Origin of the sequence: Vibrio tubiashii (assembly GCF_028551255.1) — a bacterium.
GTDB classification, from domain to species: Bacteria; Pseudomonadota; Gammaproteobacteria; order Enterobacterales; family Vibrionaceae; genus Vibrio; species Vibrio tubiashii_B.
In genome coordinates, this window is the sequence record NZ_CP117029.1 from 2,306,861 (window position 1) to 2,363,386 (window position 56,526).

General features: G+C 45.7%; 58 protein-coding genes, 10 tRNA genes and 1 riboswitch (2 of these 69 only partly in view). Of the genes, 41 read left to right on the plus strand and 27 right to left on the minus strand.

Features of this window, described 5'->3' with window-relative positions; translation table 11 throughout:
* The 3 genes from LYZ37_RS10435 to nrtS all read right to left on the minus strand — a co-directional run.
* On the minus strand, positions 1-1,058 hold the 5' portion of the coding sequence (locus tag LYZ37_RS10435; RefSeq protein WP_272785449.1) for an MATE family efflux transporter. Its footprint begins 409 nt before the window's first position; the window shows 1,058 of its 1,467 coding nt (coding positions 1-1,058); the start codon lies at positions 1,056-1,058; the stop codon falls past the left edge of the window.
* An 86-nt stretch (positions 1,059-1,144) separates the two neighbouring features.
* A complete protein-coding gene (locus LYZ37_RS10440; RefSeq protein WP_272785451.1) occupies positions 1,145-1,561 on the minus strand; it encodes a CBS domain-containing protein in 417 nt (138 codons plus the stop codon).
* 126 nt (positions 1,562-1,687) lie between these two features.
* Entirely contained in the window at positions 1,688-1,891 is a 204-nt protein-coding gene (gene nrtS / locus LYZ37_RS10445) for a nitrate/nitrite transporter NrtS (protein ID WP_239825318.1), read from the minus strand.
* An 84-nt stretch (positions 1,892-1,975) separates the two neighbouring features.
* Between nrtS and LYZ37_RS10450 the strand changes: the two genes are divergently transcribed.
* Positions 1,976-2,953 carry a sensor domain-containing diguanylate cyclase gene (locus LYZ37_RS10450; RefSeq protein ID WP_272785452.1) on the plus strand — a complete coding sequence of 326 codons (978 nt, stop codon included), beginning with the start codon at positions 1,976-1,978 and terminating at the stop codon, positions 2,951-2,953.
* 24 nt (positions 2,954-2,977) lie between these two features.
* Here the strand turns inward: LYZ37_RS10450 and moaE are convergent, their stop codons facing one another.
* The 5 genes from moaE to moaA all read right to left on the minus strand — a co-directional run bounded on the left by moaE (position 2,978) and on the right by moaA (position 5,757).
* Positions 2,978-3,439, minus strand: a complete 462-nt coding sequence (gene moaE, locus LYZ37_RS10455) for a molybdopterin synthase catalytic subunit MoaE (RefSeq protein WP_272785453.1) — start codon at positions 3,437-3,439, stop codon at positions 2,978-2,980.
* A 2-nt stretch (positions 3,440-3,441) separates the two neighbouring features.
* A complete protein-coding gene (gene moaD, locus LYZ37_RS10460) occupies positions 3,442-3,687 on the minus strand; it encodes a molybdopterin synthase sulfur carrier subunit (RefSeq protein WP_272785454.1) in 246 nt (81 codons plus the stop codon).
* Positions 3,684-4,163, minus strand: coding sequence for a cyclic pyranopterin monophosphate synthase MoaC (gene moaC / locus LYZ37_RS10465; protein ID WP_069666900.1), 480 nt, complete (start codon positions 4,161-4,163; stop codon positions 3,684-3,686). Before moaC ends, moaD begins: the two co-directional genes overlap by 4 nt.
* Positions 4,164-4,178: 15 nt before the next feature.
* On the minus strand, positions 4,179-4,691 hold the full coding sequence (moaB, locus tag LYZ37_RS10470; protein ID WP_004748419.1) for a molybdenum cofactor biosynthesis protein B: 513 nt from the start codon (positions 4,689-4,691) through the stop codon (positions 4,179-4,181).
* Between the two features lie 76 nt (positions 4,692-4,767).
* Positions 4,768-5,757: a GTP 3',8-cyclase MoaA gene (gene moaA / locus LYZ37_RS10475; protein ID WP_272785455.1), complete on the minus strand. Its 990-nt coding sequence runs from the start codon at positions 5,755-5,757 to the stop codon at positions 4,768-4,770.
* Positions 5,746-5,881, minus strand: a riboswitch (molybdenum cofactor riboswitch). It overlaps the preceding gene by 12 nt.
* A gap of 166 nt (positions 5,882-6,047) precedes the next feature.
* On the opposite strand from moaA, the gene LYZ37_RS10480 reads away from it, so the two are divergent.
* Positions 6,048-6,935 carry a YvcK family protein gene (locus LYZ37_RS10480; RefSeq protein ID WP_272785456.1) on the plus strand — a complete coding sequence of 296 codons (888 nt, stop codon included), beginning with the start codon at positions 6,048-6,050 and terminating at the stop codon, positions 6,933-6,935.
* Here LYZ37_RS10480 and luxU read toward each other — a convergent pair.
* The 3 genes from luxU to uvrB form a co-directional block, all read right to left on the minus strand.
* The gene (gene luxU, locus LYZ37_RS10485; protein ID WP_004748414.1) at positions 6,921-7,262 is read right to left on the minus strand and encodes a quorum-sensing phosphorelay protein LuxU; all 342 of its coding nucleotides are present in this window, start codon (positions 7,260-7,262) and stop codon (positions 6,921-6,923) included. The genes LYZ37_RS10480 and luxU overlap by 15 nt on opposite strands.
* Positions 7,262-8,656 carry a quorum-sensing sigma-54 dependent transcriptional regulator LuxO gene (luxO, locus tag LYZ37_RS10490; protein ID WP_272785458.1) on the minus strand — a complete coding sequence of 465 codons (1,395 nt, stop codon included), beginning with the start codon at positions 8,654-8,656 and terminating at the stop codon, positions 7,262-7,264. The genes luxU and luxO overlap by 1 nt, the downstream gene beginning before the upstream one ends.
* Positions 8,657-8,917: 261 nt before the next feature.
* Positions 8,918-10,948 carry an excinuclease ABC subunit UvrB gene (gene uvrB / locus LYZ37_RS10495; protein WP_272785459.1) on the minus strand — a complete coding sequence of 677 codons (2,031 nt, stop codon included), beginning with the start codon at positions 10,946-10,948 and terminating at the stop codon, positions 8,918-8,920.
* Positions 10,949-11,495: 547 nt separating this feature from the next.
* Between uvrB and LYZ37_RS10500 the strand changes: the two genes are divergently transcribed.
* A tRNA-Asn gene (locus LYZ37_RS10500) sits at positions 11,496-11,571 on the plus strand.
* 317 nt (positions 11,572-11,888) lie between these two features.
* On the opposite strand, the gene LYZ37_RS10505 is transcribed toward LYZ37_RS10500, so the two are convergent.
* Positions 11,889-12,617 (minus strand): UTRA domain-containing protein, encoded by a 729-nt coding sequence (locus tag LYZ37_RS10505; protein WP_272785461.1) that lies wholly within the window; start codon positions 12,615-12,617, stop codon positions 11,889-11,891.
* 211 nt (positions 12,618-12,828) lie between these two features.
* Between LYZ37_RS10505 and LYZ37_RS10510 the strand changes: the two genes are divergently transcribed.
* The 15 genes from LYZ37_RS10510 (at position 12,829) to LYZ37_RS10580 (ending at position 26,196) form a co-directional block, all read left to right on the plus strand.
* Entirely contained in the window at positions 12,829-13,914 is a 1,086-nt protein-coding gene (locus LYZ37_RS10510; RefSeq protein ID WP_272785462.1) for an ABC transporter substrate-binding protein, read from the plus strand.
* Positions 13,915-13,926: 12 nt separating this feature from the next.
* Positions 13,927-14,751 carry an alkaline phosphatase family protein gene (locus tag LYZ37_RS10515; RefSeq protein WP_272785463.1) on the plus strand — a complete coding sequence of 275 codons (825 nt, stop codon included), beginning with the start codon at positions 13,927-13,929 and terminating at the stop codon, positions 14,749-14,751.
* Positions 14,748-15,644: an ABC transporter permease gene (locus tag LYZ37_RS10520; RefSeq protein ID WP_272785464.1), complete on the plus strand. Its 897-nt coding sequence runs from the start codon at positions 14,748-14,750 to the stop codon at positions 15,642-15,644. Before LYZ37_RS10515 ends, LYZ37_RS10520 begins: the two co-directional genes overlap by 4 nt.
* On the plus strand, positions 15,644-16,429 hold the full coding sequence (locus LYZ37_RS10525) for an ABC transporter permease (RefSeq protein ID WP_272785465.1): 786 nt from the start codon (positions 15,644-15,646) through the stop codon (positions 16,427-16,429). The genes LYZ37_RS10520 and LYZ37_RS10525 overlap by 1 nt, the downstream gene beginning before the upstream one ends.
* Entirely contained in the window at positions 16,429-17,448 is a 1,020-nt protein-coding gene (locus tag LYZ37_RS10530) for an ABC transporter ATP-binding protein (RefSeq protein WP_272785466.1), read from the plus strand. The genes LYZ37_RS10525 and LYZ37_RS10530 overlap by 1 nt, the downstream gene beginning before the upstream one ends.
* Before the next feature lie 2 nt (positions 17,449-17,450).
* A complete protein-coding gene (locus LYZ37_RS10535; protein WP_272785467.1) occupies positions 17,451-18,110 on the plus strand; it encodes an HAD family hydrolase in 660 nt (219 codons plus the stop codon).
* 267 nt (positions 18,111-18,377) lie between these two features.
* Positions 18,378-18,959 carry an electron transport complex subunit RsxA gene (gene rsxA / locus LYZ37_RS10540; protein ID WP_004748403.1) on the plus strand — a complete coding sequence of 194 codons (582 nt, stop codon included), beginning with the start codon at positions 18,378-18,380 and terminating at the stop codon, positions 18,957-18,959.
* Positions 18,959-19,543 (plus strand): electron transport complex subunit RsxB, encoded by a 585-nt coding sequence (rsxB, locus tag LYZ37_RS10545; RefSeq protein ID WP_171321008.1) that lies wholly within the window; start codon positions 18,959-18,961, stop codon positions 19,541-19,543. The genes rsxA and rsxB overlap by 1 nt, the downstream gene beginning before the upstream one ends.
* Before the next feature lie 8 nt (positions 19,544-19,551).
* Positions 19,552-22,143, plus strand: coding sequence for an electron transport complex subunit RsxC (rsxC, locus tag LYZ37_RS10550; protein WP_272785468.1), 2,592 nt, complete (start codon positions 19,552-19,554; stop codon positions 22,141-22,143).
* Positions 22,143-23,189: an electron transport complex subunit RsxD gene (gene rsxD / locus LYZ37_RS10555; protein WP_049843493.1), complete on the plus strand. Its 1,047-nt coding sequence runs from the start codon at positions 22,143-22,145 to the stop codon at positions 23,187-23,189. Before rsxC ends, rsxD begins: the two co-directional genes overlap by 1 nt.
* Before the next feature lie 9 nt (positions 23,190-23,198).
* A complete protein-coding gene (gene rsxG, locus LYZ37_RS10560) occupies positions 23,199-23,834 on the plus strand; it encodes an electron transport complex subunit RsxG (protein ID WP_272785469.1) in 636 nt (211 codons plus the stop codon).
* Positions 23,827-24,519, plus strand: a complete 693-nt coding sequence (locus LYZ37_RS10565) for an electron transport complex subunit E (RefSeq protein ID WP_272785470.1) — start codon at positions 23,827-23,829, stop codon at positions 24,517-24,519. Before rsxG ends, LYZ37_RS10565 begins: the two co-directional genes overlap by 8 nt.
* Before the next feature lie 50 nt (positions 24,520-24,569).
* Positions 24,570-25,211, plus strand: coding sequence for an endonuclease III (gene nth, locus LYZ37_RS10570; RefSeq protein ID WP_004743383.1), 642 nt, complete (start codon positions 24,570-24,572; stop codon positions 25,209-25,211).
* 12 nt (positions 25,212-25,223) lie between these two features.
* Complete coding sequence (gene gloA, locus LYZ37_RS10575) at positions 25,224-25,640, plus strand: lactoylglutathione lyase (protein ID WP_272785472.1); 417 nt, start codon at positions 25,224-25,226, stop codon at positions 25,638-25,640.
* A gap of 118 nt (positions 25,641-25,758) precedes the next feature.
* Positions 25,759-26,196, plus strand: a complete 438-nt coding sequence (locus tag LYZ37_RS10580) for a DUF2753 domain-containing protein (RefSeq protein ID WP_004743385.1) — start codon at positions 25,759-25,761, stop codon at positions 26,194-26,196.
* A 221-nt stretch (positions 26,197-26,417) separates the two neighbouring features.
* Here the strand turns inward: LYZ37_RS10580 and motY are convergent, their stop codons facing one another.
* Positions 26,418-27,269: a flagellar protein MotY gene (gene motY, locus LYZ37_RS10585; protein WP_415668817.1), complete on the minus strand. Its 852-nt coding sequence runs from the start codon at positions 27,267-27,269 to the stop codon at positions 26,418-26,420.
* Positions 27,270-27,498: 229 nt separating this feature from the next.
* Here motY and rnt point away from each other — a divergent pair, with 229 nt between their 5' ends.
* Together rnt and LYZ37_RS10595 are read left to right on the plus strand one after the other, a co-directional pair.
* Entirely contained in the window at positions 27,499-28,161 is a 663-nt protein-coding gene (rnt, locus tag LYZ37_RS10590) for a ribonuclease T (protein ID WP_004743387.1), read from the plus strand.
* Between the two features lie 26 nt (positions 28,162-28,187).
* On the plus strand, positions 28,188-29,513 hold the full coding sequence (locus LYZ37_RS10595) for a Na+/H+ antiporter family protein (protein ID WP_272785473.1): 1,326 nt from the start codon (positions 28,188-28,190) through the stop codon (positions 29,511-29,513).
* Positions 29,514-29,594: 81 nt separating this feature from the next.
* Here LYZ37_RS10595 and bamC read toward each other — a convergent pair whose 3' ends face one another.
* Together bamC and dapA are read right to left on the minus strand one after the other, a co-directional pair.
* Positions 29,595-30,620 (minus strand): outer membrane protein assembly factor BamC, encoded by a 1,026-nt coding sequence (gene bamC, locus LYZ37_RS10600; RefSeq protein ID WP_272785474.1) that lies wholly within the window; start codon positions 30,618-30,620, stop codon positions 29,595-29,597.
* A 58-nt stretch (positions 30,621-30,678) separates the two neighbouring features.
* Positions 30,679-31,557 carry a 4-hydroxy-tetrahydrodipicolinate synthase gene (dapA, locus tag LYZ37_RS10605; protein WP_272785475.1) on the minus strand — a complete coding sequence of 293 codons (879 nt, stop codon included), beginning with the start codon at positions 31,555-31,557 and terminating at the stop codon, positions 30,679-30,681.
* Between the two features lie 299 nt (positions 31,558-31,856).
* Here dapA and LYZ37_RS10610 point away from each other — a divergent pair, with 299 nt between their 5' ends.
* Together LYZ37_RS10610 and bcp are read left to right on the plus strand one after the other, a co-directional pair.
* Entirely contained in the window at positions 31,857-32,399 is a 543-nt protein-coding gene (locus LYZ37_RS10610; RefSeq protein WP_272785476.1) for a glycine cleavage system protein R, read from the plus strand.
* Between the two features lie 12 nt (positions 32,400-32,411).
* The gene (gene bcp / locus LYZ37_RS10615; RefSeq protein ID WP_239825305.1) at positions 32,412-32,882 is read left to right on the plus strand and encodes a thioredoxin-dependent thiol peroxidase; all 471 of its coding nucleotides are present in this window, start codon (positions 32,412-32,414) and stop codon (positions 32,880-32,882) included.
* Between the two features lie 63 nt (positions 32,883-32,945).
* Here the strand turns inward: bcp and LYZ37_RS10620 are convergent, their stop codons facing one another.
* From LYZ37_RS10620 to LYZ37_RS10630, 3 genes are all read right to left on the minus strand, one after another.
* Positions 32,946-34,817, minus strand: a complete 1,872-nt coding sequence (locus tag LYZ37_RS10620) for a methyl-accepting chemotaxis protein (protein WP_004747042.1) — start codon at positions 34,815-34,817, stop codon at positions 32,946-32,948.
* Between the two features lie 207 nt (positions 34,818-35,024).
* A complete protein-coding gene (locus LYZ37_RS10625) occupies positions 35,025-36,089 on the minus strand; it encodes an AI-2E family transporter (protein ID WP_239825303.1) in 1,065 nt (354 codons plus the stop codon).
* Positions 36,090-36,332 (minus strand): sulfurtransferase TusA family protein, encoded by a 243-nt coding sequence (locus LYZ37_RS10630; protein ID WP_272785477.1) that lies wholly within the window; start codon positions 36,330-36,332, stop codon positions 36,090-36,092.
* 245 nt (positions 36,333-36,577) lie between these two features.
* Here LYZ37_RS10630 and LYZ37_RS10635 point away from each other — a divergent pair, with 245 nt between their 5' ends.
* From LYZ37_RS10635 to LYZ37_RS10650, 4 genes are read left to right on the plus strand one after another with little or no spacing between them, the layout of a single operon-like run.
* Positions 36,578-38,032: a beta-barrel assembly-enhancing protease gene (locus LYZ37_RS10635; RefSeq protein ID WP_239826466.1), complete on the plus strand. Its 1,455-nt coding sequence runs from the start codon at positions 36,578-36,580 to the stop codon at positions 38,030-38,032.
* A 17-nt stretch (positions 38,033-38,049) separates the two neighbouring features.
* Complete coding sequence (arsC, locus tag LYZ37_RS10640; protein ID WP_272785479.1) at positions 38,050-38,394, plus strand: arsenate reductase (glutaredoxin); 345 nt, start codon at positions 38,050-38,052, stop codon at positions 38,392-38,394.
* Positions 38,391-38,960, plus strand: a complete 570-nt coding sequence (gene wrbA / locus LYZ37_RS10645; RefSeq protein WP_272785480.1) for an NAD(P)H:quinone oxidoreductase — start codon at positions 38,391-38,393, stop codon at positions 38,958-38,960. The genes arsC and wrbA overlap by 4 nt, the downstream gene beginning before the upstream one ends.
* Positions 38,961-38,962: 2 nt before the next feature.
* A complete protein-coding gene (locus LYZ37_RS10650) occupies positions 38,963-39,388 on the plus strand; it encodes a DUF2069 domain-containing protein (protein ID WP_069666930.1) in 426 nt (141 codons plus the stop codon).
* 77 nt (positions 39,389-39,465) lie between these two features.
* On the opposite strand, the gene LYZ37_RS10655 is transcribed toward LYZ37_RS10650, so the two are convergent.
* Complete coding sequence (locus LYZ37_RS10655; protein WP_272785481.1) at positions 39,466-40,728, minus strand: DUF2066 domain-containing protein; 1,263 nt, start codon at positions 40,726-40,728, stop codon at positions 39,466-39,468.
* Positions 40,729-40,988: 260 nt separating this feature from the next.
* Between LYZ37_RS10655 and LYZ37_RS10660 the strand changes: the two genes are divergently transcribed.
* Positions 40,989-42,233, plus strand: a complete 1,245-nt coding sequence (locus tag LYZ37_RS10660; RefSeq protein WP_272785482.1) for a uracil-xanthine permease family protein — start codon at positions 40,989-40,991, stop codon at positions 42,231-42,233.
* Between the two features lie 304 nt (positions 42,234-42,537).
* On the opposite strand, the gene ybaK is transcribed toward LYZ37_RS10660, so the two are convergent.
* The 8 genes from ybaK to hemA all read right to left on the minus strand — a co-directional run bounded on the left by ybaK (position 42,538) and on the right by hemA (position 50,727).
* Entirely contained in the window at positions 42,538-43,011 is a 474-nt protein-coding gene (gene ybaK / locus LYZ37_RS10665) for a Cys-tRNA(Pro) deacylase (protein WP_272785483.1), read from the minus strand.
* A gap of 84 nt (positions 43,012-43,095) precedes the next feature.
* Positions 43,096-44,757, minus strand: coding sequence for a bifunctional UDP-sugar hydrolase/5'-nucleotidase UshA (gene ushA / locus LYZ37_RS10670; RefSeq protein ID WP_004747071.1), 1,662 nt, complete (start codon positions 44,755-44,757; stop codon positions 43,096-43,098).
* A 577-nt stretch (positions 44,758-45,334) separates the two neighbouring features.
* Positions 45,335-46,186 carry a 3-deoxy-8-phosphooctulonate synthase gene (kdsA, locus tag LYZ37_RS10675; protein ID WP_272785484.1) on the minus strand — a complete coding sequence of 284 codons (852 nt, stop codon included), beginning with the start codon at positions 46,184-46,186 and terminating at the stop codon, positions 45,335-45,337.
* Positions 46,187-46,232: 46 nt separating this feature from the next.
* Complete coding sequence (locus LYZ37_RS10680) at positions 46,233-47,042, minus strand: SirB1 family protein (RefSeq protein ID WP_272785485.1); 810 nt, start codon at positions 47,040-47,042, stop codon at positions 46,233-46,235.
* 33 nt (positions 47,043-47,075) lie between these two features.
* Complete coding sequence (locus tag LYZ37_RS10685; RefSeq protein ID WP_004747076.1) at positions 47,076-47,459, minus strand: SirB2 family protein; 384 nt, start codon at positions 47,457-47,459, stop codon at positions 47,076-47,078.
* Between the two features lie 17 nt (positions 47,460-47,476).
* A complete protein-coding gene (gene prmC / locus LYZ37_RS10690; RefSeq protein ID WP_272785486.1) occupies positions 47,477-48,331 on the minus strand; it encodes a peptide chain release factor N(5)-glutamine methyltransferase in 855 nt (284 codons plus the stop codon).
* 4 nt (positions 48,332-48,335) lie between these two features.
* Positions 48,336-49,424, minus strand: a complete 1,089-nt coding sequence (gene prfA, locus LYZ37_RS10695) for a peptide chain release factor 1 (RefSeq protein WP_004747078.1) — start codon at positions 49,422-49,424, stop codon at positions 48,336-48,338.
* A 46-nt stretch (positions 49,425-49,470) separates the two neighbouring features.
* On the minus strand, positions 49,471-50,727 hold the full coding sequence (gene hemA, locus LYZ37_RS10700; protein WP_004747080.1) for a glutamyl-tRNA reductase: 1,257 nt from the start codon (positions 50,725-50,727) through the stop codon (positions 49,471-49,473).
* A 161-nt stretch (positions 50,728-50,888) separates the two neighbouring features.
* Between hemA and lolB the strand changes: the two genes are divergently transcribed.
* From lolB to LYZ37_RS10770, 14 genes are all read left to right on the plus strand, one after another.
* Entirely contained in the window at positions 50,889-51,503 is a 615-nt protein-coding gene (gene lolB, locus LYZ37_RS10705; RefSeq protein WP_272785487.1) for a lipoprotein insertase outer membrane protein LolB, read from the plus strand.
* Positions 51,500-52,372 carry a 4-(cytidine 5'-diphospho)-2-C-methyl-D-erythritol kinase gene (gene ispE / locus LYZ37_RS10710; RefSeq protein WP_272785488.1) on the plus strand — a complete coding sequence of 291 codons (873 nt, stop codon included), beginning with the start codon at positions 51,500-51,502 and terminating at the stop codon, positions 52,370-52,372. Before lolB ends, ispE begins: the two co-directional genes overlap by 4 nt.
* Positions 52,373-52,401: 29 nt before the next feature.
* Positions 52,402-53,346, plus strand: coding sequence for a ribose-phosphate pyrophosphokinase (locus tag LYZ37_RS10715; protein WP_004747085.1), 945 nt, complete (start codon positions 52,402-52,404; stop codon positions 53,344-53,346).
* Between the two features lie 139 nt (positions 53,347-53,485).
* Positions 53,486-54,076 carry an aminoacyl-tRNA hydrolase gene (pth, locus tag LYZ37_RS10720; protein WP_004747087.1) on the plus strand — a complete coding sequence of 197 codons (591 nt, stop codon included), beginning with the start codon at positions 53,486-53,488 and terminating at the stop codon, positions 54,074-54,076.
* A gap of 10 nt (positions 54,077-54,086) precedes the next feature.
* Positions 54,087-55,178, plus strand: a complete 1,092-nt coding sequence (gene ychF / locus LYZ37_RS10725; protein ID WP_004747089.1) for a redox-regulated ATPase YchF — start codon at positions 54,087-54,089, stop codon at positions 55,176-55,178.
* 269 nt (positions 55,179-55,447) lie between these two features.
* Positions 55,448-55,524, plus strand: a tRNA-Met gene (locus LYZ37_RS10730).
* A 40-nt stretch (positions 55,525-55,564) separates the two neighbouring features.
* Positions 55,565-55,649, plus strand: a tRNA-Leu gene (locus LYZ37_RS10735).
* Positions 55,650-55,678: 29 nt separating this feature from the next.
* Positions 55,679-55,753 (plus strand) — tRNA-Gln (locus LYZ37_RS10740).
* Between the two features lie 78 nt (positions 55,754-55,831).
* A tRNA-Met gene (locus LYZ37_RS10745) sits at positions 55,832-55,908 on the plus strand.
* Positions 55,909-55,960: 52 nt separating this feature from the next.
* A tRNA-Leu gene (locus tag LYZ37_RS10750) sits at positions 55,961-56,045 on the plus strand.
* A gap of 31 nt (positions 56,046-56,076) precedes the next feature.
* Positions 56,077-56,151: transfer RNA gene (locus LYZ37_RS10755), tRNA-Gln, on the plus strand.
* A 50-nt stretch (positions 56,152-56,201) separates the two neighbouring features.
* Positions 56,202-56,286 (plus strand) — tRNA-Leu (locus tag LYZ37_RS10760).
* 31 nt (positions 56,287-56,317) lie between these two features.
* Positions 56,318-56,392, plus strand: a tRNA-Gln gene (locus tag LYZ37_RS10765).
* A 51-nt stretch (positions 56,393-56,443) separates the two neighbouring features.
* Positions 56,444-56,526, plus strand: a tRNA-Leu gene (locus LYZ37_RS10770) (it continues 2 nt past the right edge of the window).

The window sequence follows — 56,526 nt, forward strand, 5'->3', positions numbered from 1 at the left end:
ACGATGACTTGCGCATCACCGTTTAGGCTGAACATACGAATAATCAAATCTTGAGCGAAGTAGAGAATGATACAAACAACGATGGTGTAAAGAGTGGTGACAATTAAAGAGTTATTGAGTGTCTCTTTAACGCGATCCATACGCTCTGCGCCGTAGTTCTGACCGATGATCGGCCCAACAGCCCCTGAAAGCGCAAAAATTACCGCAAAACAGACTGGTGTGAGTCGACCTATCACTGCAAACCCAGCAACATAGTTTTCACCGAATCGAGCAATAGCTGAGGTAACAATCGCATTACCAATTGGCGTTGCAATATTGGTGATAATTGCGGGTATCGCAATGGCAATAATAATTTTTAGGTTGCTTAACCACACTGCGTAGTTAAATCTCGCGGCGAGTTTATGTACACGGATAAGTGGGTAGATTGAGAAAAACAGCACAGTAAAGCGAGCAAATACAGACGCAAGTGCTGCACCTTCTACATTCCAACCAAAACCGAAGATGAATATTGGATCTAGAATCGCATTAACAATGCCACCAGCTAGTGTTGCCCACATCGAACGCTTTGCATCGCCCGCGGCACGTAACCCCGCCCCCGCAGCCATTGCAACTGCGATAACAGGGCCGCTAGGTAAGATTATTCTTAAGTAGGCTTCCGCTCTCTCAGCGGCGACGCCATGCGCACCGATGGCTTGAAGCAGCTCTGGAATATAGGCAAACATCACCGCCGCGACTATTACACTGATCGTCACTGCAGTGAACATAATACTTGTGCTCAGTTCACGCGCATGTTGCTGTTGCTTGGCACCAATAGCTTTGGAAACCAGCGCCCCCATCGCAATAGAAGTACCAATAGAGATGGAGGTTGAAAAGAAAACTAACGTCCCGGCAAAGCCTACCGCAGCGGCGAGTTCAACCTGACCCAACATACTGATAAACAACATGTCGATAAGGTCGACCACAAATAGTGCCATTAGACCAACAGACCCAGCCCCCGACATAACCAAAATATGTCGCATGGTTGATCCTTCAACAAATTTGGCACTTTGGTCTGACATTCGGCTCTCCTGTTAGGCTTTGCTCTTCACAGCAAAAAAGAAGAGGTGCTCATGTGCACCTCTTATCTATTTAGTGAATCAATATGTTACACCGGATGCTTAAAGCAATCTTCGATATTTTTACCAATAGCGCGTAACACATCCCTACGCGTGATGATGCCCACTAACTTACCCGAATCAATCACGGGATAAACTTTTGGTTTGCCTACTTTCATCATCTCGGCAAGTTCAATAATTGAGGTCTCTGAGGTAACCGATAGTACTTCTGGGTGCATACAGTCTGAGACGATATGGGTGTCTTGGCAGTAATAGCTCACCTTAATAAGCTTATCGAGCAAGTCCTGACCAGAGAGGAAACCGATCACTTCCTTTTTGTCGTTGAGAACCGGACCACCCAAATATTTTGAGTTCATAACCTTATCTAAAGCGGCACTGAGCGACATCTCCGGCGTAAAGGTTACCGCTTGCAATGTCATATAGTCTTTTACTTTCAATGATTCCATCTGTGTCTCCTTAACGTGCAAGCTACGCTGCATATACTGTAATTGTTGTCTAATTTCTTGATTTTACTAAATGGAAAACAACAATTTTTACAATAGGTGCTGACTATCACGTTTCACAAACCCTCGCTAATCGCATTGAGCCTTAGCATCACGATTCGCTAACCAACTACTAAACAATGAAACACTAAAAGGCACACAATACGTCAGACAAGCCTTGAGCCAGTTTAGGCTTGAGGCTCCAAAAATGGCGTCATATTGATTGATGATATTGAGCAAAGTTCCCACCACCAAGGCAATGATGATGGCTCTTTTAAATACGATGTAGTTCATCTTTCATCCTTTAGTGACATGCGTTCCAAGATTAACTGTCTAAACTATAAGTAGTTGCATCATAAAATACGCGGGGGATAAGACGTGAACTCTACTTTTTCAGCTCAGATCGCCAATAACCCCGATATGATGCACGTGGTGTTTGAATCACTCCCTGAACCGACATTTCTTATCGATAAATCAGGCACCTACGTTGAGGCTTGGGGTGGTAGGGATAAAAAACGCCATCACGACCCTGCTGCGTTGGTTGGTCTCAATCAGTACCAAGTGCTGCCAGCCGACAAAGCTATTTGGTTTAGCCAAGTGATTGTCGATGTCATAGACAGCCAAACCGCTTCCGAACTTGAATACAGTTTAGACCCAAAAGATCTACGCTGCTTTGATGGCGTTGAAGGACCTCAACAAGTGCAACACTTTAGCGCGCTGGTGATCCCATTGCCGAATACTTCATTAGTGCTATGGACAGTCAGAAACATCACTGAATATAAAAGGGCTTTGGATAAACTGGCTCTCCAACAGCTAGAGCTCGAAAGATTGACTTACATCGACCACCTCACCCAAATGTATAACCGTTACGCATTAGACGTACTTTTGCCTGAAGCGATTGAACTGGCGAAGCTAAAGCTAATTGGTTCAGCTGTACTGATGATCGATATCGACTGTTTTAAGCAATACAACGACAGTTATGGCCATTTGAAAGGTGATAAAGCACTTGAAGCACTAAGCCGTGCAATTCGGGCTTGGGCAAAAAATGATGATCTCTGCTTCCGTTACGGAGGGGATGAGTTTTTGGTGTTTATGCCCAACGTGGCGGAGTGCGAAAGTATCGAGCGTGCAGAGTTACTGCAAGAGGTGGTAAAACAACTGGCAATCCCTCACCCTTCCTCTTCCGTCGGCCCCCAATTTTCAATCACAATAGGTATTCGCCACTGTCACTTAGTTCCGCAAGATATGGACGCAGAAAGATTTATCTCGATAGCGGACAAAGCACTCTTCTACGCCAAAGGGCGTCAGCGTGGCTCAATTCACCAACTAACAGACAATGAAAAAAGCTCCTGTTGATAGGAGCTTTTGATTTTAACTTAGTTAAGATTTCTGTTGCCAACGCTCAGCGGCCTTCGCATCTGAATCTCGCGAATCTACCCAACGAGTCGATTCTGTCGTGCGCTCTTTTTTCCAAAATGGTGCTTTGGTCTTAAGGTAATCCATCACGAACTCACACGCCTCAAACGCCGCACCTCGGTGAGCGCTTGAAACACCAACAAAGACTATCTGATCGCCAATATCTAAGTCGCCGACACGGTGAATGACTCGGATATTGAGAAGCGGCCAACGCTGCTCAGCTTCATTACAGATTTCACCCAGTGCTTTCTCTGTCATGCCTGGGTAGTGTTCAAGAGATAAACCAGTGACGTTATCGCCAAGGTTCATATCGCGTACTTTACCGGTAAAGGTGACGATTGCCCCTGCGGACGTACCCTGCGCGAGAGCTTCATATTCATTACCAACAGAAAAGTCTTCAAATTGAACTGAAACGCGATTGTCCATAATTAGCCCCCTGTTACCGGCGGGAAAAACGCGACTTCGTCACCTGACTGAATTGGGTGCTCAAGAGGAACAATCGACTGGTTCACTGCTGCAAGTAATTTGCCCGGCTCTAATGCAAGATCCCACTTACCGTCTTGCTCTACCAAGTGGCTACGCACCTCTTCCACAGTGGAGAAGTCGCCTTCAAGCTGAAGTTCGTCCATCCCGACCAATTCACGCGTTTGAGCGAAAAATAGAACCTTAATCATGACTCCACCTTAAAGTGTCCAGATTTACCACCGGTTTTTTCTAGTAAACGAACTTGGCCAATCACCATATCTTTCTGTACTGCTTTACACATATCGTAAATGGTTAGCGCAGCAACAGAAGCGGCAGTCAGGGCTTCCATTTCAACCCCAGTCTTACCCGCTAGCTTACACACAGACTCAATACGAACCATATTTTCAGCTTCGATCGCTTCTAGCTGCACTTCAACTTTTGACAGCAGTAATGGGTGACACAGTGGAATTAAATCCCAAGTTTTCTTCGCTGCTTGAATACCGGCAATGCGCGCGGTCGCAAACACGTCACCTTTATGGTGAGAGCCAGAGACAATCAATTGCAAAGTCTCAGGTGCCATATGCACAAAAGCTTCAGCGCGAGCTTCGCGCACCGTCTCTGCTTTGGCCGAGACATCAACCATGTTTGCTTCACCAGAAGCGTTGATATGAGTGAATTCGCTCATTAACTGCTCCTAAGATTAAACCGCTAGGTGAGGCATAAAGTTACATGGGCGGTGGCTTGCATCAAGTTGTTGCTTGATGATCTTTGTCCAACCAGTACGGCACGCGCCCGTAGAACCCGGCATAGCAAAAATCACAGTATGGTTAGCAAAACCCGCGATAGCGCGAGATTGAATGGTAGAAGTACCAATCTCTTCATAAGAGACCATGCGGAATAGCTCACCAAAACCTTCGACTTCTTTGTCAAATAGAGGTTTTAGCGCTTCAGGCGTGCTGTCGCGAGAAGTAAAACCTGTACCGCCAGTAATCATTACAGCTTGCACATTTTCATCCGCAATCCACTGAGAGACGATAGCGCGAATCTTGTACATATCATCAATGACGATCTTCTTATCGACAATGTTATGACCCGCTTCTTTTGCATTCTCAACTAGGTAGCCACCTGAAGTATCGTTTTCTTCAGTGCGCGTGTCAGAAACGGTTAGAACTGCGATATTTGCTGGTTGAAATTTGCTTTCTGCGTGACCCATTTGTTCACCTATAGTTTTGTCAAAGTCAATTCATGCTCACTCATACGTGAACACGAAGTTTGATTAATGAAGTGTATCAGCCGCCGATCGAGGCCAAGTGCGGAGTCATGCCTGAATTTCCGTCATGGAGGAAATGGCTCACCGACTTGGTTTGCAGCTGCTGTTGAATTCGTTCGATTAGTTCTGGCTCTTGATCATCTTGTTGAAGTAAATCACGTAGCTCAACACCATGATCACCAAACAGACATAAGTGAAGCTTACCTTTAGCGGATACACGCAAGCGGTTACAGCTTTCACAAAAGTCTTTTTCATACGGCATGATCAAACCGATCTCACCTTGGTAATCAGGATGGACAAAAACCTGAGCAGGACCGTCGTTCTTATCTCGCACTTTTAGTAGCCAACCGTTGGCGATCAATTGATTGCGAATCGCGACACCGGAAACATGGTGACGTTGGAACAGTTCATCCATTTCCCCGGTTTGCATCAGCTCGATAAAGCGAAGTTGGATTGGACGGTCTTTAATCCAGTATAGAAAGGCGGGTAACTCGTGCGCATTCAGATCCTTCATCAATACAACGTTGACTTTGACCTGGTCGTAACCCACTTCAAAAGCGCGATCAATGCCTGCCATCACTTGGGTAAATTTATTTTCACCCGTGATTTGATGGAACATGCGTGGGTCTAAGCTATCAACACTAACATTAATATGTGTCAGTCCTGCCTCTTTCCAATCGGCGACTTGCTTTTCCATACGGTAACCGTTGGTTGTCGTCGCGACTTTGCTAATACCCTGCGTTGAAGCAACGGTATGAATAATATCGTTGAAATCTTTGCGTAGGCTAGGCTCACCACCTGTAATACGTACTTTTGAGGTACCGCAATCAGCAAACGCTCTAACGACACGTTTTATCTCTGGCAGAGCTAAAAAAGACGAGTTTTTTTGCCCAGAAGGCTTATAGCCATCAGGCAGACAATATGTGCATTTGAAGTTACAGACATCTGTAACGGAAAGTCGCAAGTAATAAAACTTGCGATGGAATCTATCTTCGAATTGTTGCGCCACGGAACACCTTTCCAAACACGGGAGGCATAATCATTTCCAAGTATGCCCTTGTGACAACATGTCACTGGCTCAATAGGCTTATCACTCTGGACTTAGCTTATAGAGCTCGGAGTTATGGCAACTACCCTACATTGTGGTAGTGCTGATAAATAAAATACTTAATATTTGTATGTGATTCTACCCTCAAATTGAAAAAATCGTGCTTGGAGCCCAATTTACCCAATATTGAGTATTGGTTATTAATGCAATAATCTAAATTGTAGTTGGTTATGAATAAAAAGAAGCTCAGCATGACAATTTACGCTAGCAATAAAGTGGTCGCTGTCGGTGGAGGCCACGGCCTTGGACGTATGCTTGCGGCACTCAAAGATTTTGGCTCAAACGCAACGGGGATTGTTGCTACCACAGATAACGGCGGCTCCACTGGTCGCATTCGCAATTGCCAAGGCGGCATTGCATGGGGAGATACGCGCAACTGTATCAATCAGCTTATCACTGACCCTTCCATCAGTTCGATGATGTTTGAATACCGCTTCAAAGGTGCCGGAGAACTTGATGGGCATAATCTGGGTAACTTGATGCTCACCGCCCTCGACAACCTGTCCGTTCGCCCTCTAGATGCTACAAACCTGATTCGCAATATGCTTAAGGTTGATGTCAATATCATTCCGATGTCGGAGCACCCTTCAGATTTAAAAGCGCTCGCACCAGATGGGCGTTGGGTCACCGGAGAGACCAGTGTTGATGAGATGCCCGAAAAGTTGATTCGGCTCGATCTCGAACCTGAAGTCCCTGCCACTAAAGAAGGTGTACAAGCTCTTGAAGAGGCTGACGCGATTATTCTCGGCCCTGGCAGTTTTCTGACCAGTATTATGCCGCCATTACTGCTCCCTGAAATAGGACGAGCGATTGCCAATAACCGCAAAGCAAAACTGGTGTTTGTCGAGAACCTTTCGCCTGAGTACGGCCCTGCTGGGCAAATGACATTACAAGAAAAATTGGAATGGTGTGAACGCTCTTGTCAAGGTCGCAAAATAGATGTGGTTTTGGGTGAAACACCTCATCCAGAGCTTGAAGAGTGGAACTGCGTCACAACACCGCTAGCCTCACCCAATCGCGACTGGCGTCACGATAGGGCTAAGCTGCAACAAGCGATTGAGTGGTTACTGGTTGAATAGTTGCTGATATCTCTGCTGGGTTTCACTCAGTAGAGATAACATTTGCTGTTTATTGCTTTCTGATTCAAGAGAAGTACCAGACTTAGCACTAGAATCCACCTCTGCAGAATACGCACGAAGTGCTTCTGCACCAAAACTGGCCGCACTGCTTTTTAATGCGTGACTGATCTCTTTCAAGTACTGCTCTTGCTCTTGGCCTTCGATTTGCGAGAGCTTATCGATATACATTTGCAACTCGTTTAAAAATATCTCAAGCAAAACAGGGACATTTTCAGCACCAATTTCACTAGCGAGTCGGTCGATTTTACTTTGATCTAAAATGTCCACTATTGTACTTCCTTGGCATTCCACGCTTGTAGTTTTCTGTAAATGGTTGATGGGCTTACATCCAAATAGCCCGCAGCTTTCGGTATGTTACCATCACACGCTTTTATCGCCTGTTCAATGGCATTTTTCTCAGTAAGCCACAAAGGGAATATATCTTGTACTGAGACTGTTTCATTTTGCGGCCTCGTCACTCGAATCTCATTTTTTGATGGTTGATTGAGCGGTGGTGGCAACATGGCTAAATCAATCTCACGGCCGTTGTTTAACACCACCACATTACGTAAGACATTTTGCAACTGACGTACATTACCCGGCCATTCGTAGCGCGAGAAACGATCGACAACCTCAGGCGCTAAACGAACAAAATCTTTACCCTCTTCCTTAGACATGAAACCCAGTAGTGAATAGGCAATTTCAATAATATCGTCACCGCGCTCACGCAAAGGTGGCAAATGAAGAGGGATAACATACAAACGATAGTACAAATCTTCGCGGAAGCGCCCTTCTTCGACTTCTTTCCAAGGATCTTTATTGGTTGCACAAACAAAACGTACGTCCACGCTCTTCATCTTCGACGAACCCACTTTCTGGAAGGTACCGGTTTGAATAAAACGTAACAGCTTAGTTTGCAAATCTAAGTCCATTTCACACAGCTCATCAAGGAAAAGCGTGCCGCCATCAGCAAGCTCCGCCGCGCCTTGGCGATCCGTTGCAGCGCCAGTAAATGCGCCTTTGACGTGACCAAATAGCTCACTTTCAATCAAATCTTTTGGGATGGCAGCACAGTTGATGGCAATAAACGGTTTGTCACCGCGCTTACTGGTGGCGTGAATTGCTTCCGCACATACTTCTTTACCTGTACCACTTTCACCAGTGATAAAAATACTGGCTTTACTCGTCGCCGCCGAGTCTATGGTTCTGTATACCGCCTGCATTGTTTGACTACTGCCGATAAAGCCTTGATAACCCTGACTTCCCGGGTTATCACCATCGTTTTTCAGCTTGTTCGCTTTACGCAGAGCATTATTAACCGTTACACGGAGTCGATCAGCTTCACAGGGTTTAATTAGGAAGTCTTGCGCGCCATGACGCATTGCTTCTACGGCGGTATCAATCGAACCATGCGCAGTCATAAAAATGACGGGCACATCCGGGTTCTTTTCTTTCACCGCATGCAAGACGTCCATACCAGTCATATCAGGTAATCGGAGATCGAGCAGGATAAGGTCAGGGGTTCTGAAATTGAGGCTATCAATGGCATCTCGGCCAGTGCCGACGATGTTGATATCGATTTGAAGTGGCGTGAGATAAGAACGATACAGCGCCGCTACAGAGGCGGTATCTTCAACCATCAACAAATACTTTGAGTTTTTTGCTTGTGTATTATATTGCATAACCTAGCCAAGGCATTCTTCGCATTTATATAAATAATCGCATTGCGCTTTGCATTATGCAATTTAAAACACGAAATAGTCCTGAATAGGGTGATGAATAACGCATTTTGAGGCCAATTTAATTTGGCACGCTATATGCTAAATCTACTATGACCCTCATGGGTCACCTAGCCAACTGACGTTGTTAGTGAACTTAGTATTCACAAATTACAGCCAGTAGAACCAAGTTTCTACTGGCTATTTTTTCGTCTTAAATTCGTGTTAGCTATTAACAATAAACTGCTTGCGAAGCTTATCTATCTCATCCCTCTTCTGCGCTGCAAGTTCAAACTCTAAGTCTTGGGCATGTTGATACATCTGCGCTTCTAGTTTGCTAATCTCTTTATCAAGTTGTTGAGGCGTCATCACATCATAGCTCTGCGAAGGCTCAGCCACTTTAGACAATGGGACAGTCTTGCTAGCGCGCTGCTTCTTACTCTTGGTAATGTCACCTAGCTCCATAATGTCTTTAACATTACGTTTTAGCGCTTGAGGCTCAATGCCCATCTTCTCGTTGTAAGCTTGCTGTTTTTCACGTCGACGGTTGGTCTCTCCCATCGCTTTGTCCATTGACTTGGTAATGCTGTCAGCGTACAGAATCGCTTTACCCGCCACATTACGTGCTGCACGGCCAATCGTCTGGATGAGCGAGCGCTCTGAACGCAAGAAACCTTCTTTATCAGCGTCTAAAATCGCCACTAAGGAGACTTCTGGCATATCTAAGCCTTCACGGAGTAAGTTGATCCCTACTAGCACATCAAATTCACCAAGACGCAAGTCGCGAATGATTTCGACCCTTTCCACCGTATCAATATCTGAGTGGAGGTAGCGAACCTTAACATCGTGCTCAGTGAGGTATTCAGTTAAATCTTCCGCCATTCTCTTGGTTAGCGTCGTCACCAGAACTCGCTCATCTTTAGCAGCGCGAATACGAATTTCTGACAGCAGATCATCCACCTGTGTGGCGACCGGACGCACTTCAAGTTGAGGATCGAGCAAGCCTGTAGGACGAACAACTTGATCCGCAATTTCACCATCCGATTTCTCTAGTTCATAGTTACCCGGCGTTGCAGAGACAAATATCGTCTGAGGCGAAATAGATTCAAACTCTTCGAACTTCATTGGTCGATTGTCGAGTGCCGAAGGCAGACGGAAACCAAACTCCACCAGCGTCTCTTTACGCGAGCGGTCACCTTTGTACATGGCACCAATCTGAGGCACGGTAACGTGGGATTCATCAATGATCAGCAAACCATCGTGAGGCAAGTAATCAAACAAGGTTGGTGGCGGCTCACCCTCACTACGACCACTTAGATAGCGTGAGTAGTTTTCGATACCTGAACAAAATCCCAGCTCGTTCATCATCTCAATGTCAAACTGAGTACGCTGCGAGATACGCTGCTCTTCAAGCAGTTTGTTGTTATCAAGTAGGTGCTTCTTGCGCCCTTCAAGCTCCACTTTAATTTTCTCTATCGCATCAAGAATTCGCTCTCTTGGCGTAACATAGTGGGTTTTGGGATAAATCGTGTAACGTGCTAAGTCACGCTGTTTGACTGCTCCTGTCAGCGGATCAAACACACTAATACAATCAATCTCATCATCGAACATCTCGATACGCACCGCGTCTTGATCGGATTCAGCCGGAAAAATATCAATCACTTCGCCACGCACGCGGAACTGGCCGCGCTCAAATGCGACGTCATTACGGCTATATTGCAGCTCGGCCAGACGACGCAGAATATCGCGCTGATCCATCACATCTCCACGGCGGATATGTAGCATCATTTGCAGATAAGATTCAGGGTCACCCAAACCATAAATCGCCGACACAGAAGCGACAATAATGGCATCTTTACGTTCTAACAGGGCTTTGGTCGCAGAGAGACGCATCTGCTCAATATGCGCGTTAACGGAAGCATCTTTCTCAATAAAGGTATCAGTCGTTGGCACATAAGCTTCAGGCTGGTAGTAATCGTAGTAAGAAACAAAGTATTCAACGGCATTATTAGGGAAGAAAGATTTCATCTCACCATAAAGCTGAGCCGCTAGCGTTTTATTCGGAGCAAGTAGAATAGCTGGACGCTGCGCGCTCGCAATTACATTGGCAAGTGTAAAAGTTTTTCCTGAACCAGTTACGCCAAGTAAAGTTTGGTGGGCTAAACCTGAATCAAGACCATCAAGCAGTTGCTCAATCGCGGTAGGCTGATCGCCAGAGGGCTTATAATCAGACACTAAATCAAAAACTTTACTCATACTTCATCTCTGTCTAGTCATACGTTGTAGACTCTATTGTGGCTGTGTATATATACAGACTCAAGCGATAACGAAAAAATTAATCTCTGTTTTGCATAAAGTGGCATTTTGCCGCTAGATCATTACCTTTAATCCTGATATTATCTTTCGCCCTGCTAGAGATCCACCTCGAAAACAAACCCAAACAAGCCCACAGCTTATCCACATTTTTATCTTATTTTTAGTTTATTCCACACAATTCGAATATCGTCGAGTCGCTAATTTTCTCAACCTTTTTACGTTTAAATCGCTATATAACAACACTTTACTGGTCAGCATTCCCAACTCTGCTCAATGAGAATGACTGCTATTTTTACAATTCTCTGACTTACTCAAATTTCACACACATAGTTATCCACAATTTTGGTGGATAAGTAAATCTACCCCTTATTTGGTAAGGGCTTCAGGAAAGTAAAGTATTTTTTATGTGTTTTTTTTCGTTACAATCGCACTCTTCATATTGACACTACTCTAGCTGATCGCTAATATTCGCCTCGCTCAAAGCAATTCCCCCTTAGTTCAGTTGGTAGAACGGCGGACTGTTAATCCGTATGTCGCAGGTTCGAGTCCCGCAGGGGGAGCCAAATTTAGAAAAAGCCGTGTCGTAAGACGCGGCTTTTTCGTATCCAATGCTCCTGGTTTGTGCCAAACCAATGTCTCAGACCTAGCCGGCCGCGTTGAGTCCCGACAGAGGGGAGCCAAATTCAGAAAAAAGCTCAGTCGAAAGACTGGGCTTTTTTCGTTTTTAGCTGCGACTTGCTTGTTCCAAGCAAATTTCTCAGAGCTGGCCGGCTGCGTTGAGTCCCGACAGCGGGATGCCAAATTTAGAAAAAGCCGTGTCGTAAGACGCGGCTTTTTCGTATCTAATGCTCCTGGTTTGTGCCAAACCAATGTCTCAGACCTACCCCACACTGTCGATGCGTATCATTACTGCATCGGGGCGCCAATATTCCAACTCACAATCCATTAGCTCGCCATCTTGTTTATAGTTGACTCGGCATATTTTCAATACGGGCTGCCCTTCCGCTAAGTTCAGTGCTTTAGCAACATGAGCAGGCGCAGACGTTGGAATTACATCAAAACGAGAACGCTTGGTTTCATAACCGTACTTATCTTGGTAAATACCGGTAAGCGACATGGTTAAGTTTTCCGACAAAATATCAGTGAACAAAGTCGCCTTTAATACGTTCTCAACAAATAGAACGGCTCGACCATCTATGTATCGAAGGCGTTCAATAACGTGAATCGGGGTGATCTGATCGATGTCTAATGCTTGGGCATATTCACCTGCTGCCATCTCACTGCGAACACTGACCAGTTTGGTTTCTGCAATGCGATCTTGCTGGCGAATCATTTGATGGAAGTGCGAGCGTGATAACGGGTTGTAGCAAATGCGCTCTGGTGACACATACCAACCGCGACGCTCCTCGCGATAGATTAATCCCTCCGTTTCCAAAGAAACTAATGCATCTTTAATCGTAATTCGGGTTGTCGAGAACAGCTCACTAAGCTCTCTTTCTGAAGGAAGCTTTTGTCCCTCAGACATGAATCCCGAATCAATCTGCTCTCTTAAGCTCGCTTTAATTTTTCCAAGCTGAGTTCTGGATTGGCTAGTTGCCACTACTCTCATTACTGACCTAGTCCATTAGTTGGTTTATGAACAATCTAAGTCGTAGAGGTAACAGAAATATGACATACCCTATTTGCTGAACTAATCAACAAATGAAATATTACTGCCATTAAAACTCATTAAAACTGTCAAATAACTTGAGCGAAACCGTCACATTTTCTCCATAGCATACAAAACGAACTTACTGACCTAGTCCAGAAGGATGGAAACAATGAAAACTTTGCTAAGTTGTTCAACTACTTTTTCTGTAAAGAAAATCGCGCCAGCAGCACTGATGGTCGCAACACTGTCAATGCCAGCAATGGCCAATGACGCAGACCTAGAAACACTGATTAAAGCCGCGCAAAAAGAAGGCGCCGTTTACAGCGTAGGTATGCCAGACAGTTGGGCAAACTGGAAAGATACTTGGGTAGACCTGAAATCAAACTACGGTTTAAAGCACCAAGATACCGACATGAGCTCAGCACAAGAGATTGCTAAGTTCGAAGCAGAGAAGAAAAACGCCACAGCAGATATTGGTGACGTAGGTTTCGCCTTTGCACGAGTTGCTGTAAAGAAAGGCGTTACGCAACCATACAAACCAACAACGTGGAGCGATATTCCAGACTGGGCTAAAGATAAAGAGGGTCACTGGGCTTTAGCTTACACTGGCACCATTTCGTTTATCGCCAACAACAATCTTGTTAAAGACGCACCTAAATCTTGGGATGATCTACTAAAAGGTGATTACAAAGTTACCGTTGGAGACGTTGGTGTTGCTGCACAAGCAAACAATGCCATTCTTGCCGCCGCTTTCGCTAATGGCGGTGACGAATCGAACCTAAAGCCAGCCATCAAGTTTTTTGCTCAACTGGCAAAACAAGGTCGTTTGTCGTTCACCGATCCCAATATAGCTAACCTAGAGAAAGGTGAAGTTGAAGTCGCGATTATGTGGGACTTCAACGCACTTAACTACCGCGATAAGATCGACCGCGAGCGCTTTACCGTCAATATTCCGCAAGATGGCTCTGTGATTTCTGGTTACACCACCATCATCAACAAGTACGCGAAAAACCCAAATGCAGCCAAACTGGCTCGTGAGTACATCTTTAGTGACCAAGGCCAAATCAATCTTGCTGAAGGCTATGCGCGCCCAATTCGCAGCAACATTACCCTACCAAAATCAGTTCAAGCCAAACTGATTGCCAACGACCAGTACAGCAATGTGCACCCAGTAACAGACTTCTCTGCATGGGAAAAATCAGCTCGTAAGCTACCACGTCAGTGGCAAGAAAACGTATTAATCCACCAGCAATAAGAGTCAGTTGCCATGAGCAATAAGGTTATCCTTGTTGTTTTAGATGGACTTAACTATCAGGTAGCCCGTGACTGCATGGGCTACCTAAATGGTCTTCTAGAACAACCCCATCCGAATCCAGCGATGCGCGCATCACTTTACCCAGTCCAAAGTGAGTTACCGTCGATGTCTCGCCCATTGTATGAGTGCATTCTAACTGGTATTCGCCCGGTAGAAAGTGGCATCGTCAACAATGATATCGTGCGCTTATCAAACCATGAATCCATCTTCAGCTTGGCGAAGGCACAAGGTAAAGTGACAGCCGCTGCCGCTTATCACTGGGTGAGTGAACTCTATAATCGAGCGCCGTTTAATCCAGTCACCGATCGCTTTACTCATGATGAATCACTCAATATCCAGCATGGCTGCTTCTACCACTGGGACCACTACCCAGACGAAGCACTATTTTTAGATGCAGAGCATTTACGTCGTACTTATCAACCCGACTTTCTGCTGATTCACCCAATGAACATCGATGATATGGGCCACAAGCACGGGCTAGATTCTCGCCAGTATCGCAATAGTGCTCGCGGTGCGGACATTATTCTTTCCAATTACATTGAGAATTGGTTAGCAGACGGCTACCAAGTTTTGATCACCAGTGACCATGGCATGAACAACGATCTCTCTCATGGGGGCATATTGCCTGAAGAGCGCGAAGTGCCTCTGTTTGTGATTGGCGATCTGTTTACTCATCAAGAATGTCACGTTAAGCAAACCGACCTTTGCGGACTTGTTTGCCAACTATTAAACCTTGACCACACTAAGCCTTACACTCAGGAATTGTTAGCCTTATGAGCAGTTCTGTTCTCACTCCGAGTTCGAGCCAATCGAACTCCGCAAAACCGAAATCAATGCAATGGCTGAGTCGCTATAAGCCAGCTCTTTGGTTGGCACCTTTCGCACTGTTTTTCTATCTGTTTCAGCTAGCCCCAATGATTTGGGTCTTGATCAATAGTTTTATCTATGACGATGAGTTTGCTTTCGATAACTACCTGGAAGTGCTCGACTCAGCATTTATGATGCAGGCATTTGGCAACAGCTTATGGTTAGCAGTTTGGTCAAGCGTTGTTGGGCTCGCGATTGCGACCTTATTGGTTTCTTCATTGCGCCGCGTTGACAGTAAAATCCGCGATGGTGTTATTGCCTTTACTAACATGAGCAGCAACTTTGCTGGCGTACCACTCTCCTTTGCTTTCATCATTATCTTGGGGACAAACGGAGCCATTACCTTGCTGCTCAAACAATACGGTTTGCTGGGTGATTTTGACTTATATGGAAAGTGGGGCTTACTGGCGATTTATATCTATTTTCAGATCCCACTCGCGGTGTTACTCCTCTATCCTGCGTTTGATGCATTAAGTGATGATTGGCAAGCCGCCGCTGCACTGCTTGGGGCACGCACCTCACAGTATTGGACAAAGGTCGCTCTGCCTGTCCTTTCCCCCGCCTTATTTGGCACCTTTATCATCCTTGTCGCCAACGCGATTGGTGCCTACGCCAGTGTGTACGCGTTAACGTCGGGCAACTACAACGTTATTACCATTCGTATCGCAAGCTTGGTATCCGGTGACTTGTTCCTTGAGCCAAATCTAGCCGCCGCCATTTCCGTGATTCTTATGGCTCTGCTTGCCTTTATCACCGTCATCAACCAATGGCTTATTTCAAAAAGCTACGCAGGTAGGAAGTAATGCAAAACGTGAATACTCGATTCCATAAATCTGTGGTTTACACCATTGTAGGTATCATGTTGATTCCTATTTTGGCGACCTTAGTTTACTCGCTCTCATCACGTTGGGGCGCAACCATTCTGCCAGACGGGTTTACTTTTGATTGGTACATCAAGCTGCTGACTGACCCTCGCTTCTTGCAAGCCTTTGGGCGTTCATTGTTTATCTGTATCGCCGCGCTAGCGTTAAGCGTTGTTTTGATACTCCCGGCAATATTTGTGGTGTTTTATTATTTCCCTAAGCTCGACAAGCTAATGAATATCATGATTTTGCTACCTTTTGCTGTGCCACCAGTGGTCTCCTCTGTGGGCTTACTCCAGCTCTATGCCGATAGCGACATTTCGCTGATCGGAACCCCGTGGATTTTGATTGGTACTTACTTCACTATCGCACTGCCATTTATGTATCGCGCGATCTCGAACAGCTTCGAAGCAATTAATCTGCATGACTTAATGGATGCAGCCCACCTACTAGGCGCAAGTACAAGCAAAGCATTCCTATTGATCATATTGCCAAATTTGAAGAAAGGCTTAATGGCTTCGCTGTTCCTTTCATTCTCGTTCTTACTGGGGGAATTTGTGTTCGCCAACATCTTGGTCGGTACTCGTTATGAAACCCTACAAATTTACTTGTACAACATGCGTCAAACCAGTGGTCACTTTACTTCCGCATTAGTCATGACCTATTTCCTATTTATTTTCTTACTGACTTGGATGGCAAGTCGTTTCAGCCGAGGAGTCAAATAATGAGTTACGTAACCGCGAATAACCTGACCAAGCGCTTTGGTGATAACACGGTTTTTGAACAGATTCAGTTCACCATTGAGCAAGGTGAATTCATCACTTTGTTGGGCCCAAGTGGCTGCGGTAAGTCGACCCTACTGCGCAGTCTTGCCGGGCTAAATCCTGTGGATGGCGGCGAAATTTGGGTTAATGGTGAGGACATCACTCACCAAGTGCCACAAGAACGTGGCATTGGCATGGTGTTTCAGTCTTACGCATTGTTTCCCAACATGACGGTTGAAGGCAATATCGCGTTCGGCTTAAAGATGAAGAAGCTCAGCATTGATGAGATTCAGCGCGAGGTGGCTAAGGTTATCCAACTGGTTGAGTTAAAGGGCAAAGAAAAGCACTACCCTCATCAGCTTTCTGGCGGACAACGTCAACGTGTTGCACTCGCGCGTGCTTTAGTCGTCAAGCCACGTATTTTGCTCCTTGATGAACCGCTCTCTGCACTCGATGCTAAGATCCGTAAACATCTTCGTCAGCAAATTCGTGATATTCAAAAAGAGATGAATCTAACCACTATTTTCGTTACTCACGACCAAGAGGAAGCGATGATCATGTCGGATCGGATCTTCTTGATGAACAAAGGCGAGATTGTACAAGCAGGGACACCGGAAGAGATTTACACTCATCCTGCCAACGAGTTTGTGGCAAGCTTTATGGGGCATTACAACTTGGTCGACGCCAATAAAGCGAAGCAGCTATTCAACATAGACACGGAGTGGAAAGTCGCCGTTCGACCTGAGTCAATTTACGTCAAAGAACAAGGCCGAAAATACGGTAGCCATATCTCTGCGCCACAAACCGGCACAATCAAGAACCACCAGTTGCTTGGCAATGTTATCCGCTACCAAGTGGAAGTTGATGAGTGTGAGCTCACCGTTGATCTACTCAATCGTTCATCAGAGCGTTTACTCGCCAACGGCAACCAACTAGAACTGCTGTTTAACCTAAATGAAATTCAACCTGTGAGAGCCTAACCATGTCTAAACCTTTGTACGTATTCGATCTAGACGAGACCTTAATCAATGCTGATTGTGCAATGATTTGGAATGAGTTTCTGGTTGACAAAGGTATCGCGACTGAGCCGAACTTCATCGATGAAGACAGACGTTTAATGAGTTTGTATGCCGAAGGTAAGTTAGATATGCAAGACTACTTAACCTTCTCTATGGCACCATTAGCGGATATGCCTGTAGAACAAGTGAAGTTGCTGGTAGAAGAGTGTGTAAAAACTCGCATTCTAGATAAACAGTTCCCTCAATCTAAACCCTTAATCGAGCAACTCTCTCGTGATGGTATTGATATGCTAATTATCTCTGCCAGTGTGACTTTCTTGGTTGAAGCGGTGGGGCGTCAGCTAGGCATTCACACCGCACTTGGTATCGATCTCGTTTCAAAGGCCGATCATTACACCGCCAAGATACTAGGTGTACCAAGTTATCGTGAAGGCAAAGTCACTCGCTTAAAGCAGTGGTTAGAAGAAGGTTCAGAGTCGTATTCTGAACTGCACTTCTACACTGACTCAATCAATGACTTGCCACTGTGCGAGTACGCTGATTACGCTTATTTGGTCAATCCATGCCCTCGTTTGAAAGCACACGCGAACCAACCAAATTGGACCATACTTAATTGGGGTTAACGCCAAGGTTTTGCTTGAACACATCACAATGGAATAACCCAAATTCAAAGAGCAACCTCGTGTTGCTCTTTTCTCTCTCCTCAGCCAAACATTCACTAGGCAAAATCTAAATGCCAGTTTTCCTTTACTAAGTCGTATTTATTCAACTTTTTTAGCACAATCTCGTATAATTTTTATTCAATAATATAAAACCTTATCTTTCCTTGGTTGTTATTGAACAAGCAAAGCAGGATAATGTCGGGATCGGAATTTCTAAATTATATAACTATGACCGAATATCTTTTGTTGTTGGTCGGCACTGTGCTGGTCAACAACTTTGTACTGGTGAAGTTTCTGGGCTTATGTCCATTTATGGGTGTTTCTAAAAAACTAGAAACCGCTATCGGAATGGGGTTAGCGACAACGTTCGTTTTGACCTTAGCATCCGTGTGCGCGTATCTCGTAGAGAATTACATTTTAGATCCACTCAACCTGCAATATTTGCGCACCATGAGTTTTATTCTGGTGATCGCGGTTGTGGTTCAATTTACGGAGATGGTCGTACATAAAACTAGCCCGACTCTGTATCGCCTATTAGGTATTTTCCTTCCTCTGATCACCACTAACTGTGCGGTTCTGGGTGTAGCGCTACTTAACATTAACGAAAACCATAACTTTATCGAATCGATCATCTATGGTTTCGGTGCGGCGGTTGGCTTTTCATTGGTACTGGTGTTGTTTGCCTCTATGCGCGAACGCCTTGCCGCTGCTGACGTCCCTATGCCATTCAAAGGCGCATCAATTGCGATGATTACCGCTGGATTAATGTCTCTAGCATTCATGGGCTTTACTGGTTTGGTGAAACTGTAATGAGCTCAATAGTAATCGCAATAATCGCCATCGCGGTTCTCGCCGCTATTTTCGGTGCGATCCTTGGTTTCGCTTCGATTCGCTTTAAAGTTGAGGCGGATCCTATTGTTGATCAAATAGACAGCATTCTACCGCAAACCCAATGTGGTCAGTGTGGCTACCCCGGATGCCGACCATACGCTGAGGCTATCGCCAATGGTGATGAAATCAACAAATGTCCTCCGGGTGGTCAGGCAACAATAGAAAAGCTTGCGGACCTAATGGGAGTCGAAGCAACCGACTCGGCACACGACCTTGAAAACGCAGTAAAAACCGTCGCATTTATCCACGAAGATATGTGTATTGGCTGTACTAAGTGTATTCAAGCCTGTCCAGTAGACGCCATTGTGGGTGGGACAAAAGCACTTCATACCGTGATTAAGGACGAATGTACTGGGTGTGATTTATGTGTTGCTCCTTGCCCAACAGACTGTATTGAAATGATTCCTGTAGAAACCACTACAGCGAGCTGGAAGTGGCAGATGGACGCCATTCCTGTTGTTGATATTACCGATTCTGCGGCCAAGCAGAACAGCGGGAGTTAAGGACTGGTATGCTGTCATTAATCGAACAAATCAAAACTGGCGCCTTGTGGACCTTCCCGGGTGGTGTTCACCCAGTTGAAAACAAATCTCAGTCGGTCAGTCATGCACTTTCGCGCGCGGCTATTGCCGAAGAAATTGTCCTGCCGGTCAAACAACACATTGGTAAGCCTGGCACCATTACCGTTGAAGTTGGCGAGCAGGTACTTAAAGGTCAGTCACTGACTAAGTACGACACTAGCTTTATGCTGCCTGTGCATGCGCCAACTTCAGGCACTGTGGTTGCTATTGAGCCAAGAACCACTGCGCACCCTTCTGGTTTAAGTGAAACCTGTATTGTTATTAAGCCTGATATGGCTGACAACTGGATCGAACGCGATGGCTGGTCTAATTATACTGAGCGCACTCCTGACGAGCTGATTGAAAAGATTCGCCAAGCTGGTGTATCTGGTATGGGTGGTGCAGGCTTCCCAACAGCGAAGAAAATTCAATCGGGTCTGGCAAGAACAGAGATTCTGATCATCAACGCTGCAGAGTGTGAGCCCTACATTACTGCCGATGATATGTTGATGCGTGAACATGCCGAAGAGATCATTCAGGGTATAGAGATCGTTGAACATATCCTCAAGCCGAAACTAACGGTTATTGGCATTGAAGATAACAAACCTGAAGCAGTCAAAGCGCTACAACAAGCCGCCGAGCACAAAGACATTGTCATCCGTGTTATCCCGACTAAATACCCTTCAGGTGGTGAGAAGCAGCTGATCAAAATCCTGACCAACAAAGAAGTGCCAAATGGCGGTATTCCTGCAGATATCGGGATATTGGTGCAAAACGTCGGCTCACTGCATGCGATCAAACGAGCGGTTTGCGATGGCGAACCACTTGTAGAACGTATCGTGACATTAACCGGTGATACCTTTAAACAGCCAAGAAACGTTTGGGCGCTACTTGGCACGCCAGTGCAGGCTCTGTTGGATGAGTTTAGTTACAAAGCAGATAAGAAATTACCGCGCCTAATTATGGGCGGTCCTATGATGGGCTTCACTCTGCCTCATGCGCAGGTGCCAATCACCAAAACGTCCAACTGTATTCTGGCTCCCACTCGCAAAGAGATTTCACCGAATCAGTATGAAATGGCGTGTATCCGCTGCGGTCAGTGTGCCGAAGCCTGCCCTGCCTCTCTTCTCCCTCAGCAACTGGTTTGGCATGCCAAAGCAGAAGAGCTTGATAAATGTGAAGAGCTGAACATTAAAGATTGTATCGAGTGTGGTGCTTGTGCCTTCGTTTGTCCGAGTGAAATCCCACTGGTTCAATACTACCGCCAAGCAAAAGCTGAGATCCGTACTCGTAAAGAAGAAGCAGAAGCGGCAGAGCGCGCGAAGATTCGTTTTGAAGAGAAGAAAGCGCGTCTAGAGCGAGATAAAGCCGCTCGCGAAAATCGTTTCAAGAAAGCCGCAGATGACCGCCGTAAAGAGATGAAATCTTCTGGTGGCGATGATGCGATTGCAGCCGCCATTGCACGAGTTAAGGCACAAAAAGCCCAGCCTGCCACAGAAGAGAAAGCCGTTAAACCTGCTGTTGCAGCGGCAATTGCAAGAGCGAAAGCAAAACAGGCTGAAGCGATGCAAAGCGGCCAAGCTGAACCTGATAACAGCGAAATGGCCAAGCTGCGTGAAGAGCGTAAACGTCAAGCGAGAGAGCGCAAAGCAGAGAAAGCCCAGCAATCTGAACACACGTCAACAGACGACAAAAAAGATGCCGTCGCTGCTGCGATAGCGCGAGCTAAAGCGAAAAAAGCACAGCAAGCTGGCTCTGACGGCGCTCAAGCACCCGCTACAGATAAAAAAGCCGCCGTCGCTGCAGCAATAGCCCGAGCTAAAGCGAAGAAAGCGCAAACAGAAGAAACTGACCAAGCGCCACCAGCTGAAGATAAGAAAGCTGCTGTTGCTGCCGCAATTGCGCGAGCGAAAGCACGTAAAGCCGAGCAACAAACTCAATCTGAGCCTTATGAGCCTGCTGCAGAGGCAACTGACGAAGATCCGAAGAAAGCCGCCGTTGCTGCCGCTATTGCGCGAGCAAAAGCGCGTAAAGCTGAGCAGCAAACTCAATCTGAGCCTGCTGAGCAAGCGCCTGCAACAGAAGCAACTGAAGAAGATCCAAAGAAAGCCGCTGTTGCCGCTGCTATCGCACGAGCAAAAGCACGTAAAGCCAAGCAGCAAGAGCAATCTGAGCCTGCTGAGAAAGCGCCTGCTGCAGAAGTAGCTGAGGAAGATCCGAAGAAAGCTGCCGTTGCTGCCGCGATTGCACGAGCTAAAGCACGTAAAGCCGAGCAGCAAGCTCAATCTGAGCCTGTGGAACAAGCACCTACTGCGGAAACAGCAGAGGAAGATCCGAAGAAAGCTGCCGTTGCTGCCGCAGTTGCACGAGCAAAAGCACGTAAAGCCAAGCAGCAAGAGCAATCTGAGCCTGCTGAGCAAGCGCCTGCACCGGAAGCAACTGACGAAGATCCGAAGAAAGCCGCCGTTGCCGCTGCTATTGCTCGCGCTAAAGCACGCAAAGCTGAAAAAGAACAACAAAAACAATTTGAGGAGAAAGAGTAGTGGCCTTCTTTATTGCCAGCTCACCCCATGCGCATAGCCGCAGAAGCACTCCTGATCTAATGAAATGGGTAGCGCTTTGCGCCTTGCCAGGATTGGCAGCACAAACCTATTTCTTTGGCTGGGGCACAATAATCCAGCTTATTCTTGCGATTGTGATCGGTCTGGGTTTAGAAGCCTTGGTCATGCTGGCCAGAAAACGTCACCCGATGTCAGCACTACGCGATAACAGCGCCTTAGTCACGGCTTGGCTGCTTGCTATTGCGATTCCTCCGCTGTCACCTTGGTGGATCATTACTATCGGGCTTATTTTCGCCATTGTAATTGCCAAGCACCTCTATGGTGGTATTGGTCAAAACCTATTTAACCCAGCGATGGTCGCTTATGTGGTACTGCTGATCTCTTTCCCAGTACAGATGACAAGCTGGATCTCTCCCAATGAACTGCAAGCAACGGCGATTTCGAGTGGAGATGCTTTTTCGCTTATCTTTACCGGATTTAACCTAGAAGGGCTCTCTCTTCAACAAATCCGCACCGGCATTGATGGCGTCACCATGGCAACACCTTTGGATGCCTTTAAGACTGCGTTGACCACGGGCAACACGGCCAGTGAAGCCTTAACCCAACCACAATTTGGTAGCCTAGCGGGTATCGGCTGGGAGTGGGTCAACCTTGCTTATCTTGTTGGTGGTCTCATTCTGATCAAAGTACGAGTGATCAATTGGCATATTCCGGTGAGCTTTTTGTTGAGCCTGACGCTAATCAGCAGCCTGTTCATGATTTTGACTCCGGGAACGACGGCGTCACCGCTTATTCACCTTCTATCTGGTGCAACCATGCTGGGTGCCTTCTTTATTGCCACTGATCCAGTCTCGGCTTCAACGACAGTTAAAGGGCGATTGGTGTTTGGCGCATTTATCGGTGCTATGGTATTTATCATCCGCAGTTGGGGTGGCTTCCCTGATGGTGTGGCCTTTGCGGTATTGCTGGGTAATATGTGTGTACCTCTTATCGATTACTACACCAAACCAAGAACATACGGTCACTAAGGTTTCATCATGTTAAATGCGATTAGAAAAAATGGTGTGGTTCTAGCGGTGTTTGCCTGTGCTTCGACCGGTGTAGTGGCGCTGACCAACTATTTAACTAAAGATCAGATTCAGCTGCAGGAACAAAAGCAGCTGCTTTCGGTGCTCAATCAAGTGATTCCTCACCAAATGCACGATAACGATCTTTATCAAGCTTGTACCTTAGTCAGTGACCCAGCACTTGGCACCGACTCACCGATGCCCGTCTATATGGCAACCATCAATAATGAACCATCGGCTTTAGCCATCGAAGCCATTGCACCAGACGGCTATAATGGCGCTATCAAGATTATTGTCGGTATCCAACAAGATGGAACCATTACCGGAACGCGGGTCTTAAGCCATCAAGAAACACCAGGGTTGGGTGATAAAATAGATTTACGTATCACCGACTGGATCCTCGGTTTTGCAGGTAAAACGGTCAGCGAAGATAATCAATCCGACTGGAAAGTACGTAAAGATGGTGGTCAGTTTGATCAATTCACAGGGGCGACAATTACTCCTCGCGCTGTGGTGAAAGCGGTAAAAAATACTGTTGAGTACGTTAATACCCATCGTGAACAAATATTGGCACAACCACTAAACTGTGGAGGCAACCATGAGTGAGCATAAGACCTTAATTAAGAACGGCATGTGGGACAACAACCCTGCTCTAGTTCAATTACTAGGCTTGTGTCCATTACTTGCTGTTTCATCGACCGTGACCAATGCGCTTGGGTTGGGAATTGCTACCCTACTCGTTCTGGTCGGTTCAAATGTGACCGTTTCATTGGTGCGTGACTATGTACCGAAAGAAGTACGTATCCCTGTATTCGTAATGATCATCGCCGCACTGGTAACCTGCGTTCAATTGTTGATGAATGCCTACGCGTACGGCCTGTACCTTTCTCTAGGTATCTTTATTCCTTTGATCGTAACTAACTGTATCATCATTGGTCGCGCCGAAGCCTTTGCGTCTAAGAACGACCTACTTCCTGCAGCACAAGACGGCTTTTGGATGGGGCTCGGAATGACCAGCGTACTGGTCGTCTTAGGGGCAATGCGTGAAGTTATTGGTAACGGAACGCTATTTGACGGTGCAGACCTATTACTCGGTGAATGGGCAACCTCGTTACGAATCGAGGTGTTTCAGTTCGACAACAGCTTCCTGCTCGCCCTGCTTCCACCAGGTGCTTTCATCGGCGTCGGATTGCTCATTGCCGCGAAAAATGTCATAGATAAACAATTAGAAGCTCGCCAGCCGAAAAAACAAAAACAAGCCATTGAGCGAGCTCGGGTGACCAATCAATAACAACAGTTTGAGCGTATCGCATCAAACGGAGCACTGGAAAGCAGCCTCAAATGAACAAAGATAAACGACGATTAATACTGGAGCGACTGAGGGAAAATAACCCTAACCCTCAAACCGAATTAAATTGGAGTACACCTTTCGAATTACTGATTGCGGTACTTCTCTCAGCTCAAGCCACTGACGTAAGTGTGAACAAAGCGACGGACAAGCTCTATCCTGTCGCTAACACCCCACAAGGTCTATTTGACTTAGGGGTTGATGGTGTCAAAGAGTATATTAAAACCATCGGTCTATTTAACTCAAAAGCTGAGAACGTCATTAAGACCTGTAAGATCATACTCGAACAGCACAATGGCGAAGTCCCTGAGAACCGTGAGGCTCTCGAAGCATTACCCGGCGTTGGTCGTAAAACCGCAAACGTGGTGCTAAATACCGCTTTTGGCTGGCCAACTATCGCTGTGGACACGCATATCTACCGCGTTTCAAATCGTACTAAGTTTGCAATGGGTAAGAATGTCGACCAAGTAGAAGAGAAACTGCTTAAGGTCGTACCTAAAGAGTTTAAGTTAGATGTACACCATTGGCTAATCCTACATGGTCGCTATACGTGTGTTGCGCGTAAACCGCGCTGTGGTAGCTGCATCATTGAAGACCTTTGCGAATACAAAGAAAAAGTTTATCCAGAAAATTAGGAGAGCACGACAATGTCAAATGGACGTATCCTGCACACCATGCTTCGCGTAGGTGATCTAGACAAATCAATTCAATTTTATACTGATGTAATGGGCATGCAGCTACTTCGTACCAACGAAAATAAAGAGTATGAATATACTCTGGCTTTTCTTGGTTATGGCGATGAGTCTCAAGGTGCCGTCATTGAGCTAACGTATAACTGGGGTACAGAAGAGTATGACTTAGGCAGTGCTTTTGGTCATATCGCTATTGGGGTTGATGATATCTACACCACTTGCGACGCAATCAAAGCAGCGGGTGGTAATGTAACTCGTGAACCAGGCCCAGTTAAAGGCGGTACAACCCATATTGCTTTCGTCAAAGACCCTGATGGCTACATGTTAGAACTCATCCAGAACAAGCAAGCATCCGCGGGCTTAGAAGGTTAATCATCACTTCAAGTGATGTTGAAAATGGGACAGTATCACACTGTCCTATTTTTTTAGCTTTACTTGATAATAATTATCATTTAATCTCAAGCCTATTCGCGGTTAGGAGATTAGAACAATGGGCATCCAAGAGTGGGAGAAACATACCTTACTAGCAGACATGGCAATGAACGATGAAGATCACCTAAGAGGTATCCTTCATTATCAGCAAGCGCTTACGCTAAGTGAACGTATTGGAGACACTGAAGAGATCGATGTCGAAGATCGTCTGATGATTTCTGTGATTTCTTGCCACAATATGGCGATGTTTTGGCGCAACGTCGGTGATGTAAAGTATGAACTAAAATATCTCCAACTCGCTTCTGAGAAAGTTTTGACGCTAGTACCACAATGTCCGAATACAGACTGCGACGCGTTTATCGACTCTATGGGCTGCTGTAAGAAGGCTCTGATTGAGTTTATGAAAAGACACCCCAATCCCAAGATTGCCCAGTTGGTACAAGATATCGATACCGCGACCAACTGTAACCTCATTGCTAAATTCCGTTTGAACTAATACCAATCGAGATAAATAGGTGTACAGATAATTGCGCAGGAAAAATCGCTTAGAGCAAGGCATAGATTGCAGCTAGTAAATATACCTTCAAAATCTATAACGACGCTATCAGCGATTTTCACCAGCAAGAATGAACAGATATTTATTTGGGCTGGTATATGCACACCAATCGGAATAAAAAAGGCCAGATACTATCTGGCCTTTCTCATATCCGATAGAAATTAAATTTGTGTTCTACCGAGCGAAATAACCACGCGTCGGTTTTTATCTCTGCCAATTGGTGAAGCATTGTCATCGATTGGACGTCGACGACCATATCCTTGGACCTGAATTCGGTCATCCGGTAAACCAAGAGATTTAAAGTACTCTTCTAGGACTTCAGCGCGGCGCTCAGATAGACTTTGACTGACACTTTTACCATCTTCTGCATCAGTATAGGTCGACACCAAGACCAGATCGATATCTTGATTATGCTTAATGTACTCGGCAATTTGTGCCAATCGCTTCTGCGACTGCTTATTGAGTTCAACACTAGTACGATCATAGTGAAGAATAGTAAAGGCAATATCTTCAAAGCTGTAAGGAAGCAGGTTGGCAACACAGTCACTAAACACATTATATGATTGCTGGAACAGCACTGAAGAAAGCGCGACTTCGACGCGTTGATCACGACTGCGCCACTCTTGATAGCTAAATGTTGGATAACGACCTTTCTCCAACTCTCCCAAAATGTTCCAAGCGGTTTGGCCACCAACATAGCCATCAAACTGTTGGAAAAAGCGGATGGTGGTGAGTCTATCGGCACTATCTCCCGGTCTCCAAGCCGGAGGCATAGAGATCAAACTTACGTCACGAGTTTGTCCCATTGGACGCTTCATCTTAAGCTCAAAATCGAGATTAATTTTTTTGCTCGCATACGATGAAAAAACCGCATCGCCATAATTCGGAATTGGATGAACAAGACGGCATTCTAGTGGCGTATTGGCAACCATTTGCCACATAGACTGCTGAGGTTTAGCCACATAGTGTTTCTCCAACGCTAAGGCATTGGGAGTAAACGCTGTTATTGCCATTGCAATACTAGGAGCCAACCACTTCTTCATACAATACTTCATCTCTTAACTCGATTTGGGCAGCCGTTTTTTGCCACCCGATTACCTTCACAAGCAGTAATGCAAAAATCCCGCCAACTGATTTGTATAGGACAAATTACCAATGATTCATTTTCAATCAGCATTAACGGTTTTTCTCGCTTAAAGAATCTGCAATAATGCCTGCCCTGTCACATTATTTTAAGCACACATGACTATTGAAAACGAAGCATTGACGCTAAAAAAACGATTTCGCGGCTATTTTCCAGTCGTTATTGACGTAGAAACTGCCGGGTTCAACGCAAAGACCGATGCGCTACTCGAAATCTGTGCCGTTACCTTAAAGATGGACGAAAACGGCGATCTTGTCCCTGCTTCTACTATCCACTTTCATGTCGAGCCATTTGAAGGCGCTAACTTAGAAAAAGAAGCCCTTGAATTTAACGGTATTCGTGACCCGTTTAGCCCACTTCGTGGTGCAGTGACAGAATCTGAAGCCCTTAAAGAAATTTATAAGTTGGTACGCAAAGAGCAAAAAGCCGCAGATTGCAGCCGTGCAATCATGGTTGCTCACAATGCAAATTTCGATCACAGCTTCGTGATGGAAGCGAGCGAGCGTAGCAAACTTAAACGCGTCCCTTTTCATCCCTTCGCAACGTTTGATACTGCAACGTTAAGTGGTTTGGCTTATGGTCAAACAGTACTAGCTAAAGCATGTAAGACCGCAGGGATGGAGTTTGACAATAAAGAAGCCCACTCTGCTCTATACGATACCCAAAAAACGGCAGAGCTCTTCTGCGGTATCGTCAACAAATGGAAAGCCCTCGGTGGTTGGCCGTTGATTGATGCTACTGAAGAAGAAATAAAAGAATAAATGTAAACACAACACACGAGTAAATTATGAACCCTGTTGTCATTTCTGTATGTGTCATGCTTGCCTTAGCACTGATGCGCGTCAATGTCGTCGTTGCACTGACATTTAGCGCTATTGTAGGTGGTTTGGTTTCTGGCATGGAACTTAATCAAGCAGTTGCTGCCTTCGAAAGCGGACTTGGAGGAGGTGCTACCATCGCACTTAGCTACGCCATGCTTGGTACTTTCGCTGTTGCTATCTCTCGCTCTGGAATTACCGACCTTTTAGCAAATAGCGTTATCAAACGTATCCACGGCAAAGAGAATGCGTCGGCTTCAACTGGTCTAAAATACGCAGTGCTGGTCGCTCTAGTGCTCGTAACTATGTCGTCGCAAAACGTTATTCCTGTCCATATTGCTTTTATCCCGATTCTCATTCCGCCACTATTGGGCGTTTTTGCCAAGCTTAACCTAGACCGACGCATGATTGCCTGTGTACTCACGTTCGGTTTGGTGACACCTTATATGGTTCTACCAATTGGCTTCGGTGGTATTTTCCTCAACAACATTCTGCTTAAGAACCTACACGAAAACGGTTTAGACAACGTAGTGGCTAGCCAAGTACCCGTTGCGATGCTACTTCCTGCGGCTGGGATGATTTTTGGCCTGCTTACGGCGATTTTCTTTAGCTACCGTAAACCTCGTCAGTACCAAGAAACTGAACTGACTCATGTAGAAGAGAACCCTAAATCAATCAACAAGAAGAACATTCTTGTTGCAGCAGCAGGTATTGTCGCCGCATTGAGCGTACAGCTTTCTACTGGCTCGATGATCATCGGTGGCTTAGCAGGCTTTATGGTATTTACGTTTGGTGGCGTTATTGCGTGGAAAGAGACGCACGACGTCTTCACTAAAGGTGTCCACATGATGGCGATGATTGGCTTTATTATGATCGCAGCAGCGGGTTTTGCCGCGGTAATGAAGCAAACGGGTGGCGTTGAGTCGCTAGTTGAAGCATTATCGACAAGCATTGGTGACAACAAACCGTTAGCGGCTCTGCTAATGCTGGTTGTTGGTCTACTGGTAACTATGGGTATTGGTTCTTCATTTTCGACCATTCCAATCCTTGCAACCATCTATGTGCCTCTAGCGGCAGCGTTTGGTTTCTCACCAATGGCAACCATCGCGTTAGTTGGTACAGCAGCAGCACTTGGTGATGCAGGCTCTCCGGCTTCAGATTCAACGTTAGGTCCGACGTCAGGTCTAAACGCAGATGGTCAACACGAGCACATTTGGGAAACGGTAGTACCGACTTTTATCCACTACAACATTCCATTGATTGTATTTGGCTGGATTGCCGCTATGGTACTGTAATTAACCTTTTCCACCTTCTGGTGGATAGGTATAAAAAAAGCTGACATCGTGTCAGCTTTTTTTGTGGGTTCTATCAGCGCTTTACTGTTCTGTTTGTTCAGCAACTGCTGCAATAACAGGGACCATATCTTCTAGTAAAGCTTCTTCTACCGGTTTACCCGCCGAGTCAGTGACGTTAATTGAAGTACGGTTGCCGAGGTCACCAAGTAAGAAAGTATAAGTTCCTGACGCTAGCTCCATTGGTTTCACGCCAATTTTAGTCCAAAACTCGTCATCAGGTGTCGCGTACTTCGCTTTCACTGTGCCTTGAGACTGATTGCGCTCTTCAATAGTAAAGCCCATCTCTGGAAGTAGCGTTGGCAGACGTAACCAAAGTACATTGTATGGTGTACGAGCAATAATAACTGGGAAGCCACTGCGGTCAGAGCCCATAGATATAGGGATCTGCTTCACCAACTCTTGCGCTTTACGCGCCGCTTCTTCGCGAAGGTCTTGGTCATAACGTGCAGTCACTAAATTAGTCATCAACGCGTTATAACGCTCTTTGTTAGTCGCGGTAACAGGTACCTGTTTACCACTTTCACGCCAATCGATAAGAGAGATCTTGAAGCCATGACGACCGCCAACCAAGATACGTTCGATGGCATAACGTGAACCTACTTCAACCTCTTCGTCTTCTTCTGTCCATGTCACCCAATCCGTTTCTAGGCGAGTTTCAGTCTGTTCACGAATCGTGATTCCCTGCTCTTGAAGCATCTTCAGTGCAGTTTGCCAAACTTTATTCAGTTCATCTTCACGAAGTAACCAAAGCGTTGTTTCACCTTGTTTACGTTCAGCACGCGCACCAGGAATAAGCTCAAGAATTTGCTGAGGAGAACGAATATCCACCTCTTTACCGATTCCCCCAGTAAAATTACCTTGAGGAATATCGTAGTTGGTGTAGAACTGAGGCGTCGCGCCCTCGGCTAGCTGCCACTCTTTTAAAGGTGGCGTGTTCAAATATTCGAAGTCATCCTTCGCCTGACGACGCTGCGCTGCACTGCCTGAGCAAGCACTTAAAACAAAAACAGCTAGTGAACTGACGACTAGCTGGTGAGACAATTTCATTGAAACTCCTGATACGTACATGCCGGAGTGGTTTCACTCCGACAATCCATCTTTAAATTTAGTAAATGCAAGCTTCCGTCATTGCTTGAGCCACAATTGGGCGAGCATTTTCAGATAGCTCTGTCAGCGGTAAACGCAGACCACCGTGATCAATTAGGCCTAATTTGTGCGCAGCCCATTTCACTGGGATTGGGCTTGATTCAACGAACAGATTTTTATGCAGAGGCATCAAACGCTGGTTGATGATTGCTGCCTCTTCATACTTACCTTCACTTGCAAGTCTGAACATTTTCGCCATATCTTCAGCGGCAATATTGTTGGTAACAGAAATAACGCCATTACCACCTTGCTTAACAAAATCTAGGCCTGAAGAATCGTCGCCACTTAGTAAGATAAAATCTTCGCCACAAAGTTCACGATGAATTGCAATTCTGCTTAAATCACCTGTCGCATCCTTAAGTGCAACAATGCTTTCAATCTCTGCAAGGCGAGCTACTGTTTCTGGCAGCAAGTCTACCGCAGTTCGACCGGGTACGTTGTACAAAATTTGTGGTACATCGCTCTCTTCTGCGATCGCTTTGTAATGCTGGAACAAACCTTCTTGAGTTGGTTTGTTGTAGTAAGGAGTCACGCTCAAACAACCTGCGATACCAGAGTTGTTTAATAGGCGGCTGAACGTCACCGATTCATGAGTTGCATTTGCCCCTGTTCCTGCAATAACAGGAATACGGCCCTCTGCAAACTCAACCGTCTTCATTACCACCTTGACATGCTCTTCAATCGTCAGCGTCGCCGATTCACCTGTGGTGCCCACTGCAACGATGCCATCACTGCCTGCTGCTACATGGTACTCCACCAGTTTCTTCAGGCTCACGTAGTCTACTTCGCCATCATGATTAAACGGTGTAATTAACGCTACTATACTTCCTGAAAACATGTCTTTCTCCCTAATTTAGATACTAATCGCATGGTACTGTAAGGCGATTGATGAAGACAAGCACTTAAAGCCGCTTAAATCACCTAAATGAATGAATATTTATCAGATGTTAGAACTTTGGCAACTTACTCCTTTCATTTCAGCCCGTGTCAGTATCAAGTTAGGAATTAACCGAGTGCGACGAGTTAGACTAAAATACGTTCAAAGCTAGATAGAAAAGCGCACAGAGGCCATTTTTCTGCCAAGCAACTGTGCTAAGCTATCTGATTAATAAACCTAACTTTGATAGAAGTGACTCTATGACTCAACATCTGGTGATTACTGCGGTAGGAACAGATCGCCCAGGCGTATGCAATCAAGTTGTACACCTGGTCACTCAGTCTGGATGCAATATTGTTGACAGTCGTATCGCCCTATTTGGCAATGAATTTACCCTTATCATGCTGCTCACCGGCAACAACGCAGCAGTGACTCGCGTTGAAACCACTTTACCACTGCTTGGTCAAGAGCATGATCTGATCACCATTATGAAGCGTACTTCTACTCACGCTCATCTTGATAATACCTACACCTTAGAAGTGTTTGTCGAGTCAGATGACAGGCCAGGACTGACAGAAAAATTCACCAATTTTTTCGCTGCGAAGAACATTGGGCTTTCGTCACTCAGTGCGCAAACCATTGATAAAGAAAAAATCAACTCAGATAACGATCAGTTCCATATCGCGATTACTGCGTCAGTAGACTCTGGTTGCAATCTGATGCAGCTGCAAGAAGACTTCGATACTCTTTGTCAAGACTTAAGCGTACAAGGCTCACTAAATTTCTTAAAAAACAGCCAATAAAAAGGATTCTTCATGAACACGCTCACAGCCGGTGCACCAGCGCCAGCCTTCTCTTTACTTGACCAAAATGGCGAAACCGTCTCTCTCGGTGATTTCAAAGGTAAAAAAGTACTGTTTTACTTTTATCCTAAAGCCATGACTCCGGGATGTACTGTTCAAGCACAAGGCCTACGCGATGTTAAAGCTGAGCTTGATGCTCACAACGTTGTGGTTTTAGGTGTTAGCATCGACCCTGTAAAACGTTTAGGAAAGTTTATTGAACGCGATGAACTTAACTTCACGCTTCTTTCTGATGAAGACCATGCAGTTGCCGACCAGTTTGGCGTATGGGGTGAGAAGAAGTTTATGGGTAAGGTTTACGATGGCTTGCACCGTATTAGCTTCCTGATCAACGAAGAAGGCGTCATTGAGCATGTCTTCAATAAGTTCAAGACAAAGACACACCATGAAGTGGTGTTAGATTACTTGAACGAAAACAAGTAAATTACTTGATATAAAAAACGCCAGCATCGCTGGCGTTTTTGCTTCTTGGGAGCATTAGACTCGCTAGACAATAAACTTGTTTAGGATGGCGTCTTGCTCACGAACATTTTCTGTTTGAACCTGCATTGCCATGTTCGCTTCTTCTGCTGAGTCCGCGACTTGAGTAGACAGATCTTTAATCTTCACCGTATTGCTGTTGATCTCTTCAGCAACTAAGCTCTGCTCTTCAGCTGCAGATGCGATCTGCATGTTCATATCACTGATACGTTGAATCGCTTCACGAATGCGCTGCAATGCACCATCGGCCGCTTGCGCTTTATCTACCGCATCCACTGCCGTGTTTTTACTTTCATTCATCGCGGCAGATACCGAACTCGCACCTGCTTGGAGCTGTTCGATCATGCTACGAATTTCTGTCGTTGATTCTTGAGTGCGCTGCGCTAGGGTGCGAACTTCATCTGCTACTACCGCAAATCCGCGTCCAGACTCACCAGCACGAGCTGCCTCAATTGCCGCATTCAGTGCCAATAGGTTGGTCTGGTCAGCAATGTCATTAATCACTTTCAAGATGGTCTCAATGTTTGCAGTTGCCGATTCAAGGCCTTGAACCTCTTCCACAGCTTGGTCAATACGAGAGGAGAGCATATCTATCGAGTTAGTCGTATCACTCACTACCGATGAACCGTCTTGCGTGGCATCATCCGCTTCTTTGGCCGCAGCAGCCGCACCTTGTGCGTTGTTTGCCACTTCGGTTGCCGTTACCGCCATCTCGTTCATCGCGGTCGCTAACTGCTCTAGCTCTTCAAGCTGACTACGCATTGCCCCAGCAGAGTGCTGCGCGCCGACGACGGTCATCTCAGTGCCACGTAAGATTTCTGCACCAATCGCTTTCGATTGTTGAATCTGTTTCTGCAAAGTTTCAGTAAAGGTGTTAAATCCTTCCGCTAACTGGGCGAACTCTTGATCAGTATTGGTATCCAAACGCTTAGTTAGATCACCTTGGCCTGATGCGACATCCTGAATAGCATCGTTTAGCGTCGCAAGTGGCTTCATCAGTGCTTTGATTAAGAAGCTTAAGACAACCACACTTAATATCACGCCAATCACGACGTAAAGGATTGAGCTGTTACGCATGTCGTCTACAGCAGCAAAAGCGATGTCTTCGTCAACCACAGCACCAATGTACCAGTTCTCTGAAGGGACTTTAGTAAAGTGAACAAGTAAGCGTTGACCATCTTGCTCAAACTTCTGGTTGCCTTCCTGAACTTTTGCTTGCGGCAAATATTTGGTTAGGTTCTCACCATTATTTTCCGCTTGTGGGTGAGCAATAGTCGTACCATCTGCGGTAACAATGAATAGGTAACCAGCATCAAGGAGGTTCACGCTGTTGACAAGGTCAGCCAAACCACCTAATTCCATGTCGTAGAACATGCCAGCCATAAACTGACCATTCTCTTTCACTGGCGTACCAATAGAAATGATCACCTTCTTGGAAGAGACATCAACATACGGGTCAGTAACGACTAGCTTACCCTGCGCTTTTGCATCTTTAAACCAAGGGCGTACACGAGGATCATAGTCAGGCCCTGCTTCCCAACCATCATCATTTTCTACTACGAAACCATCCGCTTCGTAGCCAAATCCTACCGCAAGGAAACTTCCCTTCAATTCTGGTTTTTCGAGAATCTGTTTCACAAGTTGGCGGTTTTGAGGGTCAAGTTCAAGAACCTCTGTCGTAGATTGAGCCAGAGATTTTTTACTCTCCATCTCTGACACCACTGTATTTTTCACCCCTTTTACCATCTCTGTGAGACTAGTATCGACGAGTGCCTCGACTTCCTGCTTTACCGTGCTTAGCTGTTGAATCGACAACAGGGTTACAGTTACCAGCAATAGCGCTGATGAAGCCGCAACGATTTTTTGGCTAAATTTCATATTTTCCCTCAATTAGTCAGCAAGCTTTTTGTTATTGTAATTAGTATAGTTATCGTCCCAGATAACGTTTACTTAAGAAATTTCTTACAATTCACTGCTTAAGTAAATTCTATTACTGATAAAAATGCCAACTAGAGCACAAATAAAAAGCCCCAAAGTGAAAACTTTAGGGCTTTATATGTAATCGTTTGCATCTGCCGAGACTATCTATGTCGGTACTTCATCATCATGGCTTGGCAAAGCATTCCAGACAGCTTTCACCAAAGTCGCCAGCGGGATTGCGAAGAAAACGCCCCAGAATCCCCATAGACCGCCGAATACTAGGACCGCAACAATAATTGCCACAGGGTGGAGGTTTACCGCTTCTGAGAATAAAACGGGAACCAGAACGTTACCATCAAGAGCCTGAATGATGCCATAAGCAATCAGCAGCCAATAAAACTGTGGCGTTAAGCCCCATTGGAACAGACCAACAATGGCCACAGGCACAGTTACCGCCGCAGCACCAATATAAGGGATCAATACAGAGAATCCGACTGCAACAGCCAGTAGTACTGAGTAGCGAAGGTCAAGGATGGCAAAGGTAACATAACTAACGCCACCGACAATAAGGATCTCCATCACCTTACCGCGAATGTAGTTAGAGATTTGCTCGTTCATCTCATCCCATACTTTGGTGGCCAAACGACGGTTACGTGGTAAAACACCACTGGTCATATCCATCATTTCATCTTTATCTTTAAGTAAGAAAAAGACTAACAGTGGAACCAAAATCAAATAGACCGCTAAGGTTGCCAAGCTAACTAGTGAAGCAAGTGAGCCTTTCACTACCGTCTCGCCCATCACTATCACTTGGTTTTTGGCGTTGGTGACTAACGACTCTACAATCTGGAAATTCTCGAGCTCTGGGTAACGGTGCGGTAATTCGGCGATAAAGGCTTGTAGCCCGCCGTACATGGTCGGAATATCATTAATTAAGTTACCGACCTGCTCCCAAATTGTCGGCACCAAACCAAAAATGGCGACCAACATCAGGCTACTAAAGCCGAGAATAACAAAGATAACCGATAAGGTTCTTGGAATGCCTAAGCGAGAAAGCTGCACCACAGGCCATTCAAGCAAATAAGCAAGTACGATTGCCACCAGCAGCGGTGCAATCAAATTGCCGAAGAAGTAGATGGTTATAAAGCCGAAAAGAAGAATCGCAACAAGACTTACGGCGTGTGGATCAGAAAAACGTCGCTTATACCAGCGACTTACCATTTCAAACATTCAACATACTTCCTTTGGTTTTGTAGCTCGACTGACTTGCATTCGATAATAACCATCCTTCTCTTCACAGATTAGTTCAAATAAGTGTTTTTGAAGATACTGAGTAATATCTGCGAAAGAACTGGTATCAGAAACCAGCAGTAGAGTTTGCTCTCCAGCAACCAAATTTTTTGTGTGACGCTTAGCAAGTAACAGTGCCATAGGGCAACGTTCTTGGCGTAAATCCAAAATATTCGGTTCCATTCTTTCGCTCGATGCTTATTATTACAGGTAGGTATTGTATAGTGTTTTTTTGCAGGCGTCAGTGCAAATAATGGCGGCAAGCTCACGACTGTTACCTATTAGTGAATGGTTGTTTTTGCATTCACTGAATGAATCACTTAACGAATTGGAAACCATCTCTACGATATGGTGTCCAAGCGTATACCCGTCTTGCTAATATAAGCTTAGCAAGGATGAAAAAATCAACGGAGTATTACCTGTCCAATATGTTTAAACATACGCGCTCACTCGTTTGTCTTTGTCTCGCCACCGCTTTAAGCACTCCGGCTCCAACTCTAGCAGACAATTTAAACCTTCCCGATATCGGCACGGCGGCTAGCGGCACTTTGACTATCGCTCAAGAGCTGCAATACGGCGATGCCTATATGCGTATGCTTCGTAGCAGTTCGCCAATCATTAATGACCCGGTACTGAATGAATATATTGATAGCTTAGGCCACCGCCTTGTCGCCAATGCGTCAGATGTGAAAACGCCGTTTACCTTCTTCATGATTCGCGACCGTAATATCAACGCATTTGCGTTTTTCGGTGGTTATGTCGCGCTTCATTCCGGCCTGTTTCTTTACGCTCAAAGTGAAAGTGAACTGGCTTCTGTTGTCGCACACGAAATTGCTCATGTAACCCAACGCCACTTAGCGCGAAGTATGGAAGAGCAAGCAAGACGTTCCCCAGCAACATTGGCCGCTTTAGCGGGTTCTTTATTATTAGCGATCGCATCACCGCAAGCCGGTATGGCGGCAATTACTGCAACCACTGCGGGTAATATGCAGGGTCAAATCAACTATACTCGCAGCAACGAAAAAGAGGCTGACCGATTTGGCATCAGCACCATGGCGAAAGCGGGCTTTGATGTAAATGCCATGCCACGATTTTTTGGCCGCCTAGCCGATGAATTCCGCTATGCGAGTAAGCCACCACCAATGCTGCTGACTCACCCGCTACCTGAAGATCGTATTACCGACAGCCGTGCCCGCGCGCAAAACTACCCTGCTCGTCGAGTCGACCCTTCGTTAAATTACCACCTTGCCCGCGCTAGAGTGGTGGCTCGCTATACGGGTATCGAAGGTAAAGCCGCCCTCGATTGGATGAATCGTAAAGAGAAAAGAGCACCAGAGAATATCAAGCCTTCTCTTCAATATGGTAAAGCTTTAGTTTACTTAGACACTAATCAACTTGAAGAAGCGCACACCATTTTACAAAGCCTATTAAAGCTTGATGCTTATAACCGTTTTTATCTGGATGCGATGTCTGACCTCTATATCGCAATGAAACAACCCGAGAAAGCAGAACAAATGCTTAAGCGCTCTTTAAAATCGGCACCTAACAATGCGGTACTGACGATCAACTACGCTAACGTTTTGATGGAGCAAGATAAAAACGAAGAAGCGATAAAAGTACTACAGCGTTACACCCATGATAATCCAAAAGATGTGAATGGCTGGCACTTACTGTCTGAAGCCAATATTCACCTAGGTGTCAGTGACGAAGACTTAGCCGCACGCGCTGAAATCCTCGCGCTAAAAGCAAATTGGAACAAAGCCATTCAGTATTACACCCAAGCTAGCCAAATCGCTGAGCTAGGAAGCTTGAAGCAAGCAAGATATGATGCCCGCATTGACCAGCTCATGGTTCAAAGGGATCGTTTCTTTGCTCTACAATAATAAATGGAGAAAACTCTATGTCAGTCGTGATTTATCACAACCCTCGATGCTCTAAAAGCCGTCAAACACTGGCTCTGTTAGAAGAAAAGAACATTCAACCAGAAATCGTTAAATACCTAGATACGCCACCGAGTATCGATGAGCTGAAAACACTGATGGTTCAACTGGGTGTTTCACAAGTACGCGATATGATGCGCACCAAAGAAGATATCTACAAAGAACTGGAACTCAAGTCTGCCGATGATGAGACCTTGTTTAAAGCTATGGTTGAAAACCCAAAACTGATTGAGCGCCCAATTGTTGTCGCGAATGGTAAGGCGAAGCATGGTCGACCACCGGAGCAAGTACTAGACATTCTATGAGTTGCCAAATCGTCGTCTTGTATTACAGTCGACATGGTTCGACACAAGCTATTGCTCGGCAGATAGCGCGAGGGGTGGAGTCCATCCCTCAGTGTGAAGCGGTTTTGCGCACGGTTGATGAAATTGAAGGCCAAAGCACCGCGGATGACCCTATCATCACGCTCAATGAATTAAAGCACTGCCACGGCCTAGCGATGGGTAGCCCTGTTTGGTTTGGCAATATGGCGGCTCCGCTTAAGCATTTCTGGGACAAGACCACCTCTGCTTGGATATCTGGAGACCTGATCGACAAGCCTGCGTGTGTGTTTACCTCCTCATCTAGCCTGCATGGCGGCCAAGAGACCACGCTGCAAAGCATGATGCTTCCCTTGTTGCACCACGGCATGATGATTATGGGTATCCCATACTCGCAGCCTAAGCTTCATACCACGCAAAGTGGGGGAACTCCCTACGGAGCAACGTCGGTAAGTTCTTCTGGTTCGACACTCAGCGAAGATGAAATTGAACTATCGCAACAACTCGGCAAGCGCTTAGCTCAAACTGCTTTAAAATTGAAGGATCAATAATCATGCAAGAGATGCAATCAACAACTAAGCTTTATCGCCTATTGGCTCTGTTTGGTAATCTTGCTCTACTCGCTTGGATCATGATTTGGCAGCTATCGCTTTCTCCACACCCACATATCAGTAGTACTACGCTAGCGATTGCTTGGGCGGTGCCGCTTCTGCTTCCATTACCAGGCATTTTAGCCGGAAAGCCATACACTCACGCATGGGCAAACTTTGTTTTAATGCTCTACTTCCTGCATGGCTTTACGATTTTGTACGTCGATGATGGTGAACGTTGGCTAGCGGTTGTTGAGCTTGTGCTTACTACACTCGCTTTCTTCGGCAATATTCTTTACGCCAGAGAGAGAGGTAAAGAGCTAGGTATGAAATTGAAAAGATTGTCCAAAGTCGAAAAAGAAGAAAAAGCACGCTTCGAGTCGGAATAGTACCTATCGAATTAAATAGATAATTCTTCTGGTTGATGTAAAAAAGGGTCTGGAATTCCAGACCCTTTCTCTATTTATTACTGCTCACTGGTAACTTCTAGCTCAGTTATCTCGCTGTCCGTTGAGGCGTCTGTTTGAACCTCTTCAGCAGCCGGAGCAACATACGGCTTACCTTGCCACTCAAACAGTAAAATCATCTCCGCTGGAATCACTTCCGGCGCAGCTTCAATAGCCTGTACTGGCTCAAAAGGTTCTACCTCGTTGCCTTGAGCTAGGTTATCAACCTCGACAGGTAATGTCTCAATAGAAGGTTCAATCACTTCAGGAGCGATAACTTGCGGCTCATCAGTGACACTTTCTAGCTGAGTCACATCGCGCATACGGCGCACTTCTTGTTCAAACTCTTGTTGAGTAGACAGTAGGTGCACGTTGAATGTCACTTGATTACCTTGAATTTTAAGGATATCAATCGATGCCACTGAACTTAGCTTCTTCAGTTGGTTCTCTAAAGTAAAAAAGCTCACTGCATCATTAAGCTCAGTAAAGCGAACTTTTACCGCTTCAGAAGACTCACTTGCAACAACAACTGCGCTCTTCTTGGCATAGTAATCACTGATCTGGTTGATCATTTTATCCGCAGCATCGATACCATTGTTAGACCCTGCTAAAGGAGCCTGACGAGTAACACCAATTGAAGCAGGACGCTGATCATATAAGGTCCATCTTAAGCTATTGCCTTGCGCTTTCACCACCAGCACACCATCAACTGGATAACGCTGACTCGCTTGGCCTACAGGTTGAATGAAACCACCCCATAAATCAGAGACAGCAACACCTGTGATATCATCGAAATCACCGACAGGTACGGTGAGTGGCAGGCCGCGTTTTAGTGCTTGCTGCTTCATTTGGTCTAACACCAATGATGGTGAGTGCTCCCAAATGATGTTGCGATCCGCTTGCCCTTCTTCGACTAACCAAACCAATAGATTCGCACGAGCGGCAGGCCAAATCGGCAACTGAGCTTGACTCAATAGTGAACGTATATGAGGCGCACTAAACACCATGCGTAATGATTGCTGCTCATTAACTTGACCGTAGCTAAGTTGAGCCACGTATTGAGAACTCTGTTTAAGCGCCTTTTGCACCACTTCATTAGACACCGCATTACGGTCACCTGAAGCACGCACTATCACTTCTTTCATGCCTTCAGCTCGCGCTTTAGCATCGGCATTGTCAGCCGCTTGGTCTAATACAACTTCCGTTTGGTATAGGTCGACATTGGTTAAAGCCAATGCAGGTAGAGCGACCAGACCCAAAATGAACAAAGCTAGATGACGCATACACTTCCTAAGATCAGTTTCTTACACGTTAAACGTTGATGATAAGCAACTATCGAGACCGGAGCAACTAAAGGTCTAGAAACTTAGCTTGATTCTAAATTTCCCTTCACAAAGCCATCACATTGACGAATAGATAAATAGTGAATTATTTGATCCAGTTCAGATTGCAAACGTTTGGCATAATGATAAAATCCCGCGAATTTTATTTTTGTTGAGCAGTTTCATACTGCTTTTAGCTTTGCCACTTAAAGGAATAACCCATGAAAAACGCCATTCAAGGTGCGCAGATGTTGTTTGTCGCATTTGGGGCTCTTGTATTAGTTCCATTGCTGACAGGATTAGATCCTAGTGTTGCTCTATTTGGTGCAGGTGTCGGAACCCTTCTATTTCAACTTGTTACCCGCCGCTCTGTTCCTATCTTCCTTGCTTCTTCATTCGCTTTTATCGCTCCTATCCTTTACGGTGTGCAAACTTGGGGAGTCCCAGCAACCATGGGCGGCCTAATGGCAGCGGGTTGTGTTTACGTTGCGATGGGTGCGCTGATCAAAGTACGTGGCGTTGAAATCATTCACAAACTGCTTCCACCGGTTGTGGTCGGCCCGGTAATCATGGTTATCGGTTTGGGTCTAGCTCCAGTCGCTGTCAACATGGCGCTAGGTAAAGTAGACGGCTCTCAAGTGATCGACGCAGATGCTTCACTGGTTATTTCAGTTGCTTCTCTGCTTACCACTATCGTTTTAAGTGTGTTCGCGAAAGGTTTCCTAAAACTAACCCCTATTCTAGGCGGTATTGTTGTCGGCTACGCTTTGAGCCTTGGTTACGGCATTGTCGATTTCACACCAGTACAAGAAGCGGCTTGGTTCGCTCTACCAAACTTTACAACGCCTGAATTTAACATCAACGCGATCCTATTTATGATCCCGGTCGCGATTGCTCCGGCTGTAGAACACGTCGGCGATATGCTAGCAATTTCGAACGTGACGGGCAAAAACTACATTAAGAAACCAGGTTTGCACCGCACAATTACCGGTGACGGGGTGGCGACCATCGCAGCGTCAATGGTTGGTGCACCACCAAATACCACCTACTCTGAGGTAACAGGCGCGGTCATGCTGACTAAAGCATTTAACCCAGTCATCATGACATGGGCAGCGGTAAGTGCCATTGTTCTCGCTTTAGTTGGGAAACTCGGCGCTGTGCTACAAACCATCCCTATGCCTGTTATGGGCGGCATCATGATCCTATTGTTTGGCTCGATTGCGACGGTGGGTTTAAACACACTGATTAAAAACAATGTTGACCTTCACAAGTCTCGCAACCTAGTCATCGTTGCTATTACCTTAGTGTTTGGTATCGGTGGTATGGCTTTCGGTATCGGTGAATTCAGCCTACAAGGTGTCAGCCTGTGTGGTATCGTGGCGATTCTACTTAACCTTGTTCTACCAAGAGATTTGGGCGAGAACCACGTCGTGGATAATGCTCAGATGGAAGAAGAAACGAAGTAGAATCGAGAATCGAGAATCGAGAATCGAGAATCGAGAATCGAGAATCGAGAATCGAGAATCGAGAATCGAGAATCGAGAATCGAGAATCGAGAATCGAACAGTTTTGGAGGGTTGGCGTTTTGCGTCAACCCTTTTTTGGAGAACTAGAAAACTAGAAAACTGTGTCTTCCAAAGGACAAGTCCTGTCAACACTCTATAAAACTTTTAGCAGGGCACAGCCCGATCCCGTTTTCCCGAAACGAAGTGTTCCATAGGGCGCAGCCCGTTCCAAAATCCCGAAGGACGAAGTCCGTTCCCTAACTCCCTACCCACACAACTCGGCAAACTGACCGCGGGTTAGGCTTGCTAAATCTTGCGGTGATAACTCAATTTCTAAACCTCGTTTACCCGCGCTGACACAGATCGTTTCTTGTCCAACGGCACTTTGATGGATAAACGTTGGTAGAGCCTTTTTTTGTCCAAGTGGGCTGATGCCTCCCACGACATACCCTGTGGTTTTCTGCGCAATGTCCGGATTAGCCATCTCTGCTTTTTTGCCTTTTGCCGCTTTGGCTGCCTGCTTTAAGTTAAGCTTCTGGTCAACTGGGATCACTGCAACCGCGAGGTTTTTCGCCTCTCCATTTAGGCAAAATAGCAAGGTTTTAAACACCTGTTCAGGATTTTGACCAAGAGCCTCTACCGCCTCTAAACCATAGCTTACAGCTCTAGGGTCATGATGGTATTGGTGAATGGTGTGAGCAATTTTTTTCTTCTTAGCGAGATTTATTGCAGGAGTCATACTCCCTCCAACTGTAGACAAACAAAAAGCGCTGCCCAAATGAGCAGCGCTTTAGCTTAAAGACCGTTATAAGTTGGTGTCAACTTACTTGTAAACAATCTCACCTGATGGTGCGTATTTGTTCACGTCGATTGGGCTGTTTGACTCTAAGTACTCTTTTAGTACTTCTGCATCAACGAAACCAGTGTTAACAAAGCCTGGGTGACCCATTAGTTTAGGGTAGCCGTCACCGCCTGATGCGTTGAAGCTAGGCACTGTAAAGCGGTAAGTTTCGTCTAGGCGAAGTTGTTTGCCACCGATGAACACGTTTGAAACTTTACCATCAGCAACTGTCATCGAGATACCTGCGAACTGAGCGTATGCACCAGAGTCTACCGGCTTAGTTGCAACAACGTTTAGGTAATCCATCACTTCTTGACCAGACATGTCTGTGTAAGTCAGGATATTGCCAAATGGTTGTACCGTCAGTACGTCTTTGTATGTCACTTCACCCGCAGCGATAGAATCACGCACACCACCAGAGTTCATTACAGCAAAGTCAGCTTTCGCGCGCTCCATATGAGCCGTTGCGATTAGACGACCTAGGTTAGTCTGTTGGAAACGAACTACGTTACGGTCACCTTCCAGCTTGCCGTTAGTTTCAGCAATCTTAACGTCTAGCTGCGCTTTACCTTTTTCTTGGTAAGGGCGTAAGAACTCTAGCAGTTCTGTATCTTCTGCGATCTCATCTTCGATAAGAACACGCTGCTTCTTACCGTCAATTTTAACCTTCTTCTTCAGGTTAACTGGGATTAGGTCGTAGCTCACCATTTGTAGCTCGCCGTTACGGAATTCGTAATCAGCACGGCCTACATATTTACCCCACTCGTGCGCCTGAACAATGTAGGTGCCGTTTTGTAGGTCTGGCTTACACTCATCAGAAGGCTTGAAGTTTTTCTTAACAACGTTTGGCGCTTCCATACATACAGGTTCTTGCGAGTGACCACCAACGATCATATCTAGAGAACCTTCATCTAGGTAACGAGCTAGTGCTACATCACCAGGTGCGTTTACGCCACGCTTACCATCTTCGTAGTGACCCATGTGAGTAACCGCGAAGATAAGATCTGGTTTTTCAGTTTTCTCAAGCTCAGCGATTAGCTGCTTCGCTTCTTCTTTAGGGTCACGGAAATCGATGCCACCGATAAATTCTGGGTTACCGATTTTCTGCGTATCTTCTGTCGTTAGACCGATAACAGCAACTTTAATACCCTGTAGGTCAAACATCTCGTAAGCCTGGAACATACGCTCGCCAGTCTCTTTGTCGTAGATGTTTGCAGAAAGCATTGGGAAATTCGCCCACTCTTTCTGTTTCATCAGAACTTCAAGAGGGTTATCAAACTCGTGGTTACCAAGTGCCATAGCATCGTAACCAATTTTGCTCATGCCTTTGAAATCTGGTTCAGCATCTTGTAGATCTGACTCTGGAACACCAGTGTTGATGTCACCACCAGATAGCAGTAGCGAGCTACCACCTTCTGCAGCAATCTCTGCGCGAAGCTCATCAATCAGTGTTTTACGAGCAGCCATGCCGTACTCGCCGTATTTGTTCTGCCAGAAGCGACCGTGGTGGTCGTTAGTATGTAGAACAGTCAACTTATAAGTTTTGTCTGCTTCCCACTCGTGTTGTGGTGCCGTTGCACAACCAGCTAGAGTTGCCAGGATAGCTGCGCTAATAGCGCTTTTTACGATCAGGCCTTGCTTCATTGTCATACCTTTTGAACTTTTAGGGGTTTCCACTGCTTTTTTATACTGCTCTCTGTGAATAGACAGACTTGGAAAATAACAGGCTGAGAGAGCAGTAAAACTTGAACTAGTTTAAATTAAGGTGACGAAAGTGACACTTGAATTTCATATTTATGATGACTAGATCACTCTTAATAACTATTAATCATGTAATAAATGCTCAGAATTACACAGGCGCAAATATAAGATCACAAGCAAACGTTTGTCTGAGATAAACAACGTTTTAGACGCTATTGTGACTTAGGTTATTTAATCAACATAAAAGGCGAACTTCGCGAATATTAACAACCGAACGCGACCAGTTTTCGTTATGTTATAACAAAACAAATACCGGAAATTTAATATGGGAATGGCAACAAGATGTGATTTTTTATTGAATGACCAAGATCTAATTGTGCAGATAATTGTTATGTTATAACAATCAAATTTGTCTGGTTATATTTGGATTGTCGTTAGTTAAGTAAGATTTATTAATTGATGAAAAATCGAGTAAAAAAGCCAGCAAATTAGCTGGCTTGTTTAAATTCAATATTGAGCACTACTTAATATCGATATGGTCAAAACCTTTAATCAGATCATCAAGTGCTTTCATTTGCGTTAGGAACGGCTCTAGTCTATCGAGCGGTAAAGCAGATGGGCCATCACAACGTGCTTGATCTGGGTTCGGGTGCGCCTCGATAAACAGACCTGCAATGCCTGTCGCTAAGCCTGCTTTTGCCAGCTCAACCGTTTGCTCACGGCGGCCACCTGAAGCAGCACCTGAAGGGTCACGCATCTGAAGTGAGTGTGTTACGTCAAAGATAATTGGGCTACCGTTAGACGCTTTCTTCATGACACCAAAGCCAAGCATATCAACAACTAGGTTATCGTAACCATGACAAGAGCCACGCTCACATAGAATGATGTTCTCGTTACCACATTCGCTGAACTTGTCGACGATGTTACCAACCTGACCTGGGCTCATAAACTGAGGCTTCTTAACGTTAATCACTGCACCTGTTTTTGCCATTGCTTCAACAAGATCAGTTTGACGAGCTAAGAACGCAGGGAGCTGAATAACGTCTACCACGTCAGCCACAGGCTGCGCTTGTTCTTCAGTATGAACATCAGTGATGATCTTAACGCCAAAGGTGTCTTTCAGCTCTTGGAAGATTTTCATCCCTTCCTCTAAGCCAGGGCCACGATAAGAGTGCACAGAACTACGGTTTGCTTTATCAAATGACGCTTTGAATACGTAAGGAATACCTAGCTTTTCTGTGACTTTTACGTAGTGCTCACAAATCTGCATTGCAAGATCACGCGACTCTAGAACGTTCATACCTGCAAACAGCGTGAATGGCTTGTCGTTCGCTACTGGAATATCACCAACGTGAACAATTTTCTGTTCCATGTTCTTCTCTCTATTTCGATGTCATGCCAGCTCCTAAGAGATGGGCTTAATGTAAGGTTACCTGAGTTTCACTCATGGCGTTGACTTGATTTTTGAGCAGCTCTGCCGCTGGGTCATCAGGGCATTGGTCGATAAAATACTGATAATCACTCAATGCAATTTGATGACAATCAAGCTGCTGATAAATAAATCCACGATCGCGAATTTCATACGGGTCATCAGGGACGAAGGTCAGCGCAAGATCGGTACACTTTAACGCCAAAGTATAGCGTTCTTCTCGCAGCAGAGCACTTTTCAGTAAGGCTAACCATCGGCCAATAACCGTTGGGTTGTCCGTCTCTAGTAGGTGCTTCGATTCTAACTTAGCAAGCGGGCCTTTATGGCCAATTAACCAAGCACCGAGCGTATGCTCTGTCACATACTCCCCATTGAACGGATTAATGTACAGCGGCTTTTCACCATACCACTCAAGCTTCACAAGAAACTGAGTTGGGAAAGTCACCCCTACCAGAGGAAAGCCGAGTTTACGGGCAATATAGAGTAAAATTGCCCCTAAGCTGACGGGAATGCCTTTACGAGTTTCAAGTACTTTATCGACAAAACCATTTTCTGAATGGAAATAGCTTTCTCTATCCCCTTGGAATCCCCACTCGTAATAGAAGAGACGCAATAGGGATTCAAAGCGCTGCTTGTCGTTCACTTCATTAACCAGAGCAAGTTCAGCTTCTTGAACCAGTCGACTTAACTCTGCTTCTGCCCAATGGACTTGGGTTTGAGGATTGATCGCTTTATTTAATGCTAGTGCGCCTTCAGCAAGCTCCATCGCATCAAAATCTTCATCAAATAACTCAAGCATATGGGTTGTCATAACCTCGTTAACCAAAAAATATTATCCAAAGAACATCGGCGTCTTAGTGACAGCAACTTTACCCGCCATCGCTAGCCATCCTAATGCACCAAAGAATGAGAAGGTTCTTAGCAGCTTATTCTTACCAAGTTTTAAGGCGAAGAAACCAAGTGCGATGTAGGCCAAAACACAAGTGATCTTTTCCGTCAGCCAAGGTGCGGCTGGGGTAAATGGAATAAAACCAGTAATGAAGATCAGGCCAATACCTGACAACAGTAAGCACGTATCATTAATGTGCGGGAATACTTTGAAGAACTTCTTTTCTAACAGTTGTGAATTCGCCATCATCATGGCAAATCGTACCGATAATAATGTAGCGCTGATGGCGATAGTGAGCAGGTGAAAATGTTTTAAACCTTCGTACATTGATAGTCTCTCTTACTTCAGTGGTGGTATTGGCCGATAGTTACTCGGTCGTTGTCACCATAGTCCTTGTAGGTTTCCACTTGGTCGTAGCCAAGTGATAATAATAAGTTCCTTACCGCCTCACCCTGTTCAAAGCCATGCTCGAACATCAGCCACCCCTCATTGATGAGATAGGATCTCGCTTGTGTTGCGATGTGTCTGATGTCTGCGAGACCTTTCTCTTCAGCCACCAAAGCACTTAACGGTTCAAAGCGCACATCTCCTTGAGTCAGATGTGGATCTTCTTTCTCAATATAAGGAGGGTTAGATACAATCAGAGCAAACTCTGTGCCACTCGGAATAGGCTCAAACCAACTGCCCGCTAAGAATTGGGTATTGGTTAAATTAAGGGCTGTCGCATTAGATTGAGCGAGTTGCTGGGCATCCGTTTTGAGGTCTATACCCCAAACTTTCCTGCTTGGCAGCTCTGAGGCTAACGCCAAAGCAATCGCACCAGTCCCTGTCCCTAAATCGAGAATATCTCCCTGATTTGATGACGATTTATCCAAAGCAACTTCGACTAAGCGCTCTGTATCTGGTCTTGGGATTAGTGTCGTCGGCGAGACTTTTAGCGGCAATGACCAAAACTCTCGTTCACCCGTGATGTAGGCAATCGGTTCGCCACTTAATCTGCGCTGCAATAGATTTTGGAAATCACTGAGCTGCTCAGCCTCAAGAATTTTGTCAGGCCAAGTCAACAGAAACGAACGGGGTTTATCTAAGGCGTGGCAAAGTAGCACCGCGGCATCAAGAGAGGGCGAATCACTGCCACTCTCCTGAAGTTGCTGTACGGCCTTTTTTAGTGTGCTTTCAACACTGTTGTCAGCCGACATGGGTTTAGTTGTTCTCTGCTAGCGCAGCTAACTGATCTGCTTGGTGTTCCTGAATAACCGGATCAATCAAGCTTGCTACCTCACCTTCCATCACTTCGTTTAGACGATAGATGGTTAAGTTAATACGGTGGTCTGAAACACGGCCTTGAGGGTAGTTATAGGTACGAATACGGTCACTACGGTCACCAGAACCTAGAAGGTTACGACGTGTATCTGACTCTTCAGCCGCGCGCTTCGCTTCTTCTGCTTGAATAATTCGAGCCGCAAGAACAGCCATCGCCTTTGCTTTGTTCTTATGCTGTGAACGTTCGTCCTGACACTCAACTACCGTACCTGTTGGTAAGTGAGTAATACGAATTGCTGAGTCCGTGGTGTTAACGTGCTGACCGCCCGCACCTGATGCACGGAAAGTATCGATCTTAAGGTCTGCCGCTTTGATTTCTGGGATTTCCGCTTCTGGAATCTCTGCCATAACCGCTACAGTACATGCAGAAGTATGAACACGGCCTTGCGATTCTGTTGCTGGAACACGTTGCACACGGTGACCGCCTGACTCAAACTTCAATACCCCATATGCGCCATCACCAGAGACTTTTGCGATCATCTCTTTATAACCGCCATGCTCTGCTTCATTTGAAGACATCACTTCTACGCGCCAACCTTTCTTTTCAGCAAACTTGCTGTACATGCGGAACAGGTCGCCGGCGAAGATACCCGCTTCGTCACCACCCGCACCCGCGCGGATTTCTAGGAAACAGTTGCGGTCATCATTAGGATCTTTAGGTAGCAGTAAGATTTGCAGTTCGTCATTTAGACGCTCAATCGTCTCTTTCGCTTCTTTGATCTCTTCCTGAGCCATTTCGCGCATTTCTTCGTCATCTTCTTTTGCCATCTCTTCAGCAGCGACCAGATCTTCTTGGGCTTGCTGATAAGCTTGGAAACACTTAGTGACTTCCTCTAGCTGAGAGTACTCTTTTGATAACGCGCGGAATTTATCTTGGTCACCGATCACATCAGGATCGCCAAGTAGATGTTGAACTTCTTCGTAACGCTCAACCAGGGTTTCTAGCTTAGTTAAAATAGAGGCTTTCATAGTTTTCTTTAACTCAGGGGTCTAATGAAGTCTGTCACTCTTATACCTAAGAATGATCAAGACCTAAACTTTGTCTAATTGTAGCCAGCCTTGCAGGCTCGCCTTTCTCGGCAGCACTTTGTAGTGCGCGGGTTGGCGCATGAATCAACTTGTTAGTTAATTTATTACTCAGCTCTAGCAGAACCTTTTCTGCATCCGCACCCGCTGCGAGAGACTGTAAACTTTTATTGAGAAGCTCTTCTCGAATGTCGTTCGCTGACTGACGGTACTCTCGAATACTGTCTACAGCTTGTAGAGAACGCATCCACGACATAAATGCCGCACTTTCTTCACTGACGATCGCTTCCGCTTGAATCGCTTCGATTTTTCTCTGCTCCATGTTGCTATCAACAATAGTTTGCAGGTCATCAACAGAGTAAAGGTAAGCGTCATTTAGCTCACCCACTTGCGATTCAATATCACGAGGGACAGCAATGTCGACCAACAGCATAGGTTGGAAACGACGCGCTTTTAATGCCGTTTCGACCATCCCTTTACCAATAATAGGCAGCGGGCTGGCAGTTGAACTGATCACGATATCTGCACGAGGGAGATGCTCAGGAATCTCAGGTAAACCAATAATTTCAGCGCCAAACTGCTCGGCCAAAGGAAGCGCGCGCTCCTTAGTACGGTTTGCAACGATCATCTTGCTACAACCGTTGCCCGCTAAGTGCTTAGCTACCAGTTCAATGGTTTCACCTGCGCCAACCAGTAACACTGTCGACTTCTCTAGCGATTCAAAAATATGCTTTGCGAGAGTACATGCTGCATAAGCAACAGAAACAGCGTTACCACCAATGTCTGTCTCAGTACGAACTCGCTTAGCAACCGAGAAAGCTTTTTGAAACAGCTTCTCCATTGCCGCATCCACTGCTTTACTCTCTCTTGAGTCAGAATAGGCTTGTTTCACCTGTCCTAAGATTTGAGGCTCACCCAGTACCAAAGAATCCAAGCCACACGAGACTCGCATTAGATGACGAATCGCAGCTTGCTCTTCATGGATATAAAGGCTGGGTTTAAGATCTTCAGGACTAACTTGATGAAACTGACTTAACCAATCAATGATTTTGCTCTTGCCACCACTTTTCACATCGCAATAGATTTCGGTGCGATTACATGTAGAAACAATCACACTTCCATTTACGTTTTGGTTTTGGCCGAGCTGGTCTAACGCTTCAGGTAACTTTTCCGGACCAAACGCGACTTTTTCACGAAGTTCGACTGAGGCCGTATTATGGTTGATACCTATAGCAAGCAAAGACATGTATCGTTGGTTCTCTGAATCAGACAATGGACAAATAAGGTCGGAATTTTACTTGATGCCCCCGTTTATTGAAAGGGGAATCAGGATATGTTTTCTTGAGTTCGTGATTTCAATGATATAGTGAGCAGATACTTTGGCTAAAACTGGATAAATAATCAGCAATGGTGAAACATTTTCGATCTATTTTTCTCTTGCTCGTCGGCACACTGTTTTTACATGGTTGTGCAACCATTGACAGTACCACTAATGTCGAGTGGCAAACTCATCAACAACGCTTAGCCACCATTCAAGATTATCGAGCCAATGGCAAACTCGGCTACATTGCCCCAGAGCAAAGACAGTCACTTAACTTCCAATGGGCTCACTCACCGACATTAACCCATTTACGAATGACCACCTTTCTTGGTCAAACCGCGCTTAACCTAAAATCCACTCCGGATGGTGCTAGCGTCGAAACTTATGATGATCAAACCTTTTACGCTTCAAGCCCAGAAGCACTGATTAAGCAGCTAACGGGTCTAAACATTCCAGTAGAGCAACTCAATGATTGGATGTTAGGTCGACCAACTCAAGCCGATGACTACCAATTGAACCAAACCAACACACTTGCCTCTTTAACCAAGCAAGTGGGTACCCAAGTATGGCAGCTCAATTACGCCAGTTATCAAGATGTGCTCATTGACGGTATTGCTCTCCCATTACCGAAAAAGATGAAGCTCATACAAGGCGATATCTCTATAAACATCATTATTTCGAAGTGGAATGCAAACCAATGATCTCGGAAACCACTCACTGGCCTTCTCCAGCAAAACTCAATCTGTTTCTTTACATCACCGGACGCCGTGACAATGGCTATCACGAACTGCAAACCTTATTTCAGTTCCTTGATCACGGCGACGATCTCACAATCACAGCGAACAATACGGGCGAAATTACACTATCCCCACAGATACCAGGTGTTGCCCTTGAAAATAATCTAATCTGGAAAGCCGCAACCGCTCTGAAGCATAAGTCAGCTTGTCCTTTCGGTGCTCATATTGAACTTAACAAGATCCTTCCAATGGGAGGCGGTATTGGTGGCGGGTCATCAAACGCTGCAACGACGCTTGTCGCCCTGAATCATCTTTGGCAAACAGACCTCTCTGAAGATGAACTGGCAGAGATCGGATTAAAGCTTGGGGCGGATGTCCCTGTCTTTACACGTGGATTTTCGGCGTTTGCGGAAGGTGTCGGTGAAGAGCTGACTCCTGCACAGCCTGATGAAAAATGGTACTTAGTCGTCAGACCGAATGTCTCGATTGCCACTGTCGATATTTTCACTCACCCTGATTTAACGCGAAATACGCCAAAACGTACGCTAGCAGCCCTTCTTGAGGGTGATTACGGAAACGATTGCGAAAAAATTGTTCGAATGCTGTACCAAGAGGTTGATAAGCAACTTTCTTGGCTGCTACAATACGCGCCGTCGCGGTTGACCGGGACGGGATCATGCGTTTTTGCCGAATTTTCGAGCAAAAATGAAGCTGAAACTACTCTCGGGAAACTGCCAGACACTGTCTCCGCATTTGTCGCTAAAGGCAAGAATATTTCGCCTTTATACGAGACACTGGCTAAGTATCGCTTAGCCCACTCACAATCTATTTAAAAACTGGACGCAACCCTGAGGTTTCCACCGTGCCTGATATGAAGCTATTTGCTGGTAACGCTACACCTGAACTAGCCCAACGTATTGCTGATCGTCTATACATCTCTCTTGGTGATGCTACTGTTTCTCGTTTTTCTGATGGCGAAGTCGCTGTTCAAATCAACGAAAACGTACGTGGTAGTGATGTTTTCATCATCCAATCTACTTGTGCACCAACTAACGACAACCTAATGGAACTTGTAGTGATGATTGACGCAATGCGCCGCGCTTCAGCGGGCCGTATTACAGCAGTTATCCCTTACTTTGGTTACGCTCGCCAAGACCGTCGTGTACGTTCTGCTCGTGTGCCAATCACTGCTAAAGTTGTTGCAGATTTCCTTTCTAACGTTGGCGTTGACCGCGTTCTAACCATCGACCTTCACGCTGAGCAAATCCAAGGCTTCTTCGATGTTCCAGTTGACAACATCTTCGGTACACCTGTACTGCTAGAAGACATGGAAGCTCGCGGTCTAGAGAACCCAGTAGTGGTATCTCCAGACCTAGGTGGTGTTGTTCGTGCTCGTGCAACTGCAAAAGCACTAGGTGACATCGATATTGCTATCGTTGATAAGCGCCGTCCACGTGCTAACGTTTCTGAAGTGATGAACCTAATCGGTGATGTAGAAGGTCGCGACTGTGTGATCGTTGATGACATGATCGATACAGGTGGTACGCTATGTAAAGCAGCTGAAGCGCTAAAAGAGCGCGGTGCTAAGCGTGTATTCGCTTACGCAACTCACGCTGTATTCTCAGGCAACGCAGCTCAAAACATCGGTAACTCAGTGCTAGACCAAGTTATCGTGACTGACTCAATCACGCTACCAAAAGAAATGGAAGCGACAGGTAAAGTGACTTGTCTAAGCCTTTCTCGCATGCTTGCTGAAGCAATTCGTCGCATCAGCAATGAAGAGTCAATCTCAGCGATGTTCAACTAATCGCCACTGCGGTTAAATCGAATTGAAAACACCCCTTCTTGGGGTGTTTTTTTATTTGCGTCTATTGCTCGTCTCGCCCGAGGCAAGAATTGTATGCTATCATACTGCGCTTTTTGAGATTCCAAGAGAGATCCTAACCTTGAGTCAACAAATTAAACTTCTTGTCGGCCTTGCTAATCCTGGGCCTGAATATGCCAGAACTCGACACAATGCGGGAGCATGGGTAGTAGAAGAACTCGCACGTATTCACAACGTCACTCTAAAGAACGAAGCCAAGTACTTTGGAATGACAGGGCGAATTATGGTTAACGGTCAGGATCTCCGTTTGCTTATCCCAACCACTTTTATGAACCTCTCAGGTAAATCAATTGCTGCTTTAGCGAAGTTTTATCAAATTAAACCTGAAGAGATCATGGTTGCGCACGATGAGCTAGATTTACCACCAGGTGTCGCAAAGTTTAAGAAAGGCGGTGGCCACGGTGGACATAACGGCTTACGCGACACCATTAGTAAGCTTGGTAATTGCAAAGATTTCTATCGCCTTAGGATCGGCATTGGCCATCCTGGGCACAAAGACAAAGTCGCTGGATTTGTTTTAGGCAAAGCTCCAGCGAAAGAACAAGAGCTTCTTGATGCAGCGGCAGATGAATCTGTTCGTTGTTTAGACATCTTGATTAAGGATGGTCTATCAAAAGCGCAAAATCGTTTACACACGTTCAAAGCTGAATAAGGTTACTATCATGGGTTTTAAATGTGGCATCGTTGGTCTACCAAACGTTGGTAAGTCAACTCTGTTTAATGCACTCACTAAAGCAGGTATCGAAGCGGCAAACTTCCCGTTTTGTACTATCGAGCCAAACACAGGCGTAGTACCTGTGCCAGATCTGCGCTTAGACGCACTAGCAAAGATTGTTAACCCACAAAAAGTACTACCAACCACAATGGAATTCGTTGATATCGCGGGCCTCGTTGCTGGTGCTTCACGTGGCGAAGGTTTAGGTAACAAATTCCTAGCAAACATCCGTGAAACTGACGCGATCGGTCACGTTGTACGCTGTTTTGAAAATGAAAACATCGTTCACGTTGCAGGTAAAGTATCACCAATCGAAGACATCGAGGTGATCAACCTAGAACTTGCAATGGCTGACTTAGATTCTTGTGAGCGCGCGATTCAGCGTAATGCTAAAAAAGCTAAAGGTGGCGACAAAGACGCGAAATTTGAACTGACTGTTCTTGAAAAGCTACTTCCAGTTCTAACTGAGGGTGGCATGGCGCGTACCGTTGAGCTATCTAAAGAAGAACTAGCAGCAGTGGGTTACCTAAACTTCCTAACGCTTAAGCCGACTATGTACATCGCTAACGTTAACGAAGATGGTTTCGAGAACAACCCGTACCTAGACGCTGTACGTGAATACGCAGAGAAAGAGAACAACGTCGTTGTTGCAGTGTGTGCAGCAATCGAATCAGAACTTTCTGAGCTTGACGATGAAGATCGTGAAGAGTTCCTTGCAGATATGGGCATCGAAGAACCGGGCCTTAACCGTGTGATCCGTTCAGGCTACGAGCTATTAACTCTGCACACTTACTTTACTGCTGGCGTTAAAGAAGTTCGCGCATGGACGATCCCTGTAGGTGCAACAGCGCCTCAAGCAGCGGGTAAGATCCACACTGACTTCGAGAAAGGCTTCATTCGAGCTGAAGTTGTTGGTTACGATGACTTTATCCAGTTTAATGGTGAAAGCGGTGCGAAAGATGCAGGTAAATGGCGTTTAGAAGGTAAAGATTACATCGTAAAAGATGGCGATGTTGTTCACTTCCGTTTCAACGTTTAATTTGCGTCCAAGTCATTGACTTTAAAAGCCAGCACTTACGCTGGCTTTTTTATTGCCCTTTAACAAAGAAACAAATTAACTCTTCCAAGTGATGTCAATTTGTTATCAGTTTTCGATCATTAACACGCCTCTTTGTTTAAAAAGAAACCGAACGGTTGATTTCTGAGGATTTATTCAAAAAAACTATTGACGGCTTTGCCTCAACTTCGCATAATGCGCGCCGTTCCCAACGATAAGGCAACGAATCGGAGAGAACAAAAATATGGTATGGCTACGTAGCTCAGCTGGTTAGAGCACATCACTCATAATGATGGGGTCACAGGTTCGAATCCCGTCGTAGCCACCATTCCTAAACACTTTTCTTTTTAAAGTCGTTAGGAATTGATGCGGAAGTGGCGGAATTGGTAGACGCACCAGATTTAGGTTCTGGCGCCGCAAGGTGTGAGAGTTCAAGTCTCTCCTTCCGCACCATATTTTATAGCTTTTAAAGCTATGCCTGCAGGTCTATCGCCAAGCGGTAAGGCAGCGGCTTTTGATGCCGCCATTCCCTGGTTCGAATCCAGGTAGACCTGCCACTATTCAAGGTGTCGAGCCTAATTAAAAAAGGGCTTGTCACTAAGGGCTAGAGAGTTTATATTGTCTCGCTCACGAGTGGCTACGTAGCTCAGCTGGTTAGAGCACATCACTCATAATGATGGGGTCACAGGTTCGAATCCCGTCGTAGCCACCATTTACAATTTCATATGGCTTTTACCAATTAGCGGTATGAATACAAAATTGATGCGGAAGTGGCGGAATTGGTAGACGCACCAGATTTAGGTTCTGGCGCCGCAAGGTGTGAGAGTTCAAGTCTCTCCTTCCGCACCATTATTTGAAGTCTCTTTAATTAGAGCACTGCAGGTCTATCGCCAAGCGGTAAGGCAGCGGCTTTTGATGCCGCCATTCCCTGGTTCGAATCCAGGTAGACCTGCCATTACAATGTCTAGTTGATTCTCCAATTATCAGCTAAGACTAAAAATTGATGCGGAAGTGGCGGAATTGGTAGACGCACCAGATTTAGGTTCTGGCGCCGCAAGGTGTGAGAGTTCAAGTCTCTCCTTCCGCACCATTATTTGAAGTCTCTTTAATTAGAGCACTGCAGGTCTATCGCCAAGCGGTAAGGCAGCGGCTTTTGATGCCGCCATTCCCTGGTTCGAATCCAGGTAGACCTGCCATTACAACGTCTAGTTGATTCTCCAATTATCAGCTAAGACTAAAAAATTGATGCGGAAGTGGCGGAATTGGTAGACGCACCAGATTTAGGTTCTGGCGCCGCAAGGTGTGAGAGTTCAAGTCTCTCCTTCCGCAC

Coding starts and splice junctions, on each gene's coding strand:
- rsxC (WP_272785468.1), top strand. CDS start 19,552: ATGCTGTCATTAATCGAACAAATCAAAACTGGCGCCTTGTGGACCTTC.
- ispE (WP_272785488.1), top strand. CDS start 51,500: ATGATCTCGGAAACCACTCACTGGCCTTCTCCAGCAAAACTCAATCTG.
- LYZ37_RS10630 (WP_272785477.1), bottom strand. CDS start 36,332: ATGGAACCGAATATTTTGGATTTACGCCAAGAACGTTGCCCTATGGCA.
- dapA (WP_272785475.1), bottom strand. CDS start 31,557: ATGTTTTCAGGAAGTATAGTAGCGTTAATTACACCGTTTAATCATGAT.
- LYZ37_RS10535 (WP_272785467.1), top strand. CDS start 17,451: ATGTCTAAACCTTTGTACGTATTCGATCTAGACGAGACCTTAATCAAT.
- rnt (WP_004743387.1), top strand. CDS start 27,499: ATGACTATTGAAAACGAAGCATTGACGCTAAAAAAACGATTTCGCGGC.
- bamC (WP_272785474.1), bottom strand. CDS start 30,620: ATGAAATTGTCTCACCAGCTAGTCGTCAGTTCACTAGCTGTTTTTGTT.
- motY (WP_415668817.1), bottom strand. CDS start 27,269: ATGGCAATAACAGCGTTTACTCCCAATGCCTTAGCGTTGGAGAAACAC.
- LYZ37_RS10565 (WP_272785470.1), top strand. CDS start 23,827: ATGAGTGAGCATAAGACCTTAATTAAGAACGGCATGTGGGACAACAAC.
- arsC (WP_272785479.1), top strand. CDS start 38,050: ATGTCAGTCGTGATTTATCACAACCCTCGATGCTCTAAAAGCCGTCAA.
- ushA (WP_004747071.1), bottom strand. CDS start 44,757: ATGAAGCAAGGCCTGATCGTAAAAAGCGCTATTAGCGCAGCTATCCTG.
- LYZ37_RS10525 (WP_272785465.1), top strand. CDS start 15,644: ATGCAAAACGTGAATACTCGATTCCATAAATCTGTGGTTTACACCATT.
- wrbA (WP_272785480.1), top strand. CDS start 38,391: ATGAGTTGCCAAATCGTCGTCTTGTATTACAGTCGACATGGTTCGACA.
- LYZ37_RS10580 (WP_004743385.1), top strand. CDS start 25,759: ATGGGCATCCAAGAGTGGGAGAAACATACCTTACTAGCAGACATGGCA.
- LYZ37_RS10625 (WP_239825303.1), bottom strand. CDS start 36,089: ATGTTTGAAATGGTAAGTCGCTGGTATAAGCGACGTTTTTCTGATCCA.
- ychF (WP_004747089.1), top strand. CDS start 54,087: ATGGGTTTTAAATGTGGCATCGTTGGTCTACCAAACGTTGGTAAGTCA.
- LYZ37_RS10595 (WP_272785473.1), top strand. CDS start 28,188: ATGAACCCTGTTGTCATTTCTGTATGTGTCATGCTTGCCTTAGCACTG.
- kdsA (WP_272785484.1), bottom strand. CDS start 46,186: ATGGAACAGAAAATTGTTCACGTTGGTGATATTCCAGTAGCGAACGAC.
- LYZ37_RS10685 (WP_004747076.1), bottom strand. CDS start 47,459: ATGTACGAAGGTTTAAAACATTTTCACCTGCTCACTATCGCCATCAGC.
- moaD (WP_272785454.1), bottom strand. CDS start 3,687: ATGATTAAGGTTCTATTTTTCGCTCAAACGCGTGAATTGGTCGGGATG.
- LYZ37_RS10515 (WP_272785463.1), top strand. CDS start 13,927: ATGAGCAATAAGGTTATCCTTGTTGTTTTAGATGGACTTAACTATCAG.
- LYZ37_RS10680 (WP_272785485.1), bottom strand. CDS start 47,042: ATGCTTGAGTTATTTGATGAAGATTTTGATGCGATGGAGCTTGCTGAA.
- prfA (WP_004747078.1), bottom strand. CDS start 49,424: ATGAAAGCCTCTATTTTAACTAAGCTAGAAACCCTGGTTGAGCGTTAC.
- nth (WP_004743383.1), top strand. CDS start 24,570: ATGAACAAAGATAAACGACGATTAATACTGGAGCGACTGAGGGAAAAT.
- LYZ37_RS10510 (WP_272785462.1), top strand. CDS start 12,829: ATGAAAACTTTGCTAAGTTGTTCAACTACTTTTTCTGTAAAGAAAATC.
- LYZ37_RS10620 (WP_004747042.1), bottom strand. CDS start 34,817: ATGAAATTTAGCCAAAAAATCGTTGCGGCTTCATCAGCGCTATTGCTG.
- LYZ37_RS10650 (WP_069666930.1), top strand. CDS start 38,963: ATGCAAGAGATGCAATCAACAACTAAGCTTTATCGCCTATTGGCTCTG.
- rsxA (WP_004748403.1), top strand. CDS start 18,378: ATGACCGAATATCTTTTGTTGTTGGTCGGCACTGTGCTGGTCAACAAC.
- rsxB (WP_171321008.1), top strand. CDS start 18,959: ATGAGCTCAATAGTAATCGCAATAATCGCCATCGCGGTTCTCGCCGCT.
- moaB (WP_004748419.1), bottom strand. CDS start 4,691: ATGGGTCACGCAGAAAGCAAATTTCAACCAGCAAATATCGCAGTTCTA.
- prmC (WP_272785486.1), bottom strand. CDS start 48,331: ATGTCGGCTGACAACAGTGTTGAAAGCACACTAAAAAAGGCCGTACAG.
- uvrB (WP_272785459.1), bottom strand. CDS start 10,948: ATGAGTAAAGTTTTTGATTTAGTGTCTGATTATAAGCCCTCTGGCGAT.
- ybaK (WP_272785483.1), bottom strand. CDS start 43,011: ATGACTCCTGCAATAAATCTCGCTAAGAAGAAAAAAATTGCTCACACC.
- LYZ37_RS10655 (WP_272785481.1), bottom strand. CDS start 40,728: ATGCGTCATCTAGCTTTGTTCATTTTGGGTCTGGTCGCTCTACCTGCA.
- hemA (WP_004747080.1), bottom strand. CDS start 50,727: ATGTCTTTGCTTGCTATAGGTATCAACCATAATACGGCCTCAGTCGAA.
- moaC (WP_069666900.1), bottom strand. CDS start 4,163: ATGAGCGAATTCACTCATATCAACGCTTCTGGTGAAGCAAACATGGTT.
- LYZ37_RS10505 (WP_272785461.1), bottom strand. CDS start 12,617: ATGAGAGTAGTGGCAACTAGCCAATCCAGAACTCAGCTTGGAAAAATT.
- LYZ37_RS10480 (WP_272785456.1), top strand. CDS start 6,048: ATGACAATTTACGCTAGCAATAAAGTGGTCGCTGTCGGTGGAGGCCAC.
- bcp (WP_239825305.1), top strand. CDS start 32,412: ATGAACACGCTCACAGCCGGTGCACCAGCGCCAGCCTTCTCTTTACTT.
- gloA (WP_272785472.1), top strand. CDS start 25,224: ATGTCAAATGGACGTATCCTGCACACCATGCTTCGCGTAGGTGATCTA.
- moaE (WP_272785453.1), bottom strand. CDS start 3,439: ATGGACAATCGCGTTTCAGTTCAATTTGAAGACTTTTCTGTTGGTAAT.
- LYZ37_RS10660 (WP_272785482.1), top strand. CDS start 40,989: ATGAAAAACGCCATTCAAGGTGCGCAGATGTTGTTTGTCGCATTTGGG.
- lolB (WP_272785487.1), top strand. CDS start 50,889: ATGGTGAAACATTTTCGATCTATTTTTCTCTTGCTCGTCGGCACACTG.
- LYZ37_RS10610 (WP_272785476.1), top strand. CDS start 31,857: ATGACTCAACATCTGGTGATTACTGCGGTAGGAACAGATCGCCCAGGC.
- LYZ37_RS10520 (WP_272785464.1), top strand. CDS start 14,748: ATGAGCAGTTCTGTTCTCACTCCGAGTTCGAGCCAATCGAACTCCGCA.
- LYZ37_RS10635 (WP_239826466.1), top strand. CDS start 36,578: ATGTTTAAACATACGCGCTCACTCGTTTGTCTTTGTCTCGCCACCGCT.
- nrtS (WP_239825318.1), bottom strand. CDS start 1,891: ATGAACTACATCGTATTTAAAAGAGCCATCATCATTGCCTTGGTGGTG.
- luxO (WP_272785458.1), bottom strand. CDS start 8,656: ATGCAATATAATACACAAGCAAAAAACTCAAAGTATTTGTTGATGGTT.
- rsxG (WP_272785469.1), top strand. CDS start 23,199: ATGTTAAATGCGATTAGAAAAAATGGTGTGGTTCTAGCGGTGTTTGCC.
- LYZ37_RS10530 (WP_272785466.1), top strand. CDS start 16,429: ATGAGTTACGTAACCGCGAATAACCTGACCAAGCGCTTTGGTGATAAC.
- LYZ37_RS10440 (WP_272785451.1), bottom strand. CDS start 1,561: ATGGAATCATTGAAAGTAAAAGACTATATGACATTGCAAGCGGTAACC.